A 57,671-nucleotide genomic window follows, 5' to 3' on the forward strand; every position below is an offset into this window, starting at 1 on the left:
ATTATAATTTGAAGCTGCGGTAGCTGCTTAGCGTAGTAAGCTATTTGTTTGGTTATTTCGCTATTTTCAATATCAAATTGAGCTTCAAAATGCAGTTTATTTGTAGCCAATAAATTAAGGTTATTAATACAATGAGGGCTTTTTAGTCTCACTGCATCATCGTCTTCGGTTATATCTCTTATACCACAAAGGCTTGAATGAGCCAGTGCATTTAGCGCGTGATTAAATTGCTCTGCGGGCGCATCAATTTGGTTGTAACTAATAGCCTTAAATGAAAGGTTTTTTAAATGCGAGCTTAGCCAGTTTAACTCGTTTATAGGTGATTGATTATCAAACCCAGCCTCAATGTGCACAATACCCGCAAGTTCAAAATCAGTACTTTTAACAAGTTGCTTTGCACTTATTGGTTGTTTAATTTTTTCTAGGTTAGGCCATGCTGGTGGGTTTTCGCCTTGTAGCCAAGTATATTGCCCCTCGGCAAGATTAAAAAAATGCACATGAGGGTCAATAATTTGCATGCTCATTGGGCTGTATAGCCGCCATCAATACTTTGTAAGCTACCAGTAATAAAGCTGGCATCGTCGCTTGCTAAAAAGCTCACAAGAGCAGCAACTTCGTCGGCTTGACCTAATCGGTTAAGCGGTTGCAGACTTGCTTCCTCGGCAACTATTTCAGCTTTGTTTGTGCCACTTTTTGCGCAGTACGCATCTATCGCGTTATGAAATAGCGGGGTTTCTATTGTGCCAGGGCATACCGCATTTACTCTAATATTAAAGCTCGCGTAATCAAGCGCCGTTGTTTTGGCCATTGAGGCAAGGGCATGTTTTGTTAGGTTATACGCAAAAGAGTTTTGCTTACCTATAATTGCTTGATCGGATGCGACTAATATAATAGCGCCGCTATTTTGCGCTTTCATGCTTGGCAATACGCTTTGTACTGCGGCATAGGCGCCTTTAACATTAAGCGCAAAAAGTGCATCGAGAGTTTGCTCATCGGTGCTTTCTATATTTGCGCTTAAGTGTTTTCCAGCATTAGAAACAAGTACATCAATGCGTTTGCTTTGTTCACAGATAGCGTTGATACAGCTTTGTACCGCCGATACATCACTTACATCACACTGATGAAATATACCAGTTTCGCTTGGCTCTATATCAAGGTTATGTACTTTATAGCCATTACTTAGAAAACGCTTTACAACGGCTAGACCAATTCCTTTTGTACCACCTGTAACTACTGCAACTTTAGACATACTTACTTCCTTTATCGCTAACTAGTGAGAGTGACCACAGCCGCCTTCAGCGTGCACATGTCCGTGAGAAACTTCTTCACTTGTTGCTTCACGTACAGATACAACTTCAACGTCAAACGTGAGTGTTTTGCCCGCAAATGGGTGGTTTAAATCACAATCTGCGTTAAAACGACCAACCTTAACAATAGTAACCTGATGACGACCTTGGTTAGAGCTAACCATTGCTGTCATACCTGGTTTCCATACTTTAACGTCGCCTTGTAGATGCTTAAGCGGAATACGTTGAATTAAATCATCAACACGCTCGCCGTACGATTCACTTGGCTCTAGAGTTACACTAAATTTTTCGCCGGCTTCTTTACCTTCAAGTGCTTTTTCTAAACCAGGAAGCATGCCTTCGCTGCCATGAATGTAAGTAAGTGGCGCTTCGTTTGTGCTACTTTCAATTTGCTCGCCCGCTTCGCTAAGGGTGTAATGAAATTCAACTGCTGAATTTTTGCTAATTTGCATGCTTGTCTCTTCAAATAATAACTATGTTAGGGCGCAATTTTACGCGAAATATACTTGTTTATAAACTTAACGTGGCTGATTTAGTGTTTTTTGTAAATCTAGCAGTAAATCTTTTTTTATTGGTGCTGCTTTTTGCTTTTCAGCCTGTGGTATAAACAGTACTAATTGAGTGCCAGGCTTTAAAATACTTGATGCAGAGAGTTTGTTCCATTTTGCCAAGTCGCTATGAGGTACATCGTAAAGCTGACTTATACTCCAAAGGCTATCGCCTGACTTAACTTCGTAATCTATTTCAATGGTGGGGATCGCAATCTCTTGGTGTTCTAAATAAGGGCTGATTTTGTAATCAACAGTTAATGTGCTTGGCAGAGTTTTAGGTTGTCCAACTAATAACTTTTCTCCGACACCTATTAAATTATTATTTTTATTATTAAGTTGTTTTAAAGCTTTTACAGACATACTAAAACGCCTGGCGATACTGTAAAGCGTATCGTTTTGTTTAACGATGTACTCTCCAGCAAAGTTTGATTTGAAGAACTGACTTTTTAATAATGCTTCTTGCCCTATAGGCAGCAGTAAAGTGTGCGGCCCGTTAGGTGAGCTTTGATTTTTTAAATATCCCTGATTAATAGCATGTAACTGCTTTGAACCTATACCAGAGAGCTTGGCGATGACTGAAAAGTCGAACTGCTGGCCTATGTTCATCTGTGTTGTAAATGGTTTATATGCAAGCTTTGGGCGTTTAATGCCCTTTTGTGGATGTTTAACTAAATAGCTTAAAGCGAGTAATTTGGGTACATAATCAGCGGTTTCTTTTGGCAGGCTGAGCGACCAGTAATCGGTGCTTTTACCGCGTTTTTTATTTTTTTCTATTGCGCGTTTAACGCGGCCTTCACCACTGTTATAAGCGGCCAAAGCGTGTAGCCAATTACCATCAAAGCGTTTATGTAAGTAACTTAAGTAATCAAGTGCAGCATCGGTTGAAGCAAGTACGTCTTGGCGCCCGTCATACCATTGGTCTGACTTAACACCAAAGTGATGCGCCGTTGCGCCAACTAACTGCCAAACACCAACAGCTTGCTGTGATGAGGCTATTGTTGGTCTAAAATCGCTTTCTACAAATGGTAGTAATGCGAGCTCCATAGGTAATTGCTTTTGCTCAATTTTTTTTACGATGTGATACAGGTAAGGCGCTGCGCGTTTGCTCACCGTTTGTAAGTAGTTAGGTTGCTTTGCATACCAGCTGATACGCTTTTTTAACGCGCGATTTTGATAAATCGTAAAGTGTAGATTATTGGCTATATGCACCCACAGATCGGTAGTTTTTGGTGGGCGCTTTTTTACGATTGTTTTTTTGAATTGAAGTGGCGTAACTGGCTCATTAACTTGAGGCGTTTGAGCTACTTCCTCGTCAATATCATAAGTATAGTCAGGCTCAAAATGAGTAAATATTTGTGGAGCTTCTTGTGGTTCTTGCTCCGTTGATTGACAACCAAATAACAAAATACCCAAACAACATAAAACCAAACTGCGCATAGTGATCACTTTTGTAAATTCCTTTTATTATTTTAACACAATCCGTTGTGTTGAGTTATTCTGCGCTTTTTACGCGATTTAGGCCTGCTTGTAAAAAAAAGTTACTCGATTTTATATTAAGCGCTTCTTGTTTATAAGGCTCAATAACTGATTCAGGAAACGACAGCATTAACTGCTCAATACTTTGATCTTTACTGTTTTTAACATGCTCCGTTATGGCTGTTAAAAATGATAGCGGCTGTTTCAGCTGCTCTTTTGTTAATGTGCCGCCGTGGCCAGGTATAATAATAGTGAGCTTTTCGTCGTTAATATATTGCTTAAGCAACGTTTGCCAACTTTTAAGTTCGCCGTGACCAGGGTAAGGAAGCCAGTCAACGATATCGCCACCAATCAGCACACTGCCCTTATTAGTAGTAATAGTTAAATCACCGTTAGTATGGGCTTGCTGCGGCTCAAGCGTTACCTCAAAACCACCAAGGTCGATAATTTTACGACTATTAATTACTATTTCGGGTTTGCTAAGCTGATACTCCTGCCAGCGAAAAAGTCGCTTTTTTGCAAGCTTTAACTTATCACGCCATTTAGCTTGCTCTTCTTTAGGGACATTCGCTAATCGTTGGTAGCTCAGCTCAATGCTCTTTTCATAGGTGTCTAGTTTGTCGGTATATGCTGTTTGGTAAAGGCTAAAATTTTTATTTACTTGTTGATGAACAGTGAGCTTGGCATCAGGATAAAAATTTTGCATAACCGCCATACCTAGCAAGTGATCGTCATGGTAATGCGTGGCAACCAAATAGCATAAAGGTGTTTTAAGGCGTTTTTTTAAATCTTCAGCAAGTTGTTCAACTGCAGCAAAATTGGCACTCGTATCAACCAGTAGGGCACATTTTTCGCCTTCAATTAATACTTGGTTAGAGTCGTAAAAGCGAAGCTTGTCTTGTTGCTTTAAAAACTGAATATGAGGGTTTATTGTATTCCAAATAACGGCAGCGTAGGTGCTAGGTGCTATTGATAGTAAAGTGCATGCCAATAGTAAGTGCTTACATGAAGAGGTTATGTTTGAAAGTTTTAACTTCATTTATTATCTCTACGCTGAGGTTTAATTACTTTAATAATAAACAAAAAGCGCAGTATGCGCTTTTTATTTTTGGTGTTTGGGGTCATTTGCCAAATGCTGACTGAGTTTATCAATCAATTGGTCTTGATGCTGTTGTTCAACTGTAGCCTGTGTTTTTGCTTCTAGCAATTCGTGGCTTAAGTTTAATGCTGCCATTAGTAGGGCTTTTTGATCGTTTCTAACGGTTGAGCGTTGTTTCATTTGCTCAACTAAGTCATTTAGATTTTTAGCTGCTGCTATTAATGCATCTTCCTGCCCTTCAGGGCAAGCAAATTGCTGCTCTTTACCTAGCAACTCAACAGTGACCCGCTGGTTTTGCAGCTCAGACATTAGCTAGCCTGTTGTGCGCTTTGTAATTTATCAAGAAGACCAGATAAAGTAGTGCTGGCATCTTTTTGCTTTTCTTCATTTTCTAAAGCTTCAAGCTGTAGTAATTCGTTTTCATCGCTTAGTTTAGTGTTCTGTTCTTTTAAAGTAGCAACATCTGTTTGTAATTGATTATTACGTTCGATTAAAGAATCGATCAGTTGTTCGAGTTGTTGAAGAGTAGTGTTGTTCATAAAGGCGCTCATATAACTGTAATTAATGTCATGCAAATGTAAAGCAAAGTGTGTTGATTTGCCAGCATTTACGGTGGTTTTAGCTGATTTTTCTTCTGCGTTAAGGGATAATTCAGCATATGAGCTTTTTCATTCAGAAATGGTTCACTTTAACACTCTCTTATCTTGGTGTGAGTTGCCAAAGCCTAGTGCTTATGGTTCACTTACGATATTAAATTGCGTATGGCGAAAATAAATAATGCTTAGTTACAGACACTCATTTCATGCGGGTAATCCTGCCGATGTACTTAAACATTTAGTACTGGCACAAGTACTAAATTACCAAACAATTAAAGATAAACCGCTTGATTATATAGACACGCATTCAGGTGCTGGCTTTTTTGAACTGGCAGCTGCTGATGCGCAAAAAACGCAAGAGTATCAAGATGGTATTGAAAAACTTTGGCAACATAAAAGTGAACATGCTGAGCTTAATGAGTACATTGAATTAATTAAGTCATTTAACGACACTGACGAACTTGCATTTTATCCGGGTTCACCAAAAATTGCAGAGCATTACTTGCGCCGCCAAGATAAGGGTTGGTTTTTTGAACTGCACCCGCGCGATTTATTATTACTTGAAGAAAATATGCAAGGTAAGCGCTCCATTCGTGTGCGCGGAGAAGATGGCTTTACCGGCTTAGTAGGATTATTACCACCAGCATCTCGCAGAGCGTGTGTGTTAATTGACCCTCCGTACGAAATTAAAGATGACTACGAAACGGTTGTAAAAACCTTAGTTAAAGCTCATCAGCGTTTTGCTACAGGTACTTATATGATTTGGTATCCGGTAGTAGACAGAGAGCGCATTGATAATATGGAGCAGGGCTTAATTGATTCAGGAATGCGCAACATTCAGCTATTTGAATTAGGCACTGAAGCGGACACTGACGTACACGGCATGACAGCATCTGGCATGATTGTGATTAACCCTCCATGGAAGCTAAAGCAAACAATGGATGCAATAATGCCTGAACTTGTTGATTTGTTAAGTGAGCCAAGTGGTTTTTACAGAAGTGAACAACTCGTTGATGAGTAGCTTTAAATAGCGCTTACAATGAATGATAAAATGCCCAGCTTTGCTGGGCATTTTATTTAAAATCAATACGAATGTGTTAGGTAACACATATATTAGGGAGCTAAATATTAATTAAAATAAACTGCGTTAAAAGTAGCAAGCGTATTACCGCTGTTGTTTTTAAGTTTCAGTGACTCGCCTGTAATTTCCCACTTTGAAGTATTGTTAAGTACGTTAGACATAGCTGCCTCTTGGTCCATATTCTCCGAACACATCTTTTTTGTACTCGCTAACTGACTAAGTGTAATTGTGTGCTGCTCGGTGCTATAACTTCCGCTAAAATTATTACAGCCTAAAAAGCCATTAACACGGTAGTCTTTATCGAACTGAATAAACGGCTCTTTAGTTCTAACATTTACTGTTTGAGCATTGATTGTTATTGCTTTCCAGTACGTGTTTGTAAGCGTTATGTCTGGCTTTTCAACGGATACTTTTGAAAGCTCAATTTTATAAGGGCCAGTTAGCTGTGATTCTCTAAATGGGTCGTTATTTGTGGTACTTGTGTAAAGTACTTTGTCTTTATTTATGATTCTGGCGCTTAGGCTATAGCGGTGTTTATCGTTAACTTTACTGGCATCATAAGTTAGCTCTACAGTAAATGGTGGGGCTTGGGTAATATCAATCACTTCTTGGGTTATTATATCTGCTTTTACATCCATTTTAGATACATCCGAAAGCGTAACTATTAACTGTGAACCGGGGCGAAGCATACTGCGATCTTTGTAGCTAACTTGGGTAGTTAGAGTCGATATTGATTTTGCTTGCTCTGTATTTTCAGTCGGCTTTGTTTGTTGATCACAACCGGTTATAGCAAAAGCGCTCAGTGCTAATAAACTAAGTCCTGTAAGTGCTTTTTTACGTGAATGTACTGCTTGATGCTTTTCCATGTTTGTTATCCTTACTCAATATTATCCCCCTAGTGTATTACCTAGTGACTTAATCATTCCTTAACTTATTTTAAACATAAAAAAAGGCGCATTAGCGCCTTTAATAATTAAAAAACAAACGATTATTTTTTAACAAACTTAGTTAAAATAACTATGCGCTGGCCGTCAACTCGCCCTTCAATATGTTCAGGGTTGCTGGTTAGGCCAATATTACGAACAGCTGTTCCGCGTTTAGCTGTAAGGCTACTACCTTTAACGTCTAAGTCTTTAATTAGGGTAACAGTATCGCCTGCTTGAAGTACTACACCGTTGCTATCTACATGCTTTAAATCGTCATCTTCAGCAAGTGCTTTTTTAGCCCACGTTAGCGTATCTTCTTCAAGGTAAATCATGTCTAGCGCATCTTGTGCCCAGCCATTATCAGGCGCTAAACGCGAAAGCATTCTGTAAGCTACAACTTGTACTGCAGGAGTTTGGCTCCACATGCTATCGTTTAAACAGTGCCAATGCGTAGGCGTTATTTCGCTGTTATTCTCGATTTGATCTTTACATGTTTGACACGTGTAAATACATTTATCTGAGTGGGTTTCAGTTACCGGTGGTACTTCATAAACAGATAAGTTCTCGGTGGCTGCACACAATTCACATTGATTATTACTACGTTCGATTAAGGCTTTTTCAATACTCATGGGGCTCTTTCTGATTCTGGTCGAGTTAACATTTGCTGCTATTGTACTCCAAAACACGAGCTCTGCGCCATTAGTCCCTTAATTTTGTGTGGGTATATTACTCATATACTTATCTTCAATAGTTTTTATATATCCTTGAGCGTGAAGGTTTTTAATTGCTAGGTTTATCTGGGGCAATAATTCTTTGTGTTTGCTCAATAAGCGAATTCTTAAAAAACCATGGGAATGCTGTGCGCCAAAGGCAATGTTTATCCCTAACTGCTTTGCCCAATAGAGCGCAGTTAACTTACCTACTAGTGCAGCTTCTACACGGTTTCTTGATAGGGCTGTCATAAGTTCTTTTTCGGATGGAAAGTCAACACGCTCAAAGGTGTTGTCATTAAAGTAATAGTAACCTAGTACCGTTCCTATATTTTTACCCTTCAAGCTATCAGCGCTTTGCCAATGCTGGGCATTTTTAGGCAAGGTAACAATCATTTCTGTGGCATAAATAAGCGGCTCTGAAAAAACATAACGAGGGTCATTTCTCTCACTCTTTGAGAGCCATTCTAATGAAATAACATCAAAATCGATTATTTCATCTTGTAAATATTTGGTAATACGCTTTGTAGGTAGGTCGATATGAGAAGCTGCAATATTGGCATCATCGAGTACTTTTTCAATAATTTCGGGTAATATGCCAGGCTTTTCTGGATCATTTGTATAATATGGATAATGACTCCCTGACGCGCTGACATTATATTTGAGGGGAGTAGGATTAATGCTGGCATAGCTAAAAAATACAAATAGCAGAGGGCTCAGTACTAATAACCGAATAAAGTTAGTCAAATCTCTACCTTTTATATTAATATTTTATATTAGTGTTGTGTAATTTTAACGTTTTTGCAATGACGACTATATTTATCTTATGCGTGTTGCATTAAAGTACACATATTATTGGCTGTTTTGCCATCTTTTATTTATAGGTTTAGAGCCAAGTGAAATTACATAACATACCTGATGAAGTACAAAAAATAACTCAGTTTGTTGCGCGGCAACCTATTTTTGATATAGACCAGAATGTTTTCTCGTACGAATTGCTTTATAGAGACTCAGCCAATAATGCGTTTCCTGTAGGCACTTCTGATGTCCATGCGACAAGCCGCCTATTTTTTAATGCTTTAATGTTGGTTGGTTTAGATAGACTTACCGCACATCATTTAGCTTTTATAAACTTGTCATCAGAAACTATTCTCGATAACTTCCCCAAACTTTTATTGCCAGAAAATAGTGTTATTGAAATAGTGGAGCGCACGGGTAATATTCCTGCGGTGGCTGAGCGTGTGCAAGAACTTAAAAAAGAAGGCTATGTTTTTGCACTTGATGATTACGATGGCGATCCAAAATGGGAGCCACTGTTAGCACATGTTGATTACATAAAAATTGAGATAGATGATCCGGTTATTAAAACCAATATGCGCATTAAAAAAATAAAACGCGCAAATCCACATGCAAAAATAATTGTTGAACGAATAGAGACGCATGAACAATTTAATGTATTAAAATTGGCTGGCTGCGATTTATTTCAAGGGTTCTTTTTTTCTCGCCCAGAAATGATTACGTATAAAGGTGTAGAGCCTTCAAAGCTAACCGTTTTTGATCTATTGCGTTTTACAGCAAAAGAAACACTTTGCTTTAAAGAAGTTCATCAACGAGTGGCCAGAGATGTCGCCATAACAGCGAGGGTTTTAAAGCTAGCTAACGCGCGTTCAGGCAAAGCAAATTTAGTCATTACGTCTATTTCACAAGCGGTTATTTATTTAGGTGAGGACACAATAAGACAATTTGTTCGCGTATTAGCAATTAGTGAGTTGGGGGTCGAAAAACCAACCGAATTAACTAAGCTTGCTTTAACGCGGGCTCAATTTATGTCGCTAATATTGGAGCAAAATAATAAAGAGTTGACCGAGCAAGGGTATCTGGTGGGTTTGTTCTCGGTGCTTGATGCTATTTTAGATGCTGAATTAAAAGACATAGTTAAAGAGTTTACTTTAGATGCTGCAATATCTGATGCGTTACTATTAGAGAGCGGCATCTTAGGGAACTGTTTATCGCTTATAAAAGAGTTTGAATTAGATAATATAGATGAAGCTATGGTCCATTTGGCCAACATAAACTCAGAGCTGCACATTGGCGATATATTTAATTTTTTATTGGATGCTGTTTTATACAGTGATGACATTATTGAGGCAATAACAGAATAAATATGCGTAATTGGTTGTCGGTTATAAGTGTAGTGGTTGCTCTTTGTTTATTGTTTCCTGGTATTACAAAACCAGTATTAACAATAGAGGGCAACATAGATAAATCAAAATTAGCGCAAGCGGGCATTGAAATGCTTGCTGAAGAGGGCGATGGTCGGACTCGTAGCATGCTAATGATGTTCTCGAATATGCTAGGGCTTGATAAGTTAGAGGGCGAGATTAGCGCCTATAACAAAACACAAAGTATTTTAGGCACAGTTAAAGAGCTTGCTAGCAATAATAATTTATTTGTAGCTGCTTTAGTGGGGTTGTTTTCTATTGTTATTCCAAGCTTGAAGCTGCTATTACAATTGCTTTATTGTTGCCTACCTTTGAATGGGTTTAAGCAAAAGCTCGGTCTGGTTATTTGTGCATTAAGTAAGTGGAGCATGGTTGATGTATTTGTTATTGCATTAATAGTGACTTACCTAGCAGGTAACGCTCATGGTAAAAGTGGTGAGCTACTTGTTATGAATGCACAATTTGGTGAGGGTTTTTGGTATTTTAGCGCATATTGTATATTTGCAATTATCGCGAGTAACTTAATTAAAACACCTGATAAACCGCAGTCTACATAATTAAAGTATTTGTGGTTGCCGTTAGGTTATCTTACAATCATTTTAAAATTTATTAAAAGGCATAATGTTGCAACGTTTTTACTCTAGTTTACTCATGATAACTTTACTGCTCACTTTTGTGGGTCAGGCAGTTGCGTCTGTAGCTATGGTATGCGAAATGCCACATTTGCCAACGAAAACAGCAATGCATGCCCAAATGCCAATGACACACAGTAGTGATGCAACAGCTGTTGCTAGCATGTCTGAAAATATGATGCAGATGGATTGTTGCGACGACGAAAGTACGCCACAAAATGATTGCAAATGCCCTATCAGTGGCTGCGCTGCTAATTCAATGCTTAATGTTGATACTTTATTTAGCGTTACTTTACTTGAATCTGAAAAAGTAAATATAAGTGTATTTACTACACAAATTAATATACCTCGTTCACTCTACCGCCCTCCTATGTCTGCTTAATAGCAGGATAGGTGTAATATCAATTTTATTGAAAACATGCTCATTCTAGGAACTAAATACCTCTCTAACTGCGTTAAAAATTACTTATATAAAGCAACTATACTGCGTAATTTTTTCCTTGTTATAGAGCAATTTTCCTACCGCAATAATAGATCATTAATTCAATGCAATTGATATAAAAGGTTTTTGTAAAACTCCTAAACACCTTTTTTGCTTCTTAATTTAAGAATTTCTTTTATTTTTAGATGGAGCAGGTGATGAACCACGCTGTAAGTATTAAAGCCGTATTATGTAGTGTTGTGTTATTTAGCACAGCTGTTAATGCGCAAAACAATTCAAATAACCTAAATATCGATACGCTAAAACAAGCCCGCAATGAGCAAACGCTTAGCTTAACGCAAGCGCTTAATTATGCACTAACGCATGAGCCATGGCTAAAAGCGAGTTGCTACCAAGAAGATGCCACAATAGCGCAAAGTATTGCCGCAGGCACCTTACCCGATCCTGTTTTAACGGTTGGCTTACTTAACTTGCCTACTAACGGTTATGCATTTGATCAAGAAGGGATGACGCAGCTTAAAGTCGATTTGAGCCAAAAGTTTAGCCGAGGGAATAGTTTAGCACTTAAACAAAAGGCATTAGCTCAGTCTGCTCAACAATACCCTTGGCAGCGCGCCGATCGCTTAGCACAAGTAAAAGCAATTGTGATTGAGTCGTGGTTAAACGCGTATCGTGCTCAGCGAAGTATCGCTTTAATTGAGCAAGATAAAGGATTATTTACTCAGCTTATTGAAATTACCGAAGCAAGCTACGCAAGTACCTTAGGTAAAACACGCCAGCAAGATATTATTCGTGCGCAATTAGAACTCACTCGCCTTGAAGATAAGCTGGTTATGCTTGAGCAGCAATTTGAAAGTGCTAAAAACCGTTTAGCACAGTGGTTACCTATGAATATGCTTATGCAGCCTTTAAATGACGAATTTACTAAAACCACAGGGCTGGTTGATTTTGCAAACCTTGAATTTGATAAATTAATACAGTTGCTTATGGCGCATCCCGCAATTATTGCGATAGACAAAACCGTCACCGCAAAGCAAACCGAAGTTGCACTCGCCAAGCAAAGTTACAAACCTCAAATGGGCGTTAATGTGGGTTATGGTTACCGAGATGATACGCCGATGGGGGAGTCGCGAGCTGATTTACTTTCAGTAGGATTTAGCATTGATTTGCCATTGTTTACTGATAACAGACAAGATCAACAGGTTAAATCGGCTATTGCTAGTGCAGAAGCTACTAAAACACAAAAGCTGGTGGCGCTTCAAAAACTCAAAGGCATGTACTTTAAGGAGTTTAGCCAACTCGCTCGTTTGCAAAAACGCGATGCGCTTTATCAAAATACGTTATTACCGCAAATGTCAGAGCAATCTCAAGCAACACTTAATGCTTATACGCGCGACGATGGGGATTTTTCTGACGTGATGCGCGCGCGTATTAGTGAACTTAACGCCAAAATAGACGCGCTTAATATTCAAGTAGAGCAGCATATTATTACCGCTCGCCTTAATTATTATGCAAGTAGCTTAGACCCCCAAGTAATGAGCGAGCAAACTGGAGAATTACATAATGAATACTAATTTAAAGTTACTTGTTGCCGCCTTAGTCGGTGCGGGCGCATTTGCATTAATTGGCGCCTTAGTGATGCAGTTTTTACCTAGCAGCTCGGAAATGAATGAACAGCAAAGTGCTGAAAAACAGCCCTTGTATTGGGTAGCACCTATGGATAGTAATTACAGGCGTGACGCGCCAGGGCTGTCGCCAATGGGAATGGATTTAGTCCCTGTATATGAAAACGATAGCAACGCTCAGGATGGACCAGGTGTAGTAACTATTTCGCCTGCAGTCATTAATAACTTGGGTGTAAGAACTGCCAAAGTAGAGCTTAAAACACTTCACAGCGATATAAATACTGTGGGGTATGTGCAATATAACCAAGACCAACTTATTCACATTCATCCACGTGTAGAGGGCTGGATTGAAAGCTTGTACGTTAAAGCGCAAGGAGCACAAGTTAAAGCCGGTGAGCCTTTATATACTTTGTATTCACCACAATTGGTGAATGCACAGGAAGAGTTTTTATTGGCGGTTAATCGTAATAATACCGTGTTAATTCGCGCAGCAAAGGCACGTTTAGAGTCGTTAAATGTGTCTGATGGATTTATTGAACGTTTACAAAAAAATAAAAAGATAATGCAAAATATTACTTTTTACGCAAAGCAAAGTGGTGTGGTAGATGAGCTAACAGTACGAGAGGGCTTTTACGTTAAACCAGGCACATCAATGATGAGTATTGCCCAGCTAGATGAAATATGGGTAGAGGCGGAAGTGTTCGAGCGCCAATCAGAACAAGTGAGTGTTGGGTTGCCCGTTACAATGACGCTTGATTACTTAAAAGGTCAAAAGTGGGAAGGTAAGGTTGATTACATTTACCCCGCGCTTGATGCTAAAAACCGGACTCTGCGTGTAAGGCTTAGGTTTGAAAATGCAGATCATCGGTTAAAACCAAATATGTTTGCACAAGTGAGCATTCACGCTAAAGCGAGTAAGGCGCAATTTACAGTCCCTAAAGAAGCGGTAATTCGCACGCAGCATCAAAACCGTGTGGTTATTGCATTAGGTGAGGGTCGTTTTAAATCGGTAGAAGTTGAAGTTGGGCAAATTAATAGTAATGAAGCTGTCATTTTGTCAGGTGTAATGACAGGTGACACGGTAGTGACTTCAGCGCAATTTTTAATAGACTCTGAATCGAGTAAAAGCTCTGACTTTAAACGAATGGAAATACCTAGCTCTGGTATCAGCTCGGATTCTGGTTCAGACTCAAATATGAACATGGATATGCAGCCACAAAACGCCACGGTTAACGGCACTATTAATGCCATAGATATACAAAATCGCATTATTAATATTAGCCGAGAAGCCATTGAAAAATGGAATCGAGAACCCGCCACAATGGACTTTGTATTAGCGCCAGATATTGATATTACTCAGTTTGAAAATGCCCAGTATATTAATTTTACTTTTAGCATTATTAACGATGAATTTGTAATTACTAAAGCGCAAAACGCAGAGCCGATTGATCATTCTACTATGCAACCTATGCAATATAGTTCTCACTAGGAGCCATTATGATAACTGCCATTATTCGCTGGTCTGTTAGCAATCGCTTTTTTGTGTTGTTGCTTACATTAATTTTACTGGGTGGAGGATTGTTTGCACTAAAAAATACGCCCGTGGATGCCTTGCCTGACTTATCTGATGTTCAGGTCATTATAAAAACCACTTACCCGGGGCAAGCGCCGCAAGTAGTGCAAGACCAAGTTACATTTCCGCTCACCACAGCAATGCTTTCTGTGCCGGGAGCGCAAACCGTAAGAGGTTTTTCGTTTTTTGGTGACTCGTACGTTTACGTTATTTTTGACGAAAAAACCGATTTGTATTGGGCGCGTAGCCGAGTACAAGAATACCTAAGCCAAGCAGCAAACCGATTGCCCGATAGCGCTACGCCAGAGCTTGGTCCTGATGCGACAGGCGTAGGTTGGATTTACTTATACGCACTAATTGATAAAACAAATAAACACGATATTAGTCAGCTACGAAGCTTACAAGATTGGTTTTTAAAGTTTGAGCTACAAACCGTACCAGGAGTCTCTGAAGTGGCTGCTGTTGGTGGCATGGTTAAGCAATATCAAGTTAATGTTGAGCCTGATAAATTACGCGCATATGGTATTCCGCTTAGCCTTATTCAAACCGCTATCCAGCAAGGCAACCAAGAGATGGGCGCCTCAGTAGTTGAAATGGCTGAAGCTGAATACATGGTAACAAGCACAGGCTACATTAAAAGTGTTGCCGACCTAGAAGCTATTCCGCTTGGCGTAAACGCTAATGGTACTGCGCTGCAATTGCGTGATGTAGCTGATATTAGAGTCGGGCCGCAAATGCGCCGTGGTATTGCAGAGCTTAATGGCGAAGGCGAAGTGACCGGCGGCATCGTTATTATGCGCTATGGCGAAAATGCACAAAAAACTATTGAGCTGGTAAAAGCAAAATTAGAATCGCTTAAAAAGGGATTACCAGAGGGCGTTGAAATAGTCCCTGTGTACGATCGCTCCAACTTAATAAATAACGCAGTAGATAATCTAACAAGTAAGCTAATTGAAGAGCTGATTGTAGTTGCTTTAGTGTGTGTGGTGTTTTTGTTTCATGTGCGCTCATCATTGGTGGCGATTATTACGTTACCGCTTGGGATTTTAACGGCATTTATAATTATGTATTGGCAGGGGATTAACGCCAACATTATGTCTTTAGGGGGAATTGCAATAGCGATAGGCGCAATGACCGACGGCGCTATCGTCATGATTGAAAATATGCACAAACATATGGAAAAAACGCCACTTACCAACGAAAACCGCTGGGAAGTTGTGGCTAAATCGGCGAGTGAAGTGGGTCCTGCATTATTTTTTAGTTTATTAATTATTACCGTCAGCTTTATGCCGGTATTTATTTTAGAAGCGCAAGAAGGACGTATGTTTGCGCCACTGGCTTACACTAAAACCTATGCTATGGCGGCGTCTGCTGGGCTTGCGATTACCTTAGTGCCGGTATTAATGGGTTACTTTATTAGAGGTAAAGTTATTTCGGAGCAAAAAAATCCAGTTAACCGATTACTCGTCGCAGCGTATCGCCCACTACTTAACTGGGTGCTTAAATTTCCAAAAATGACATTGGTACTCGCGGTGGTTGTTTCTGTTATTGGCTTTTACCCGGTAAACAAAATAGGCAGTGAATTTATTCCGCCACTTGATGAGGGCGACTTAATGTATATGCCCACAACGTATCCTGGTTTATCGGTAGGTAAAGCGCGCGAAATACTACAGCAAACCGACAAGCTAATTGCCACAGTACCTGAGGTTAAAACAGTATTTGGTAAAGTTGGGCGAGCAGAAACTGCAACAGATCCTGCGCCGCTTACAATGATAGAGACGTTTATTCAGCTAAAACCAAAAAACGAATGGCGCGAGGGTATGACGCTTGAAAAACTTAAAAAAGAACTCGACGGTTTGGTTAAGTTTCCGGGGTTGACGAACGCGTGGGTAATGCCAATTAAAACACGTATTGATATGCTCGCGACCGGTATTAAAACCCCTGTGGGTATTAAAGTTGCGGGACCAAAGTTGAGTGAAATTCAAAAAATTGGTCAACAAATAGAAGTGTTATTGAAAGATGTGCAAGGCACTGCATCGGTTTACTCAGAGCGAGTAGCCGGTGGACGTTATATAAAAGTAGATATAAATCGTGAAAAAGCCGCGCGCTATAGCTTAAATATTAGCGACATACAGCAAGTTGTATCTACTGCAATTGGTGGTACAAACGTAACTCAAACCGTAGAAGGGCAAGAGCGCTACCCAGTTAATTTGCGTTACCCGCAAGCATACAGAGACTCGCCAGAAGAGCTAATGCTGTTACCCATTGTAACGCCTACAGGGCAGCGTATAGCACTTGGTGATGTAGCCAATGTATTTATTGAAGATGGACCGCCTGGTATAAAAAGCGAAAATGCACGTTTAAACGGTTGGAGTTTTATTGATATAGATGGCGTTGATATTGGTACTTACGTTGAGCACGCTCAGCAAGTGCTCGATAAGGACCTAATACTACCTGCTGGCTACTCAATTACGTGGGCTGGGCAGTATGAATACATGCAGCGCGCTAAAGACAAACTGACTTATGTATTACCACTTACATTAGCGATTATTATTGTGTTGCTTTATCTTAATTTTAGAAGCTTTGCTGAGGTCACTATTATTATGGCTACTTTGCCACTGGCAATGATTGGTGGCGTATGGCTAATGTATTTAGAGGGCTTTAACTTTTCAGTTGCAGTGGGTGTAGGTTTTATTGCCTTAGCTGGGGTAGCGGTAGAAATTGGGGTCATTATGTTGGTGTATTTAAACCAAGCCTATCAAGAAAAATGCATCGAAGCAGAGCAGGCAGATAAGCCACTTAGTTTAGTGCAATTACAGCAAGCTATTATTGAAGGTGCAGGGCTTCGAGTACGCCCGGTTATGATGACTGTCGCGACAATTATTATTGGCTTGCTACCTGTGCTGTATGGCACAGGCACCGGAAGCGAAGTAATGAGTCGAATAGCTGCACCTATGGTTGGCGGTATGGGCAGTGCAATTGTACTCACCTTACTTGTTATTCCTGCGGTTTACCTACTGTGGCGCAAACAAGGACTTAAATAATATAAAGCAACAAGACGATAGAGCAGTGCGGTTACTACCCACGCATTGCTCTATAAAAATTACCTATAATTTGTAAGTTATTCTATTAAATTGCTAACTAATATCCATTTTAAAATTAACCTTCTGTTTTTAAATGGTTTTTTAATTGGCACGCTTTACGCAGTGTAGTACCTATACAGTCAACTAAGTAAGGAATGCACATGCAAGTTAAAACAATTAAAGAGGTATACGATTGGACCGTTTTGTTTCATACGCAAATGGCGGCTAATTTTCATAGCGTAAAGGATTTACTCGATGAACATAATGCAATGCTGGTGGACTACTACCTAAATTACGAAAAAAAACTCGCTGAAGATTTAGTCGGGTTTAAAGCGATAACCGAAATAAATACGCTCGATACGTACTGTTATGAATACTTTGCTAAAAATCCTGAGCTAATTACTTTCGAAGACATTAGTAAAGACCAGCAATTTGATGAGAAAGTTATTCAAGCTTATTTATCAGAGCAGCATCAAAAGGTAATTGAATTATACGAATACTTACTTGAGCGCGCTGAAACTCAAAGTGGCCAAGAAAAGCTGCAACAAATACTAGAGCTGGAAAAGCAAGGTATAAAGCAAATGATGCAAAGTACGAATCGTCATATGGATATGTAGCTTTATAGGATAACTATTCAAAATAGCCGATGCTTGCATCGGCTTATTTTATGTCTGCGTTAAATAACCCGCAGAGGGCTTTGATAAACTGGCTAAAATAATATGCGTGTCAACAGTGTGGCACGCACTTAGGGAGATCAAACTTCTTCTGTATCTACAATTAAATCACTTGTTATTGATTCCAATGCTTCAATGACTTCGTCTTTATTCATACCATTGGGTAAAGTAACGGTAGCAACAGCGCTAAAAATAGGCACCCCCCAATTAGGCGCACTTTGCTGCCTTGAATTTAAATGAGTAATGTTAGCGCCTTTGTGGCGTATTACACTCGCCAACTCTTGAACAATACCTGGGCGATCGTTACCTGTTATAACCAGATTGATTTGTTCTAATGTTGATGGTTCAATTTCTGTGTTTCCGGTTTCAATTCGAACGTCTAACTTAGGTAACTTATTTAAAGCGCTTTGTAGTGATTGAAAGTGCTCCTCAGCAACTTCAAGTTGAATAATACCTGCAAAATGACCTAATAAATGGCTTAAGTTACTGCTTAGCCAGTTGCCATGATTTTGTAACACGACGGATGAGATACTCTCTACTAAACCAGGGCGATCTTGCCCTAGAATAGTTATAACCAACTGCTTCATAAATAATTCTCTTTTTAAGCCCAAAGAAAGTAAATGCATAGGCATTAAGTGTATTGTCTAATCTAAATTGTGTATTGTTGCACTTTTATAAATCGTTGATTTTAAAATAATAAAATTGAATGTGGTTGTGTTGACTATACGCGGTATTAATAGTCATTCTTATTTAGTAAGTACTCTTTTAGTATTGACCTCGATAAATGCTTTGTCCAATTATTTTATAATTTAGTTCACTTAAAAATCATCTATATGAGACTTATTTAGCGATTTTCTTCGCTAGTTTTATTTAAAACCGTTTTAACGTGCTTATTATTACTGCTGTAACATTACTGTCATCTTGATGAAATATAATTTATAGAACGTTAAGATTTAAGGGTGTTTTGATGACTTCAAATCCGAATAAACCGACTTTTAATACGGATCGAAGCCGTCTATTTAAAGATCGGTTTGCCAAATTTGGTATAACCGCAGGTGGGATAATGGTATTGGTAGCACTGCTATTAATATTCTTTTACCTTCTTTATGTAGTACAGCCAATTTTTGAATCTGCAAAAGTAGAAAAACGCGATAGCTTTCAGGTCGCTAATTCGCAGCAAATAGCAGGCCTAGGTGTAGAAGAGCAAACTGAAGTTGCTTATTTACTCAGTCAGCAAGGGCAGGTTGATTTTTACAGTGTGCAAGATGGCAGCTTTGGTAAAAAGCTTAAAACATTAAACGCCGAGCTACCAAGTGATGCAACAAGCTTTGCAACTAGCGCGCCTTTTCAAGGGCATTATGCGTTTGGTTTAAAAGATGGCACTGTAATGGTCGTAGCACCTAAATTTTTGGTCACCTTTCCTAATAACGAGCGTAAATTAACGCCTCGTTTAGACTTTCCTCTTGGGGAAATGGCTTTGGAAGTAGATGAACAAGGCTCAGCTATTAAACGCTTTGCATTTAGCCACTATGAAGACAGAACAGCTGTTGTCGCACTTACAGAAGACAAACGGGTGCTGTTTAGCAGTTTTGTTGCTGAAGAGAATATGTTTACTGGCGAAGTTGAGTGGGTTGTTGAGCGCACAGAGCTAGATGTTGAAGGGCGTGTAGATGAGCTATTAATGTCGCCAGATACAACCCGTACTTTTGTACGTTCTGCTAATCAAGTTTACGTATACGATACACGTGACCCAAGTGATGTAGAGCAAATTCAGCTACTTTCAGCTAACGAAGAAAATGCCAATATTGTATCTGCACAATTACTAGCAGGTGCAAACTCATTAATGCTTGCCAATGATAACGGCGAAGTTTCGCAGTGGTTTGAAGTTAACACTGACACTGGCCGCGAATATGAAAAAATACGTTCATTTGAAACGACTAAGCAAAGTAAATTAAATGTATTTACAGAGTTCTACCGTCGTACTTTTTTTACGACCAGCAGTAACGGTGAGCTTGGGGTGTACTACACAACAAGCGAAGCAAAATTATGGCAAGGTAAAGTAAGTGAAGGCGCAATACAAAACTTTGCAATTTCACCGCGTTCAAATGCTGCATTAATTTTGGCGGATAACAAACTAACAGTATTAGAAATACATAACGAGCATCCAGAAGTCACTTGGTCAGCGCTTTGGCAAGAAGTGTGGTACGAAGGTTACCCAGAGCCAGGTTATATATGGCAGTCAACATCAGCCAGTGATGACTTTGAATCTAAGTTTTCATTAGTGCCAATTTCGTTCGGTACATTAAAAGCAGCCCTTTATGCGATGTTATTTGCAGTGCCTATTGCGCTTTCGGCGGCAATTTACACGGCATACTTTATGTCGAGTAAATTACGTAAGGTAGTTAAGCCTACTGTTGAAATAATGGAAGCATTACCAACCGTTATTTTAGGTTTTTTAGCCGGTCTTTGGTTAGCTCCTTTGATAGAAGAGCACTTACCTGCAATTGTTGGGTTACTCATATTATTACCTTTAGGTATGTTAGCGACAGGTTTATCTTGGACTAAATTACCAACCAAAATCCGTCATCGAATTCCTGAAGGATCTCATTCAATTATCCTTATTCCGGTCGTTTTACTTATTGGCTGGTTTTCGTTTGCGATGAGTGAATTTGTTGAGCTTTGGATGTTTGACGGCAATGTACGTCAGTACTTAACAAATGAGCTAGGTATGACATTCGATCAACGTAACTCGCTGGTTGTAGGTATTGCGATGGGGTTTGCAGTTATTCCAACTATATTCTCAATTGCAGAAGACGCCGTATTTAGTGTTCCAAAGCATTTATCAAATGGCTCATTAGCATTAGGTGCAACGCAGTGGCAAACACTAATACGTGTTGTATTACTAACAGCAAGCCCTGGTATTTTCTCTGCGGTAATGATGGGACTTGGCCGCGCCGTTGGCGAAACCATGATTGTACTTATGGCAACGGGTAATACACCTATTATGGATTGGAGCATCTTCCAAGGTATGCGTACGCTTGCAGCAAATATTGCAGTTGAAATGCCTGAGTCAGAAGTAGGTAGTTCGCATTACAGAATATTGTTCTTAGCGGCCTTTGTACTATTCATATTCACATTCATTTTTAACACAGTCGCTGAGTTTGTTCGCCAGCAACTGCGTGAAAAATATAGCTCAATGTAAGCGGAGAGACATGACATGGTAAAGCAGTGGTTTAAGTCTGGTTCTCCTTGGATTTGGATGACCGGTGGTGCAGTGAGCATCAGTTTAATTTCAGTTCTAGGCTTATTAGCAATGATAGCCTGGAAAGGATTAAGTTTTTTCTGGCCTTCAGAAGTTGTGCAGTTTGAACTTGAAGGGTCAATTTCAAAACAAACCGTTATTGGCGAAGTTTATGACCGTGAATTAGTACCAAAAACGCGTTTAGCCGCGACAGGTATTGACGTTAGCGGATTTGAAAAAGAAGAAATAGAGCGCTTACTTATTAAAACAGGTAATCGTGAGTATGTAGATTTAGACTTTCGTTGGATATTAGAAACCGACATTAAAAATAAAACAACGCCTGCAACGCTTGCTGTATTTGAGCGTAGTAAAAACGGTAATTTTTATGGTTATGTTGAAAGTGTAATTAAAGATGGTAAACCAGTCGAAGGCGATAAAATTGAAGCTCTACATGAACTTGTAGAGCGTGCCGTGGATTTAAACGACGAAGCACTTGATTTACAAAATGGTGACATTGGGCATATTAACTATGAGCTTGAGCGTCTTCGTTTAAAAGAAAAGGGCTACTTACTAGATAACGCACTCACTGATGAACGTGTTGCTGAGCTTGCTCAAGAGCGTGCTGAATTACGTGCGCAGTATGGTGTACTTGAAAAAGATTTATTTGCACTACGTAAACAAGCTAAACGTGACCACGTAACTGTAAAAGATATGCGCGGTGAAGTAGTTACGATTCCAATGTATCAAGTACTTGATGTTTGGTTTCCAAATGATATGGGCTTTTTTGCAAAGCTAGGGCACTACTTTGTGCAGCTAGGTAAGTTTGTATCTGATGACCCACGTGAAGCAAATACAGAGGGCGGTGTTTTCCCTGCTATATTTGGTACTGTGTTTATGGTTATGCTGATGGCTGTAATAGTGACGCCGTTTGGTGTTGTTGCTGCAATTTACTTACACGAGTATGCCGCTAAAAATGCAGTCACTAAGATGATTCGTATTGCGGTGATTAACTTGGCCGGTGTGCCTTCAATTGTGTACGGTGTGTTTGGCCTCGGCTTTTTTGTATACATGTTAGGTGGTAGCTTAGACCAATTATTTTACCCTGAAGCGGCACCAACGCCAGTATTTGGTACGCCAGGTGTAATGTGGTCGGCGTTAACGCTTGCTATATTAACTTTGCCAGTTGTTATTGTATCGACTGAGGAAGGCTTATCTCGTATTCCAAGTACCGTACGTGACGGTTCACTAGCGCTTGGCGCAACAAAGGTTGAAACGTTATGGCGCATAATTATTCCAATGGCAAGCCCTGCAATTATGACTGGTTTAATACTGGCAGTTGCGCGTGCTGCAGGTGAAGTTGCACCATTAATGTTAGTAGGCGTTGTAAAAATGGCCCCTACATTACCACTTGATGGTAACTTCCCGTATTTTCACTTAGATAGAAAGTTCATGCACTTAGGCTTTCATATATACGATGTTGGCTTCCAAAGCCCTAATGTTGAAGCGGCACGTCCGCTGGTATACGCCACTGCCTTTTTATTGGTGTCGGTGATTATTACCCTAAACATAACGGCCATTGGTATACGTAACCATTTACGTGAAAAATTCAGATCGCTTGAACACTAATTAGTAAAGATTTTATAGGTAACAAAAATGATTACAGTCGCTCCACAAGTAAACCAAGCTAATATTGGTCAAAAGTTAGACCTAGAAAATTTAACGGATGATCAAAAAGCGCTAGAGATTAAAGACCTCGATCTTTACTACGGTGATAAGCAGGCGCTTAATAAAGTTAATATGAACATTCCTAAAGGCCAAGTAACTGCGTTTATCGGGCCGTCTGGGTGTGGTAAATCAACATTACTGCGTTGTATTAATCGCATGAATGATTTGGTTGATATTTGCCGTATTGAAGGTGAAATATTACTCCATGGTCAAAATATTTACGATAAGAGCGTAGATGTAGCAGCACTTCGTCGTAATGTAGGCATGGTGTTTCAGCGCCCTAATCCATTTCCTAAATCAATTTATGAAAATGTAGTTTATGGCCTGCGCTTACAAGGCATTAAAGAGAAACGTAAATTAGATGAAGTAGTAGAGCAATCACTTCGTGGTGCTGCTTTGTGGGATGAAGTAAAAGATAGATTGCACGATAGCGCGTTTGGCTTATCGGGTGGTCAGCAACAACGTTTAGTTATAGCTCGCTCAATTGCAATTGAGCCTGAGGTACTTTTACTTGATGAACCAACATCAGCACTCGACCCTATTTCTACTTTGGTAATCGAAGAGCTAATAAACGATTTAAAAAACAAATTTACCGTTGTTATTGTTACACACAACATGCAACAAGCAGCGCGTGTATCTGATCAAACAGCCTTTATGTATATGGGCGAATTGATTGAATACTCAGACACAAATACCTTATTTACTACACCAACGAAGAAAAAGACTGAAGATTACATTACCGGTCGTTACGGTTAATTAGCCCGTTATAGCGTGTTGTACAAGATTAAGAGAGAAGGTAACTATGGAACATAATATTAATAAGCATATTTCTGGGCGCTTTAACCAAGAACTAGAAAATGTACGTAACCATGTATTGAGTATGGGTGGCTTAGTTGAGCAGCAATTAAATAGCGCGCTTGATGCGGTGAGTCGTAACGATGCTGAGCTTGCTCAAAAGGTACGTCAGAACGATTACAAAGTAAATGCAATGGAAGTCAGCATTGATGAAGAATGTACGCGTATCATTGCTCGTCGTCAGCCTGCAGCAAGTGACTTACGTTTAGTGATTGCAATTGCAAAAACTATTGCAGATTTAGAACGTATTGGCGATGAAGCTGAGCGAATTGCTAAAGTTGCACTAGACTCATTTACTAAAGATCAACAAGACTTGTTAGTAAATATTGAGAATATGGGCCGCCAAGTTCTAAAGATGTTACATGATGTACTAGACGCATTTGCACGTATGGATGTGCAGCGCGCATTTCAAGTACATAAAGAAGATGCAAAAGTTGACCGTGAATATGAAGCTATCACACGTCAAATAATGACTTATATGATGGAAGATCCACGCTCAATCCCTAAAATTATGGACTTAGTTTGGTCTGTTCGTTCATTAGAGCGCATAGGTGATCGCTGTCAAAATATTGCGGAATACATTATTTATTTTGTAAATGGCAAAGATATTCGTCATACATCTCAAGAAGATATAGAAAAATCGCTATAATTTTTTACCTATTTTTCTTTTTTATTAAAGCGGCTTAGTGCCGCTTTGTGCATTGCAAGCCTTAGTGAAGTAATAAAAAGCGTTCACAATCTTGGTTAATACTGTAAAATTCATGCTGCAAAGCATATCAATTTGATTAAAGGGTCAGTTATGCCTACAAACGCGTTTTTAGGAGTATTTGCAAAATCTCCTATCAAACCAATGGAAGAACACATCAAGAAGGTTCATCAAGCAAGTAAAGCTTTGATACCTTTTTTTAATCACGTATTTAAAGAAGAGTGGGTACAAGCTGAAGAGCTTCGCATCACTATTCGCAATTTAGAACGTGAAGCTGATGATATGAAAAGAGATATACGCTTACAATTGCCACGTGGTTTATTCATGCCGGTAGAGCGTACAGATCTTCTCGAATTAGTAACTCAACAAGATAAAATTGCCAATAAAGCAAAAGATATTGCAGGACGAGTGATTGGTCGTGAAATGACCATTCCTAAAGTTATGCAAGCTGATTTCTTAGCTTACTTAACCCGTTGTGTAGATGCGACTAAACAAGCATCTAAAGCAATTAACGAATTAGAAGAATTGCTAGAAACGGGTTTTAAAGGTCGAGAAGTCACCTTAGTAGAAAAAATGTTAGTTGAATTGGATGCCATAGAACAAGACACGGACGAAATGCAGATAAAAGTACGCCGCCAGCTACGTGATGTAGAGGGTGAGTTAAACCCAATTGATGTGATGTTTTTGTACAAAATCATTGAATGGGTTGGCGAGCTTGCAGATATTGCAGAGCGCGTAGGATCACGTCTTGAGCTGATGTTAGCTCGTTAATTTAAAATCAGTTCAAACACGAAAGATTAAGGTTTTACAATGGATATCATTGCATCTTACGGCACGGTATTAATTTTAATTGCCGCAGCAGTCGGCTTTTTTATGGCTTATGGTATTGGCGCGAACGACGTAGCGAACGCCATGGGTACATCTGTAGGTTCAAAAGCGCTAACAATCAAACAAGCTATTTTTATAGCGATGATTTTTGAATTTGCAGGCGCCTATTTAGCAGGTGGTGAGGTTACATCAACAATTCGTAAAGGAATTATTGATGCAGCACCATTTGCAGATATTCCGGAATTAATGGTTCTGGGTATGATTTCGTCTTTATTTGCAGCCGGTGCTTGGTTATTAATGGCCTCGTTCTTAGGTTGGCCTGTATCTACAACTCACTCAATCATTGGTGCAATCATTGGTTTTGCGTTAGTTGCAGTAGGTACTGAGGCGATTCAATGGGATAAAGTAGGTGGTATTGTAGGTAGTTGGATTATAACACCTGCCATATCAGGCTTTATTGCATACTTAATATTCATGAGTGCACAAAAACTTATTTTTAATACAGATGCACCACTAAAAAATGCTAAACGTTATGTCCCTCTTTATATGGGCTTAGCAGGTTTTATCATGGCATTGGTTACAATTAAAAAGGGCTTAAAGCACGTTGGTATAGACCTAGGCTCAGCTGAAGGCTATGCACTGTCAGTAGGTGTTGCAATAGTTGTTGCTGTGATTGGTAAAATTGCCATATCTCGCTTAAATATTGATCCAAAAGCAGATAAACAAATGCAGTTCAACAATGTTGAAAAAGTATTTGCTGTTCTTATGGTACTAACAGCATGTTGTATGGCATTTGCACATGGTTCTAATGACGTTGCTAATGCAATTGGTCCACTAGCAGCTGTTGTAAACATTGTTGAAAACAATGGTGAAATTGCTAAAAAAGCAGCTATTGCTTGGTGGATTCTACCTCTAGGTGGTTTTGGTATTGTTGCTGGTCTTGCTATTTTAGGCAAAAAAGTAATCAAAACAATTGGTGAAGGTATTACACATTTAACACCTAGCCGTGGTTTTGCTGCTGAACTAGCTGCTGCTTCTACCGTTGTTATTGCCTCAGGTACTGGTATGCCAATCTCTACTACTCAAACCTTAGTGGGTGCGGTATTAGGTGTAGGTATGGCACGTGGAATTGGCGCGCTTAACATGGGTGTTATCAGAAACATTGTAGTTTCTTGGGTAATTACATTGCCAGTTGGCGCTGCCCTTGCTATTGTTATTTTCTACGTACTAAGAACCGCATTTGGGGTTTAATAAAAAAGTACTCAAAGACTTTTAGCTTGAAAAGATCTCAATGCCCTAGGTGTTGGGGTCTTTTTATTTGTGGAAAGAAAAAATGACTAACCTTCCAAGTATTAAACAACTACAGTATTTATTAGCTGTTCATCAACATCAGCACTTTGGCAGAGCCGCTAGTGCCTGCTTTATAGGACAATCTACTTTAAGTAGCGCTATTCAAAATCTTGAAGAAACACTAGGCTGTCAGCTAATTGAGCGTGAAAATCGCAGCCTGATGTTTACCAGTATTGGTGAAGAAGTTGTTGAGCGTTCTCGTAAAATAATTAACGATACAATTAGTTTAAAAGAGCTTACAAAAAGCTTTTTAACACCACTAAGTGGTAAGCTGACTGTGGGTGTTATACCTACAATTGCAAGCTTTATAGCGGCTCCGCTTTATCATTTTTGTAAAGAAACCTTTTGTGATTTAGAGCTGGTATTAATTGAAGATACGAGTGACAAGCTACTGGATAAACTTGAACATGGGCATATTGATTTAGCGCTACTTGCACTGCCGTACGAAACAGATAAATTTCATACACAAGTATTGGCAAAAGATCAGTTTAGTTTAGTGCACCATAAGGATTACAGCGCTGCAAAGGGCGTAGTCGACTTTAACCTATTACCAGAGGCTAGCGTATTCTTATTAGAGCGCGAGCACTGCATGACGGGCCATGCGCTTAGTGCATGTCATTTAAACCGTGCCAGTTGTATTAACCCATTTGAAGCTGCAAGCTTACATACTCTATTAAGCATGGTTGAACATCAGCTCGGGGTGACTTTTTTACCACAGATGGCTATTAATGCGGGTATTTTAGATAATAAAAATATGGTGGCTACACCATCACAAAGTGATGCATATAGAGATATTGGTATCTTGTGGCGTAAAACTACGGGCCGAATTCGAGACTTTAGGCTATTTAGTCAACAGCTTGAGGTGTTTTTAAAGCGTCAATGTAGTTTAGATTTTTCTAAAGCAGAATAATAAGTGAACTAAAGCAGCCTACAAAGGCTGCTTTTGATTTTGAAGATGACTTTCAAAAGGCTCAAGTTCAGGTAAAAATAATAAATAAATCCATACCACCAAGTTAAAGTAAGGCACGCAGCCTAATACAGTAAAAACCTTAACTGGGTAGCCTTTAATATTCGCGTAGCGGTAACACTGATACGCGATTGCAAAATGTATAATCAGTAATAACATAACTAGTTGTGTCATACCTTCTTCCTTAAAAGCTTAAATAGCTTTGAAACCCACTATAAATATCGGTACTACGCCGCCAAAAGGTAATGTCATGTTTTTAAAGTGAAAAGCATAAAAAGGCACGACATTTTTATTTGATGCTGAAAGTATAGGCAAGAAAGGTAATATTGGTAGTAATAAAATGATTAAAATTGTTTAATTTTGTTTATTTTGGGCTAGCTTGTTGTTGGTAAAACGTTTTATTTTTAGAAATTTTTTCGAGTTCATCTTTTACTTTTTCAACAGGTATTGGGCGTGCAATAAAGTAGCCTTGCCCATAATCAACACCAATTTCTTTTAGTGCAAAAAATATCTCTTCGTTTTCAACGTACTCAGCTACAGAGCGCTTATCGAGAGACCGACTAATATCATTTATTGCTTTTACTAACGCTAAATCTATAGGGTCATTGAGCATATCACTTACAAATGAGCCATCAATTTTTACATGCTGTGCTGGTAGCTGTTTTAAATAATTAAATGTACTAAATCCAGTTCCAAAATCATCGATAGAAAAATGACAGCCTAAGCTATTAAGCTTCTCAATCATTTTACGAGTGGCCTTTAGGTTATTAATACTCGCAGATTCAGTTATTTCAAAAATTATCCGCGAAGCAGGCACGTTATACTTTTCAAGGTTTGATTCAATTAATGGCAATAAGCGTTCATCTAAGAACGATTGTGCTGACAAATTAATAGCAACTTGGTTTAACTCTGGGTGCTTAGATACACAAGCAATAGCATTACGTATAACGCATTGATCCATCAAAAATGTGTCGTTAAGCATTTCTAAAGAAGGAATAAACTGGTTTGGGTATACGAGTTCACCTTTGAGTTTTAAGCGTAAAAGCGCTTCAAAATAAGCAACTTTACACTCCTTAAAATCCCAAATGGGTTGGTAATGTAGTTCAATATTATCTTGCTGTAGTGCTTGGCGAATTTCATGGCCCCATTCAAGCCCTGTTTGTAGTGTATTGTTTTGAGCATCTTCTTTTGAATAGCAATGTACTAAGTTACGCCCTAGGTTTTTGGCAATATACAAAGCAATATCGGCTTGTTTTAAACACTCATTAGGGTCGTTATTTTGTGTCGTGATTTGAGTTAAACCAATAGAGCAGCTAATAGTGTATATCTGATCTTCTGATTTAAAAGCATGTTTTTCTATCGCACTACACACACCTTCTGCAATAAGGTGTGCATCCAGTAAATTCATATTGGTAAGTATGACTGCAAATTCATCCCCACCAATTCTGCATACCAGGTGATCGTCGCCAATATTTGCTTTAAATAATTGCGCCACTTCTTTTAAAACTATATCGCCCTGATGATGGCCTTTACTGTCGTTTATTATTTTAAAGTGATCGAGGTCAATATAAATAACAGCATGCTCTATGCCATCATAGGTGTATTTATCTTGGCATATTTTATTAAGCTGTTGATCAAAATAATAACGATTATGTAAACCAGTTAATGGGTCATGGTGTGCTAAATGACGTAGTTGAATCTCAGCTTGCTTTCGTTCGTGTATATTGTCGATAGTTGCGGTTATAGTCGCGTTGTTACGACTATTTTTTATTAGCTGCAATCTGCATTCAACCCAAATTAAATTGCCATTTTTGTGGGTTAACTTTACTTCTATTTGTTGCTGTTGCTCGCCACCATGTAAAATATCGTTAATAGTGTAGTCAAGCCTTCCTTTATCTTCGTTATTACAATAAGCGCTTAATGGGTTTTGTAGTGATGATTTAACACCAAAACCGCTTAATGTTTCCCATGCGGGGTTAATAAAACGAATATTACCTTGCTGATCGAGCTCTAAAACAACTGTATTTAAGTGCAATAAAATACGCTGATGAGCTGAAAATAACTCTTTGTAACGCACTTCGCTCACGCTTAATTGTTCTACTTTGTAAGCAAATTCAGCATAACTCACCATAAAATCTTCACGTCGTGCGGCGTGGTCACACACTTTGTTTAAAAATGAAGGATCGTAAGGGGCTCTAATAAAGTCGGTAACACCCGAAAGTAAAAGCTGCTCAGCGTAATCGGCATCGTCACTTTCTATAATTGTAACAATAGCTTGTTTAGAATTGTGCTGGAGGATTTCTTCAACGAGTACACTCGAGCTCTCTGCACTTGATGTAGTGGCATCGAGTAGCACAATTGAAAACTGCTGTTGGTTATAAGCGTTAAGTGCGGCTTTAGCTGAAGTTACGTGAGTGATAGCAAAGTTTAACTTTAACTGTTCACTTATTTTGTCTGCCGTATTTTGAAGTGGCTCTAATAATAATAAGTTTAGCCGGCTACTTTTTTCTAAGTGAGTAGATAAAACATTCGCAAGTACTTGAGGGAGCATATCTTTGTGCTCAAACGGTAGTACAGCATCTATCCCATAGCTTCGGGCTGTTGTTTCGGCAATCCGCTCACAGTAAATTGGCGGAATAAGTAAGATTGGTGTGTTTTTTGGTGTTTTTAATAATCCTGAGCGGATCATCCTAGAAAAGCGCCAGCCATCAATTTTACCAACATTAATGCCCGTTATTATAATATCAACAGGGTGTTGTTTTAAAAGCTTTAAAGCTTGTTGGCTGTCTTGGGCATCAATAAAGGTAAATACATTTAAGCTCTCTAAAGTGCCCTTAATCGCGCGACGTTCAGCACTACTTGCGTTTAATATTAGCAATTTAAGCTGGTTTGGCACGAGTTGAACACCCCTAATAGAACTTATAATAATTTAGCCGAATAAGAATAGTGACATTTAACCATAAGAACAAGAGAATTTAATGGCAAACACGCAAACAGACATTATAAGTTTGGCTGATTTCTTGAGCTTAATATCCGATACATATACACTTGGCGCGATTTTAAATGATGTGGATTACTAATTATGCGCGTGGCTGACTTTAGCTTTGACTTACCTGATGAATTAATAGCTCGTTTTCCTAAAGCGGACAGAACCAGCAGCCGTCTACTCACTTTAGATGGCCCAAGCGGAACTTTAGAACATAAAGTGTTTAGCGATATACTTGATTTAGTAAACGAAGGCGATTTATTGGTCTTTAACAATACACGCGTTATTCCAGCACGTATGTTTGGTCAAAAAGCTTCAGGCGGAAAAGTTGAAGTACTTGTAGAGCGGGTATTAGATGAGCATCGCGTACTTGCGCATGTACGGGCAAGTAAGTCGCTTAAGGTCGGTAACGAAGTTATTTTAGAAGGCAAAGCCAAGGCAATAATGGTTGCACGCCACGATACTTTATTTGAGCTTGAGTTCGATCATAGCCAAAACGTGCTAGATATACTTAATGATATTGGCCATATGCCACTGCCTCCTTATATTGACCGGCCTGATACCGATGCTGACCGTGAGCGTTATCAAACTGTTTATGGAGAAAAACCAGGTGCAGTTGCAGCACCAACTGCAGGTCTACATTTTGACGATAAATTAATGACAGCACTCAAAGATAAAGGCGTAAACATGGCTTTTGTTACGCTACACGTTGGTGCTGGTACTTTTCAGCCGGTACGAGTTGATAGTGTTGATGAGCATGTAATGCACTCAGAGTACATAGAAGTACCTGATGACGTAGTTGCAGCTGTTGCGCAAACTAAAGCAAATGGTGGGCGTGTAATTGCGGTAGGCACAACTTCAGTTCGCTCATTAGAGTCGGCTGCTAAAGTTCACGGCGGCAAGTTAGATACGTATTTTGGTGATACCGATATATTTATTTTTCCGGGTTATCAATTTAATGTTGTTGATGCCATGGTCACAAATTTTCACTTACCAGAATCAACGCTTATAATGTTAGTCAGCGCATTTAGCGGCCAAGACAATATTATGGGCGCTTACAATACTGCAATAGAGCAGCAGTACCGCTTTTTTAGTTATGGCGACGCCATGTTTTTAACACGAAAGTAACAAAATATTGTTTAATACTCAGTAGAATATATTAAAACCCCCAGCTTAGTTGCTGGGGTTTTTGTTTGCGGCAATTGGCAAAACTGAATTTATCGCAGCTAATAGTATTAGTGAGGCAAAAAGGGTAGAATCAGGCGGTTAAATTATAGCTTGTTGGACTGTTTTTCCGACATTGAGGATGATATGAAATTTGAATTAGATTGTACTGACGGAAAAGCGCGCCGCGGCCGCTTAATTTTTGACCGTGGTGTAATAGAAACACCTGCTTTTATGCCTGTTGGTACTTACGGTACTGTAAAAGGTATGACGCCAGATGAAGTTAAAGCCACTGGTGCGCAAATATGTTTAGGTAATACCTTTCATTTAATGCTTCGCCCAGGTACTGAGATCATTAAACAACATGGTGATTTACACGACTTTATGAATTGGGACTTCCCAATTTTAACTGACTCAGGCGGTTTTCAAGTATTTAGCTTAGGCGCAATGCGTAAAATTACTGAAGAAGGCGTTTTATTTCAATCTCCAGTAAATGGTGATGAAATTATGATGTCGCCTGAAAAGTCGATGGAAGTACAGCGTGACTTAGGTTCAGACATCGTTATGATTTTTGACGAGTGTACGCCATACCCAGCGACTGAAAAAGAAGCTAAAGATTCTATGGAGTTATCTCTTCGTTGGGCTAAGCGTTCAAAAGAAGGGCATGGCGATAATCCATCTGCTTTATTTGGTATTATCCAAGGTGGTATGTACCCAGAATTACGTGCACAATCACAAGCTGGCCTTGAAGAAATTGGTTTTGACGGTTATGCATTAGGTGGCCTATCAGTAGGTGAGCCTAAAAACGAAATGATGAATATCCTTGATCATTGTGCGTTTAAAATGCCAGAAGACAAGCCTCGTTACCTTATGGGTGTAGGCAAGCCAGAAGACTTAGTTGAGTCGGTTCGCCGTGGTATTGATATGTTTGACTGTGTTATGCCAACACGTAATGCGCGTAACGGCCATTTATTTATTACCACGGGTGTAGTAAAAATACGTAACGCAGTGCATAAAACAGATACAGGGCCACTTGACCCTGAGTGTGATTGCCATACGTGTAAAAACTATTCACGAGCTTATTTGCATCACCTTGATAAATGTAACGAAATTTTAGGTGCGCGACTAAACACAATTCATAACTTACGTTACTATCAACGTGTTATGGAAGGTTTACGTAATGCAATTAGCGAAGGTAAATTAGAAGAATTTGTACAAGATTTTTATGCTCGCCGAGGCCAAGATGTGCCAGAGTTAGCAGATATAAAAAATTAAACTTTAAAATTAAAGAGGAAGTATCATGAGTTTATTTATTTCAAATGCACACGCAGCAGCTGGTCAACCTGCGGCAGGCGGTGGTTGGGAAATGCTAATAATGTTAGCTATTTTCGGTTTGGTTTTTTACTTTTTAATCTACCGCCCACAAGCTAAGCGCGTTAAAGAGCACAAAAGCTTAATGAGTATGATGGCTAAAGGTGATGAAGTACTTACCCAAGGCGGTTTAGTGGGTAAAATTGTGAAAATTTCTGAAGAGAAAGATTTCATCGTTATCTCTTTAAACGAGCAAGCAGAAGTTACAGTACAAAAATCTGCAGTATCTGCAGTATTGCCAAAAGGCACAATGAAGTCGCTATAAAAATAATAAGGACGACCCCGTGTTAAACAAGTTTCCAGTTTGGAAGTATTTACTTGTTTTAGCTGTGGTAGCCATTGGCCTTTTATATGCCTCTCCAAACTTGTATGGTCGCGATCCGGCTATACAAGTTTCAGGTGCTAAAGGCGCTGATGTCGATCTCAGTGTTGTAGACAAAGTAAACGCAATCCTTAAAACAAATAATGTAACCGCTAAATCGACAATACTTGAAGATGGACAAATTTTAGTTCGTTTAAAAAATGTTGAAGAGCAACTTAAAGCGCATGACTTACTACGTGATTCGCTGAGCGATGATTACATTTCTGCTATTAATATGGCACCTGCTCAACCAGCTTGGTTAAAAGCGGTCGGTGGTAACCCTATGAAGCTAGGTCTTGATTTAAGTGGTGGCGTACATTTCACCATGGAAATCGACATGGCAACAGCGGTTGATAACCAGCTTGAGCAAATGGAACAAGATTTTCGCAGTGACCTGCGCGAAGAAAAACTACGTTATCGTAGTGTTCGCCGCGTAGCAGGCTCCGATCGTATGCGTGTAGAAATGCGTACCGAAGAAGACAAAAATGCTGCAGAGAGTTTCTTAGAAACTCGCTACCCGCTAAATGTCTACATTGATGACAGCAGTAACGATAAAGCATTTTTTGCGACAATGAGTGAGCAAAAACTCAAAGAAATTCGTGACTACGCTATCAAGCAAAATGAAACGATTATTCGTAACCGTATCAACCAAATTGGTGTTGCAGAGCCTAACGTACAACGCCAAGGCGCTGAGCGTATTATTGTTCAACTACCAGGCATTCAAGATACTGCACGTGCTAAAGAAATTTTAGGCGCGACAGCAACACTTGAATTTCGTGAAGTAGACGAAAACGCAGATATTAGCGCTGCTGCCCAAGGTCGTATCCCAGCGGGTACTGAAATGATCATGAGCCGCGACGGTTACCCTGTTGTACTTAAAAAGCGTATTATTTTAGAGGGCAGCCATATTACGGGCGCGCAATCTGGCGCTGATGAATACCAACGTCCGCAAGTAAGTATTACGTTAGATAGCAAAGGTGGGGCAAAAATGAATGCCTTTACCAAGCGTGCTATTGGTAAGCGTATGGCAACGGTATTTATTGAGTACAAGCCATCAGGTAAAAAAGATGCAGACGGTAAAGCGCTTCCGCCTATTAAGGTTGAAGAAGTTATTAACGTAGCAACGATTCAAGCCCGTCTTGATCGCTCGTTCCGTATTACCGGCATTGATAACCCAGCAGAAGCACATAACTTAAGCTTACTACTTCGTGCTGGTGCACTTGTAGCGCCAATTCAAATTGTTGAAGAGCGCACAGTAGGTCCAAGCTTAGGACAAGAAAATATTGAAGCGGGTATGACTGCGGTTGCACTTGGCTTTGCGTTTGTACTTGTGTTTATGCTTGTGTACTACAAAGGTTTTGGTATGGTTGCAAACCTTGCGCTTGCGGCTAACTTAGTACTAATTGTAGGTGTTATGTCTTTAATTCCGGGCGCTACACTTACGCTACCAGGTATTGCCGGTATTGTATTAACGGTAGGTATGGCGGTTGATGCTAACGTACTTATTTTTGAACGTATTCGTGAAGAGCTGGCCGATGGCCGTAGCCCTCAACAAGCGATTCATTTTGGTTACGATAGCGCATTTAGCACTATATTTGATGCCAACATCACGACACTAATTGCTGCCATTATACTGTTTGCAGTGGGCACTGGTCCGATTGCGGGCTTTGCAGTGACACTTGCGATTGGTATTTTAACTTCAATGTTTACAGCCATCGTTGGTACCCGTGCGGTAATCAACTTATTTGTTGGTGGTAAACGCATTGATAAACTTTCGATTTAAGGAGCAGACATGCAAATTTTAAGTTTGGGTAGTAGAACCCTTCGTTTCATGTCTCTTCGAAAAGTGGCTATGGGTTTCTCGACGCTACTAATTTTAGCGTCGTTTGCATCAATTTTTATCAAAGGCCTAAACTTTGGTTTAGATTTTACCGGCGGTACTGCGGTAGAAGTGGGTTTTTCACAACCGGCTGACCTTAAAAAAGTACGTGATGCACTAGCTGATAATGGTTTTGCTGATGCATCAGTGCAGCTATTTGGTTCAAGCCAAGAAATTTTAGTTCGCTTAGCACCACGCGGTAGCGATGTAAAAGCTGAAGTAATTGGTAACCAAGTAATCGATGCACTTAAAAAAGCAGACGACAGCGTAGTAATGCGCCGTATTGAATTTGTAGGCCCAAGTGTAGGTGAAGACTTAAAAGAGCAGGGTGGCCTTGCCATGTTAACTGCGCTTATTTGTATCTTAATCTACGTTGCGTTTCGTTTTGAATGGCGCTTTGCAGTAGGTGCGGTAGGTGCACTACTACACGATGTTATCATTACTGTGGGTTTATTTTCGGTATTAGGTTTAGAGTTTGATTTAACTATATTAGCGGCAATTCTTGCGGTAATTGGTTATTCACTCAATGATACGATTGTTGTATCAGACCGTATACGTGAAAACTTCCGTAAGGTACGCATTGACGATACGATAGAAATTATTGATATTTCACTTACGCAAACACTTAACCGTACACTTGTAACATCAATCACGACTATTTTAGTATTGATTGCCTTGTTTGCATGGGGCGGACAAACCATTCATGGTTTTGCAACTGCATTACTGTTTGGTGTGTTTATTGGTACTTATTCTTCGATTTATGTTGCAAGCTCTGTTGCTATAGCAATGGGCGTAAGCAAAGAAGATTTAATACCAGAAGTAATAGAAAAAGAAGGCGCAGACCAAGACGCTATGCCGTAACTAGGTTTGTACTTAATAAAAACCGCTCTTATGAGCGGTTTTTTTATGAGCGCATTTTTTTGCGCAATAAAAATGTCATACACACTTGGTACTTTATTGCTCCAATCAAAATAGTTGTAAGGCAAATACGTGACGATTCAGCGCAAAGTATTAGAGTACATTTTAAAAAGCGGTGAAATAACAACGCTGTTTCAGCCTATTTTTGATATTAGTAATCAAGTTATTTTAGGTTACGAAGCACTTAGTCGAGGACCTAAAAATAGCCCGTTAGAAATGCCTAATACGTTATTTAAAGTTGCCCATGAGGAATGTTTAATTTCGGAGCTTGAATTACTATGTCGCTCTAAAGCGATTGAAAACTTTGTAAGGCTTAACCTACAAGGTAAATTATTTTTAAATGTAAGCCCTAAAACACTACTAGACCCTTGCCACCCTAAAGGGGAAACATTGCACCTAATAGAGCAATTTGGCTTAGCTGCTAACCGTGTAGTTATAGAGGTTACTGAGCAAGAAAAAGTAGATGATGGCTTCTTGTTATTAAAAACGATAGCCCATTATCGAGAGCTCGGTTTTACTATAGCAATAGATGATTTAGGCGCTGGGTATTCAGGGTTAAAGCAATGGTCTGAACTATGCCCTGATTTTGTAAAAATTGACCGCTATTTTATTGATCATTGTGATGAAAGCGAAGTTAAAAAAGAGTTTTTGAAATCTATTACTATTTTGGCCAGAGCTACTAATACTCAGGTTATTGCCGAAGGCATCGAACGTCCAGAAGAGCTTACATTTGTAGAAAACTTAGGCATTAGTAATGTACAAGGGTTTTTACTCGAAAAGCCAAGCATAAAGCCAAGTGAAGATTTCAGCTCAGAGCAACTAAAAGCTCTTTCATTTACGCAATCAAACACATTGTTTGATCAATCTATGGCCATAGGTCGCTTATCGGTTACGCAACCTGCAATAAGCAGCGACACTCGCTGTAAAGATGCGCATAAGCTCTTTGAGCAAGATAAATCACTCATAAGCATTGCAGTGTTAAATACTGAAAACCAGCCAGTAGGGTTACTTCACAGAGATCAATTAACAGAAGTTTTTGCAGCGCCCTATGGGCATGCTCTTTACGATAAACGCCCCGTTACTGCACTGATGGATAAGCAGCCCTTAGTCGTTGACGAAAACCAATTACTCGATACCGTAAGTAAACAAATAACTGAGCAAGACTTTGATATACGCCGCCATATAGTGATAACCAGAGAAAACGCTTATTTAGGTTTAGCGCCGCTTCGCGATATTTTAAAACACATAACCGAAGAAAAAATACGCCATGCACAACACGCTAATCCACTGACTATGCTCCCTGGTAATGTGGCAATTAATGAAGCTATAGAGCAGCGATTAAAAGGTAGTAATCCGTTTTCACTCGCGTATATAGACTTAAATCATTTTAAGCAATTTAATGACTTATACGGCTACGCTAGCGGCGACAGTGTAATTAAACTATTAGCTGATGTAACAGTGCAAGCGTGTAAAAATAGTGCTAACTTTGTAGGACATATAGGTGGCGATGACTTTATGGTGGTGTTTGATCAGCACAACGCGGTTGATATATGTAATACCATTATTGAGCAATTTCAACTCCAGTCTCGTATATTTTTTACACCTGAGCACATAAAGAGCGAAGGGTATTGGGCCACAAATCGTGAAGGAGAAAAGCAATTTGTGCCGCTACTAACGTTATCGATTGGCTTAGTTGAGCCTGATTTACAACAATGTAAAAACAGTCACCAAGTTGCAGCACTCGCAACTGATGCTAAAAAAGAAGCCAAACGTTATCGCCATAGTTATTTGTTTATTTGCAAACGTAAAGGGCCTGCGCCCGCAGTGGTGCGCCTAGCAAGCAATAAGCAGGTAATTTAAATAAAAATAGGTAATTATTATGTTGCCAATAAAAATCTCGACCAGTGTACTTGGTCTGCTTGCAAGTTTTGCACTTATGGCGCAAGAGCAAATAATTAATGTAGCCCAAAAGCAAGATACTCAAAACGCACGAGAAGAGTACTTAAGTGAGCTACTGGTACGTGCACTTGAGAGTGTTAACTATCCTGGGGTTATTAGGATGACTCCCATATCAGATCAGCAAAAACGTAAGCTCATAAACCTAAATGATAACGAACTAGATATGTATTGGAGTATGAGTAGTCCAGAGCGAGAGGCACTTGCTTTAGCTATTAAAATACCACTATTTAAAGGTTATATAGGAAAGCGGGCTTTACTCACTAATAAACAAAACGTAGCACGCTTTAAAGACGTAAAAACCCTAGAGCAGCTAGGAGAGTTTTCAGCAGTGCAGGGTCACAACTGGCCAGATACAAGAATAATGTCCTATAACGGCTTACGTGTAAGGCCGCTTACCAATTACCAAGCCATGTTCACTTTAACGAGCCGTGGGCGAATAGATTACTTTCCTCGCTCGTTTATTGAGGTTAATTCTGAGCTTATTGAAAACAAACAAAGTAACTTAGTCGTTGTGCCTGATTTATATATAAGCTACCCAACGGGTATTTATTATTTTGTGACTAAGAGTAAACCCGAATTGGCAAAGGCAGTAGAGGAGGGCTTAATATTAATGCAGACAAACGGCGAGTTTGATGCATTATTTAATGAATACTTCGCAAAGGATTTAAATACACTACCTTATACAAAAGGTAAAACAATAGAGATTAAGCTCGATAACCCTTATTTTTAGGCACAAAAAAAGGAGCCTAGGCTCCTTTTTAGTATGCTATTAATAGCATTTAATTAGCGAAGTAACGACTCAGTTAATACTGGACGAATTTCGCGGATAATTGCTTGAGTCAGTTTTGGTGAACCACAGATAATATTGCCGCTGTGGTTATAGTTATTACCACCGGCGAAATCTACAACCATACCGCCCGCTTCTTTAACCATTAGTTCGCCCGCAGCAGAGTTCCAAGGTTTTAAACCAATTTCAAAAAATCCATCAACACGGCCAGCTGCAACGTATGCCATATCTAAAGCAGAACAACCTGCACGGCGAATATCAGCAGTGTGTACAAACAATGCTTTAAACGCTTCAGTGTATGCATCCATGTGGTTTTTGTTTTTGAAAGGGAAACCAGTAGCAAGTACAGTGCCTGCAAGAACCGTAGTTTTGCTAACGCGTAGACGTTTACTGTTTAACTGAGTGCCTTGACCGCGAGATGCAGTGAAAAGCTCACCACGAATTGGATCATAAATAACAGCTTGGTCTAAACGACCTTTAACTTTAAGTGCGATAGAAACCGCGTAATGAGGGATACCTTTGATGAAGTTAGTTGTTCCATCGATAGGATCTACAATCCATTGGTAATCATCATCCTTGCCTTTATGCTCACCTAGTTCTTCACCAACAATTGAGTGAGTAGGGTAAGACTGTAAAATAGTGTCACGAATTACGGCTTCGGCTTCTTTATCAATGTTAGTTACTAAGTCGTTAGCGCCTTTTTGTTGCACTTCAACTTTTGATAAATCTTCACTTGCGCGAAGTAAAATTTTGCCTGCGTTGCGCGCAGCGCGAACCGCAATGTTTAACATTGGATGCATGGTATTACCTTTGGGTTGTAAAAGAACGTTTATATATTTCAGCCGGCGTATTTTAGCGACTTTTGCCATAAAGTAAACAATAAACCCCAAATACTTGTGTTTGTTTTTTATACAAGATTGAAAAGTTTATATATTTTTAAAAAATAATTATCTGCATTTAAATAAATTAATTTTAAATAACACTTTACCTAAAGTTAACTTGAGGTTTTATCGTGCTCCTAACTTAACTGATAGGATAACATTATGTATTTAGAGCACGTAAACTTAGTCGCGAGTGATATAGATAGTATGCTTACATTTTATCGCGCTGTATTTCCACATTGGTCGATTAGAAGTGAGGGCAGAGGCGATTGGCATGGAAAACCAAGACGCTGGGTACACTTTGGAGATGACACGCATTACATTGCGATAAGCAGTCATGGTGAAGGTGAAAACAGAAACTTATCGGGCCATCAAATTGGTTTTGCACACTTTGCTTATGTAACTAATAATTTAAGCGCAGTAGTAATGCGCTTAAATAAAGCGGGTTTTACTCTAAGCAAGCAAGGTAGCGAGAATCCTTTCAGAAAGAATGTCTACTTTATTGATCCTGCAGGGTTTGAAGTTGAGTTTGTAGAGTATTTAAGTGATATACCAAGCGAGCGAAATAACGATTTATAATAAAATACTAAGCAGCACGCTAAAGTGCTGCTACTCAATTATAGTGAGCGGTTATTATTACCCGTGCCAAACTGGGTTTTTAGCTCATTTGCAAAGCTCATAAATTTTTCTTTAATTGTGCGCTTTATTTTCACTTCAACCGAGCCCATTACTGCCTTTCCTTCAATATGAATTGTAGGGCCTTGGCGTTTGTTAAGCGACACAGATTTATTTTCAAGGCTACTTAAAATACAAAACATTTTAGACACTATATTGACATGCTCTGGTACGTAAATTTCATCGCTACCAAAAATACAGTTAACGTGAATAGTTACATTTTGATGCGCAAAAATAGCATCGGTAAAATCAAGCACCACCGATCCCATAAAGTTACTCAAATATATATTTTTTGGTACAACCCACTGACCACTTCGCTCGTTAGATCCTAAAATACTGCGTAATGTAAAATCATCATCACTGTTTTGCTGTGCACTATAATGTGGTGTAAATTGCGATTGTTTTTCTGCTTTATATTGCTGATCGGTATTAAGTGTTAAGTCTTCTACTAAGGCTAGCAGTGCTTCGTTATTAGGTGCATCCATCGCATTATCTAAACGTCTTTCGAATGCATCAACAGAAATAACACCATGACTGTAATTATAAATTAATTGATCAATCACTTGTTCGCGTACTTGCTCTATTGGGCGGTCTTCAACTTTTACAGACATGAGTTATTCCTTATTATATTTACTATTGATACTGCTCTTGTAGTTAGGCTGCAAACCGCGTACCAAATATAATTTCATTAATTATCAATTGGTTATTTTTTAACGGTGTTTTTTGTTTTGTTATATTAACGATAGATTAACCAAAAGAGCAATTATCTAGCTATTTTCACTATTTGAGAAAGTTTTACCGAGTAGCCTGTAAATAGTTACACAAACATAGATAAGGTTTTATCTTTTAATTAATTCAAGCCTTTGAATTTTAAGTATAAATAAAGTTGGCCTGAAGCTCGCATTAGTTAAAGTGTCTTTAATCAAAAGGAGAAAGATTATGAAAACATTTAACAAATCTATTATCGCAGCTCTAGTTCTTGGTACTACGGCTATGGGTGCCCAAGCAAACAGCTGGGAAAACGAAAGTAAAGATGCTTGGATTGATGGTAAGGCAGAAACCGTTCTACTTATGAACACTAATCTAAACAACTTTGACATTAACACTGATGTAAAAAATGGCAAGGTAGTACTTACAGGTAAAGTTAATAGCGAACTCGATAAAGAGCTAGCAGAAGAACTTGTACTTAGCCTAGATGGTGTAACTGATGTTGATAACAGCCTTACTGTTGTTAAAAGCATGGACACCGAAGATAAAAGCAACGACATGATGGACGATGATGATAACGACCTAACGGACGCTAAAATCACCACTGTAATCACAACTCGCTTCCTGTTTGACTCAGAAGTAGGTGGTACAGACATTGATGTTGATACCGACAACGGTGTGGTAACTCTGAATGGCTCTGTAGAGTCTGAAGCTGAAAAGCAACTAGCAGTTAAAATTGCTAAAAATGCTGAAGATGTTCGCGACGTAGTTGATAAACTAGCTATTGTTGCTGAATAATACAGTATAGTTAAGGCCCAGTAATACTGGGCTTTAAGTCTTTTCAATGTTTAATTTAAATGGAGTTTGATCATGGATATTATTCGTATAATACTTTCGGTTTTATTACCGCCATTAGGTGTGTTTTTGCAAGTTGGCTTAGGTATGCATTTTTGGTTAAATATTCTATTAACACTGCTAGGTTATTTCCCAGGGTTAATACATGCAATCTACATTATTGCGAAAAAATAATGACAGATTATATATTGTGTAAGCCGACTACTGAGGTTTAGCTAAATACTTTAGTACCGATCGGCTCACAATACTAGTTTTTAGAGAGTTTTTAGATTAAATCCAATTTTTAAAACTCTTCAACCCATTAATTCACTTCCTTAACTCACTCCCAATATTATTTTAAAACTATACTTATTGTTTACTAATAAGCTTTCCAGCTAACAGTCGCGCTCAGATTCTGATTTGATGCCATTTAGGAAATCTTCAACATTAGTGTGTTTATACATCCATAATATACAATCAAATACCTTATTATTTAGTGACAATATTACCTTCACTTCTAGTGTTATCATTAAGCTAGGTTTTTAGGCATGTTGAGGTAGTTAATTGAATATTCGACTTATAATGTCAGGCGTTGTGTCATTCATTTTTTATTTTAGTTGGGCCTTCTGGGCAAATAGTGCGGCAGACATTGCTAAATCGGTCACTTTTCAAGCTGCATTAGTGCAAGGGTTGTATAGTGGATTTGTAACGCTTGCGTTCGTAACTCCAATTATTTGTATGTTTCATTCTAAAACACCACAAAACGTCGCAATACGACAAAGTTTTAATTATGCAATTAACTCTAGCGCCTCGTATTTAAGTAACAAAAAAATAGCAGGCGTACTTTTTGCGCCTATTATTCCGATTACTGTTCAATCGAGCTTAGTGATTATGGTGAATGTAGTTAATCAGACACCTAATCTGGCACTGACAGTAGCCCCAAGCATATTTTTTACAGCCTTGTATGCCTACACATATATGTTAGCTTTGCTTAAAAAGTAGAGGGTTAAATATAAAAGACTATATGGGATAGGTTTTGTTTATAATTTAATGCAGTGAATAGCACGGTAAATATCTTACATTTTATGTTTATGCCCACTTAAAAGATTACTATTTAAGCAGTTAGCTTGTTGATTGTTAAAATAAAGGTTTTTGGTAGTGACAAGCACCTAAAAAGTTTTTATACTGCAACCCGCTTTAGTCGCTCTGTGACTGAACGCTTCAAAAATTAACTGCCTAGCAGTTATATAAAGTTGGCCCCTTAGCTCAGTTGGTTAGAGCACACGACTCATAATCGTTAGGTCCCCAGTTCGAGTCTGGGAGGGGCCACCACTTTTACAAATTTCCCAAGTAAATATCTATCCAAATTATTTAAAGCTACATTAATTTAATATTGTGTAATTTTTATTCTTTAGTTACCCCTAAGAATAAACGTAATCTAAATAAAGTTAATCCATAGATTAAGCTAAGCTTTCTTAAATTTGGAATAGTGCGAATGCACTATTAAATTCCAGCGTTAGATCAGATGCTTTGCTTTATAAGTGACAGTGATCAGCATTTAATGTCAGAAGACAAAAAAGCCCCTATTGGGGCTTTTTACTTACTAGTGTTTACTTTTATTGCTCAAAGCTACAAGAGTTAACTAATTTTTACGGTATATCTCATGCTCAATATCGTAAATATTTACGCTTAGACTGTCTGATGCTCTGCAATATGTTTTTAAACATGAAAGTAGCAGTTCGCTTAACATTTGTTTTTGCTCAATTGAGCGTCCTGCCAAAATATGTACCGCGATATGTATAAACCCTGATTTTCCTGCGCCAAGTTGATATTGCTGATAAGCAATAGCACGTGTTTTTATGGTTTCTAATTCAAACAAGTTACTTTCGAAAGCGGTTGTATGAATTTTTTCTACCAGTACTTGAGGTAAAACGGGGAGGTCTTCTGAGTGTTCAATAATAATGTGCGGCATTTAGGCGTTTCCTATTATGAGTTACTGCATGAGCGAGAGGTAATTGTACCAAATACAAGAGGGGTCACTAAACCCTGAGCTATCTAAAATCTTTACTTTAAACTAATTTAGTCGTATTTATTTTTGATGTTAGTATAAAAACAAACAGGTGAACCTTCGCTTAGTAACTTATCTACTAAGTTACCTATATATTGATTAAGGATAAGTATGAAATTACCACAAAAATTTAAACGTTTAGCTTTACTTGCAGGTGCAATTGTTACGTTAAGTGCTTGCTCTGACGATGTTGCTTCGGTAAGCCTTGGGTTATTTACAACTAAAGATGTTGTGGTGAATTCGCAGCAAGATCCTATTGTTGAGGGCGTTACTTGTCATATTAGTCATATAGAGGCTAATTTAGATTTTTCAGATCCCTCTGATATGTCTATAGCGTGTCGTCAAACGGGGCCAATTACAGCGCAGCAGCTACAAAAAATAGACCGTAGCAAGTCGGGCGAGGTGATCTTTAAATCATCTAAAAGTATATTATTTAAATCACTAAAAGTGCGTCGTATTTACGATGCTGAAAATCGTACTTTATTGTACTTATCGTACTCAACTAAAGAGTCCAGTGGAAGCCACCACCATGCGCTATCAACAGTGCCGCTATACAATACTCAAGCGTGGGACTGGGCGCTTACACAAAAAGACTAAGTTAGCACCTACGTAAGCACCTAAACTAAAACCTAAAAGAGCACACTATGTTAGCTTTATTTAAATCAAAGCCATTATTAGAGCAGCAAGAACAGCAATGGCTTATTGATACATTTATTTGGGCTGTAGAAAACTTTGATGCTGAGTTTTTTACAAAGCACACTCAAATAATACTGCCAACGGCCACTTTTTTCCCTGATTCGGTATCGAGCATTGAAGAAATGGCGAGTAATGTTTTTAACCGCGTTACTAATTACGCGGGTATGAACGCATGGCCTATCCAACTAGTTGCACCGCAGCAATTACAACCGCAAGTTTTTCCACACTTTGAATTTAGCAATGAAATACGTGGCGAAGGCAGCCATCTAATTGTGCCGCCAAGCCATACGATTAATATTTCTTTTAATCCTAACCAGATTAATCAGCCACAAGATTTAGTGGCTAGTTATGCAGGTACTCTGGCCACCATACTTATTCATCACGTTGGGGTGCTACCGCCAGGTGGTAGGGAGTATTTACCACAAGCTGCTGATGCACTTGCTTGTTTTTTAGGGTTTGGTGTGATGATGAGTAATACGGTGTATCAGTTTAAAGGCGGGTGTGGCTCTTGCTATAACCCATACGCTAACCGTGAAGCTAAGTTAAGTGAAACGCATACGGTATTTATGCATGCCCTAATTAGTTACTTTAAAAACGATAAAGTGTCTAAAAAGCATTTAAAGCCGCATTTACGTGGCCAGTTTAAAAAAGCACAAAAAGAAATTAAAGCATTGGTAAATAACTCGGCCAACCCGCTGTTATTAGCTTATTCGCCAAACTAGCAAGGATCTGCGTGGAATACTTAGATGAATTTTTACTGATTGTTATTGCTCATTTTTTTGCAGTAGCAAGCCCAGGGCCTGACTTTGCCGTAGTACTTAAGCAAAGTGTGCAACAAGGAAGGCGCAATGCATTGTGGACAAGCGCAGGTGTTGGCGCTGCTATTTTATTACACGTTGCCTATTGTGTTTTAGGTGTTGCGCTTATTTTAACGCAGTCACCTAGCTTATTTATGGCGCTTAAATATGTGGCTGGTGCCTATTTAGCTTATTTAGGTGTGCAGGCGCTTAGAGCGGCAAAACCACCAACAAGTAATCAAGACAATGTAGAAATAAAAACGGTAGTCGAAGAACCTGTTTGGCTTGCTTTTAGGCGAGGCTTTTTCACAAATGCATTAAACCCAAAAGCCACGTTATTTTTTATGTCGTTATTTACACTCGTGATTAGCCCAACAACACCTACTAGTATACAGGTAGGCTACGGCGTATACATGGCATTGGCTACGTGGGCGTGGTTTTCAATGCTTTCAATGATACTTTCTAGAAATAATGTAAGGGGTTTTTTCCAACAACGCGGTTATTGGTTTGACCGTGGAATTGGCATTATTTTAATTGCCCTTGCAGTACGTGTTGTTATTTAACTTATTTAAAAAGTGTAGGAGATAAAATGCCGTTATATAATTTTTCGTTTGGCTCTAATATGTCATCTAATCGTTTGCTAGCGCGCTTACCGAATGTAAAGCGTGTAGGAACAGCGGTACTTAAAGGTTATGAGCTAACTTTTGATATGCTATTTAAAGATGGCTCAGGCAAGTGCAGTATTTGCCCAAGCGATAAAGAAGACGCGCTGGTTTACGGCGTTATTTATGAGCTTAATGAAGATGAAAAAGTTATTTTAGATAGTATTGAGGGCGTAGGTTACGACTGCGTAGATATAGCCCCAACGCTTTTAACGGGTGAGACTGTAACTGCACATTGCTATATAGCTAATACCCACGACAGCGACGTACTACCATACGATTGGTACATAAAACACGTTCATCGCGGATCACTTGAAGCGGGCGTACCAAAAGAATACAGTGATGCGATATTAAATCGCGCACAAAAAAGCGATACCAATCAAGAACGCGCAGCAATTGAATTTGCAGTTCATCAAAAATAATAAAATAGGATTGATATGAAATTAACCAAACTTGCCGCAATTGCACTATTAGCAGGCACTACGTTTAGCAGCTGGGCACAAGTTGATACCAACAAAGTTGACGATGTAATTAAAGCGTCAATGGCACGTTTTGACGTACCCGGGATGGCAGTTGCCATTGTTGAAAACGATAAAGTAATATTTGCTAAAGGCTTTGGTGTAACTAATCTCGATACCAACAAAAAAGTAAACAAAGACACTTTATTTGGTATTGCTTCAAACACAAAAGCATTCACTACTGCGGCACTGGCAAAGTTGGTTGATGAAGGTAAATTAAGCTGGGATGACCGCGTAATTGATCATTTACCCGAGTTTAGATTGTACGATTCGTACGTAACACGCGAAATGCGTATTCGTGACTTATTAAGTCATCGCAGTGGGCTTGGGCTTGGGCAAGGAGATTTAATGATTTGGCCAAGTACCGATAAATCAGTTGATGAAATTTTAGCGGGATTACAGTATTTAAAACCAGCGAGCAGTTTTCGTAGTAAGTACGCTTATAACAACTTGATGTTTGTTACCGCTGGTGAAGTGGTTGCACGTGTGTCGGGTATGAGCTGGAACGATTACATCGAAAAAAATATATTACAGCCGCTGCACATGGATAACTCACGCGCGGGCTTTTCACGTATTCCTAAAAGTAATAAAAACTGGGCGACAGGTCATATCCCTATGGATGGCACGCTTCATCCATTTTTTGTGAACTACCTTGAGGACTTTAGAGGCGCAGGCGCCATTGCTTCAAGTGTAAGCGATATGAGTCAATGGCTACGTACGCAATTAGCAGGCGGTAAAATGCCAAGTGGCGAGCAGCTATTTAGTGAAAAGCAACAAGCGCAAATGTGGCACCCACATATTACATCTATGGCGTCTAAAAGTGCGTTTGAATCGTATCATCAGCAGTTTAGGGGTTATGGGTTAGGCTGGAGTATTGAAGACTACCACGGCTTTAAAAAGCTAGGTCATGGCGGTGGTATTTTAGGAATGGTATCGCAAGTTACTTTATTGCCTGAGAAAAAACTTGGTATTGTTATTTTATCTAATCAACAAGCTTTTGGTGCACTTTCGGCAGTAACCCATGAAGTGCTTGAAGATGCACTTGAACTTGAAGATAAAGACTGGGTAGAAGATTTAGCTAAAAGTCATTTTGAAGGCAAGCAACAAGCGTATGCTAATGCAAAACCAGAAGCCCCCGCTGACTACCAACCACAATTACCAAATATTAATTACACCGGAACATTGCACGATGACTGGTACGGCGATGTAATTATTGAGCAGTTAGATGGTAAATTACGCATTGATTTTACCCACACTAAACGCTTGAAAGGCACTCTTGAGCATTACACTGGCAATACATTTATTGTTAAGTGGGATGAAAAATTACTAGAAGCAGATGCGTTTATTCGTTTTGAAATGAGCTCACAAAACCGTGTAAACAGTGCCAAAATGCGCGCGGTATCAACACAAGTGACCGACTTTAGCTTTGACTTTAGAAACCTACATTTAAAAGCAAAATAGCTAATATTGATATTTAAAGTATTGATATAAACCAAAGTCGCAAAGCCACCCATCGGTGGCTTTGCTATATTAAGTTTTTACACCTTGTAAGGGACTTTTTATGCGTACCGCTGTTATTTCTCATCCTCATTGCCGTAAGCATAAAATGATAGGCGACCACCCCGAGTGCCCAGAGCGTCTAGATGCCATAACCGATAGATTACTTGCCAGCGGCGTAGATGTTGGCTTAACACACCTACAAGCACCCAAGGCCGAGCGTGAACATTATCTACTTGCTCACGATGAAGCTTTACTTAAACACGTAGAAAATACGCTACCAACAGAAGGGCTCGCTAATTTAGATGGCGATACGTGGCTGTGCCCCGATTCGTTTAAAGCGATTGAGCGGGCAGTAGGTGCAGGATTGTTAGCGGTTGATGAAATACTTGCCGATAAACTCGATGCTGCTTTTTGCTCAGTACGCCCGCCAGGGCATCACGCTAATAAAAACTCATCATCTGGGTTTTGTGTGTTTAATAACTTAGCTATTGCTGTTAAGTACGCACAAAGCAAAGGGGTTAAGCGCATTGCTATTGCGGATTTTGATGTACACCACGGTAATGGCACGCAAGATATTTTTATTGATGACGAAAATGTACTGCTTTGTTCGTTATTTCAGTATCCGTTTTATCCAAATACAGCGGTTAAAAATAATAGCCATATAGTTAATTCACCTCTGCCAATTGCCAGTAATGGCGACGATTTAAAAGAGGTGTTTGCTCAGCAATGGCTACCAAAATTAAAAGCGTTTAAACCTGAATTACTTTTTATAAGCGCAGGGTTCGATGCTCACCTAGAAGATGATATGGCAAGCTTAAAATTTGTTGAAGATGACTATACTTGGCTTACCGAGCAACTATGTGGCGTTGCTAAAGAGGGCGGTTGTAAAGGGGTTATTTCGTATTTAGAAGGTGGCTATGCGCTATCAGCTTTAGGTCGCAGTGCTGTAGCGCATATAAAAGTGCTTACTGAGGTTTAAATAAAGAGAGTGTTTATAGCCCTAGTAAATCAAACGCCTGCGCAGTACTTAGGGTTTTGATTTTACCAAGGCAGCATTGTCCTTCATTTAATAAGTAAGCTGTAACAAGCTGTGCTAGTTGCTCGCCATTCAATTTAGGGCAAACAGTGCCTTGTAAATTAAGGTAGTCACCTTGCTTGTTAAGTACTCGCACATCGCTTAGCTCACTTTGCGTAACGCTGTGCAAGCACTCTTGTTGCTCTTGTTGGTTATGGGCTATCTCAAGCTCATTATAAATAACCAATAATTGTGGGTAGCTGTTTAACATGGCCCGTTAGCCTACGGTTACTTCATAAGACGTAAATTTACGTATATTAATAACGCCTTTTTCAAAGATTAAGTACTGACCTTTAATACCTTGTAAAACACCACTTACAACAGGGTCTTTATCAAAGTTAAATGAGCTGATTTTTGTTGGGTATTCGGTTACTGGAAAGTTTAAATCAACCACATCTTCATCAAGTTGCTCTATTGCTGTTGCGCCAAATAATTCACTGAGCTCGTTTAGCTTTTCACTAATTTGTGGGATCAGCTCGGCTGCCGCTGCTTTTAAGTCAATTGCGTCGTTTTGACCTTTTAGCATATTGCGCCAATTAGTTTTGTCGGCAATAAATTCAGCCAATGCAACTTCTACTAAACCAGATTGCAGGCGAGTTTGCACTTTAAAAATAGGTAATGCCTGAGTGGCGCCTTGATCAACCCAGCGAGTCGGTATTTGTGTGTGGCGGGTAATACCTACCTTTAAACCTGAGGTGTTAGCGAGATACACATAGTGTGGGATCATGCAGTTTTCTTCGCCCCACTGCGGCTCTCGGCAAGTGCCTTGATCGTAGTGGCAGGTTTCTGGTTTCATTATGCACATATCGCAACTAGCAAGCTTGCGCATACATACAAAACAGTGACCTTGAGAATAGCTTTTTTTGGTTTTTTTACCGCAGTTAGAACATAAAATAGTGCCACTAAAGGTAAGCGTAAGCTCCTTACCTATAAATGCATTTAAGTCTACTAAGTGTTCACCTACAGGTAAGTGATATTGTACTGGTTCGGTTAAGCTCGATTTTAGTTTACGCAGTGTGCCTTGCATCTTTACTTGGCCCCTAAAGATGTTAAAAAGAGGAGTCTAACATTTTTAAGCTATATTGGCTTTTTAAGAAGTGTAAATAGTCGGTGTAAGGCAGTGCTTTTGCGTATAAATAACCTTGGGCGGAATCAGCGTTCATATCTTTGAGCAAGTGATGGATTTCTTGGGTTTCTACCCCCTCAATTGTTATTGATAAATTGAGGTTATGCGCCATATCAATGGCTGTTTGTACTATAACTTGGTGAGTTGGGTTGTTAGGCAAATCAAAAACAAATGACTTATCTATTTTAAGCTCACTAAAGTGATAATTAACTAAGTAGCTAAGTGACGCGTAGCCTGTCCCAAAGTCATCCAGTACCACTTTTATACCTAATGCGGTTAACTCATCAACTAACTTTATAAGTGCATCTTGACTATCTACGAAGGCCGATTCGGTTAGTTCAAATTTAAGTAAGTGTGCCGGCACTTGGTATTTAATTAAAATATTTTCTACTTTTTCGGCTAAGTTATTTATGGTTAAGTTTTTAGCACTTAAATTTACGCTAATTGTGTGCTCGTTATAGCCATTTTTTGTAAGCTCAACTATGTCTTTACAGGCTTGCTCTATTACCCACAGTGTTAGCTCGTTAATAATACCTGTGTGTTCAGCAAGTATTATTAGCTCTTCAATTGATAAGTTGCTGTAAGTTGGGTCGGGCCAACGTAATAAAGCTTCAGCACCACTTACGTGGTTACTTAATAAGTTTATTTGAGGTTGGTAATAAAGCGCCAGTTGATTTGTTTTGATTGCTTGTTGCAGCTTAGCGGCTAGAGCAACGTCCATCATCAGATTATTACCGTTTGACGATGACCCAACTTGATTAACGCTACCTTTTGCTTTTTTAAGCGCTAAATAACCACGCTTTAACCAATATTCAAAGTCGTTAGTCTTGCCTGCACTACTAATACCTATACTGTAACTAAGCTGCAGGTTTAGCCCTTTAATTTCATATTGTTTTGGTAGGCTACTAATTATTTTAGTCAGTAGTGCTTCTAGCATTTCTTGGTTTTGCGTTTTTGTAGAAATACAGGCAAATACACCACTGCTTAAATCGGCTAAGCGAGGACTGGTGTTTAAATCTGTTTCGAGGTTTGTAAATTCACGTTCATGGCTGAGTTCTAATTCAAGCTCTTTGGCTATATGCTTTATAAGTGTGTAGCCCTGAGAAGAGGTAATAATCGTATTGAGTGAATTAAAGTGACGTATTTTTATTAAACACAACGTTGTTGAGCGGTTTTGGCTTTGTAGTGCCATAAATGCTTGTTTTAGCTTGGAGCTATTAAGTAATCGTGTTTGTTGTGTATGCGTGGCATGATAAAGCGCACGTTCTCGCTGATACCTTACCCTGTCTGCTAATGCCATCGCCATTAAAATAACTTCACACAAAATAGCGACTAAAAAGGCATGGCGGGTTGCAAAGGTATACGGTAAAACACCAGTGAGTTCCATAGGTTGAATTGCCGCACCAAAAATTAGCGGTATCCATGATAAAACATAAAATTTAGCCCACCTAAAACCACTGCGTAACTTGTTATATATTAAAATAATACAGGTAATATAAAGCAGTACCATTACACCAAAAAATATAGGAGCCGCTATATTTTCAGGAATAAACAAGCTACATACAGCAAGAGTAAACATAAGCCAAAGTAGAGCTATGCTCATTTTGTAACGCCAACATTTATCTTTATGATAGCGCAAAAACATGGTGCAAAAAGCAAGGGTGAAAAAGGCGACCCCATAATTACTAAACACAATTTGTTCGTGAATAAAGAGCTGCCATTGCTTAGGCCATAAATAAAAACCAAAGCCCAATACTGCACCCATTAGTGTAATAGCGCTGACGATGTAGCCAATATAAATTAAATAAACACGGTCTTTTATACCAAAATAAAGCACCAAGTTATAAAGTGCAGCCATCAATAGCACGCCTACAAAAATACCCCAGATCCCAGTTTGAGAGCGCACTAAGTCAATAAACTCTTTATCACGATACAAGTTTACAGGTGTTTTACTTATGCCGATTGTGTCTATTTTTATTACTAGGCGTTGTGATGATTTTCTTTCTACTAAAAAGCGAATATGCGGCACGCTGTATTCAAATAAAGAGAGGGCTTCTTCTTTATCGCCGAGTTTGTATGTTTCAACTAGTTTGTTATTTTTATCGAGGCGATAAACCGTAAGGTGATCGACCATAGGGTTGTCAAAATGTGCTACAACATTTTGCTTGTTAAGGCTTTTATTTTCTAAATCAAGAAACAACCAATAATTTTGTTGGCTAAAGCTCCATGGAACATCTGAAAATGGTTGATGAGTAAGTAATTCAGGTTGGTTAATGATGGTATCGAATGTTTTAGTTTTGGTTTCGTCAATATAGTAGGCGTAATCGAGGTACATTGGAGCCGTTTTATCAATTGTATATCGTGTAGGCACGACTAAGTTTGATGCCAATGTACTGATTATAAAAAATATAAAAATCAGTATGGCAACAGCAATTGCATGGTAACGTAAAGTTCTTAGTTCCAACGTTAATTTACTTTTAAAAAACCTTTTAATTAGTGTAGCACTAAAAAAGCGCAGGGAAACTGCGCTTTTTTAGTTAAATTAATTGGTTATACCAATGAATAGGTATTATAGGCTATTGCTCGCGTGCAATAGCACGGTGAGCTATATCTGTACGATATTCCATACCATCCCAGCTAATTTGTTTAACAAGCTCATAGGCGCGTTGCTGCGCTTGCGTAACAGTGTTACCAAGTGCTGTTGCGCATAATACGCGACCGCCTGCGGTTACAACCTCATTGCCACTTTGTTTAGTACCCGCATGGAACACTTTTTCACCTGCAGGGTAATCCACTTTTAGCCCCGAAATAGCGTCACCTTTAGGGTAATCACCAGGGTAGCCTTTAGCGGCAAGTACAACACCAACGGCTGCGCGTGGGTCAAACTCAATTGTTGTTTTATCAAGTTCTACACGGTTAGCAGCTTCAATCAATTCAACCAAATCTGATTGCAAACGTAGCATCATTGGTTGAGTTTCAGGGTCGCCAAAGCGACAGTTATACTCAATTACTTTAGGGGTACCTGTTTCGTCAATCATTAAACCTGCATATAAAAAGCCGGTGTACGGATGGCCTTCGCTTGCCATGCCTTCTACCGTAGGGTAGATCACTTCGTTCATAATACGCTGGTGGATTTCATCAGTAACAACTGGCGCAGGTGAGTATGCACCCATGCCACCCGTGTTAGGACCCGCATCGCCATTGTAAGCGCGTTTATGATCTTGGCTTGTTGCAAATGGTAATACGTTTTTACCATCAACCATTACAATGAAAGACGCTTCTTCACCGTCTAAAAACTCTTCAATAACAACACGACTTCCCGCATCGCCAAAAGCATTACCCGCAAGCATATCGCGAATAGCTTCTTCGGCATCGGCCTCCGTCATGGCTACAATTACGCCTTTACCCGCAGCCAAACCATCTGCTTTTACAACAATTGGCGCGCCTTTCTCTTTTAAATAAGCAAGGGCAGGCTCAATTTGTTCAAACGTTTGGTAGTCGCCCGTTGGGATTTTATGACGTGCTAAAAAGTCTTTAGTAAACGATTTCGAACCTTCAAGCTGAGCTGCGCCCGCCGTTGGTCCAAAAATAGCCATGTTATGTTCACGAAACTTATCAACAACACCCAGTACTAACGGTATTTCTGGACCTACAATAGTAAGCTCTACCTTATTTTGCTGTGCAAAACTAAGTAAACCATCTAAGTCGTCAACGTTTATTGCTACGTTTTCAAGTTTTGGTTCAAGTGCAGTACCTGCATTACCTGGGGCTACAAATACAGTATTTACTTTGGTGTTTTGAGCGGCTTTAAACGCAAGTGCGTGTTCGCGGCCGCCGCTGCCAATGACTAAAACATTCATGGCGAAAATTCCTATTTAAAGCGGTTTCTTAAATTTCAGCGTCATGCGGTCGCTTTCACCAATGGCTTTATATTTGTCAGCATCTTGTTCGCCGAGTCTTAAGCTTGGTGGCAGCGTCCATACACCTTTAGGGTGATCGGCTGTATCTTTTGGATTTGCATTTATTTCACTGCTTGCTACTAATTCAAACCCAGCTTGTTCAGCAAGGTCTACTACGTAGCTCTGCTTCATATAACCTGATGTTTTTTGATCTTCATCAGCACGCTCTTCAGCTAAACGGTGTTCAACTAAACCTAATGTACCACCTGGTTTAAGGGCTTTATAAAAAGCTTGGAATGCACTTAATGCACCGCTTTTATCTTTGCCCATATACCAGTTATGTACATTACGAAATGTTAAAACCATATCGGCACTGCCAGCTGGTGCAATATCTAAATGTGTTACAGGTGTAAATTCAGTAATTTTAACGCTACTAAAGCGCTCATCTTCAGCTACTTTTTGTTTAAAGCCTGCAAGAGAGCGTTGGTAGTAGCCAACTGATGAATCAGCAGGAAAGTGCGCGGCATAATAAGTGCCTTGCTCTTTTAATGCTGGCGCTAAAATTTCACTATACCAACCACCACCGGGTGCAATTTCAACAACTGTCATGGTTGGTTTAAAGCCAAAAAATGCAAGTGTTTGAGCTGGGTGACGATATTCATCACGAGCGCTGTTTTTAGCACTGCGTTCGCTTGATTGAAGTGCATGTTCAAGGCTTGATTCGTGGTTATGGCTAAGCGCCATAGTCGATGTCATTGTTAGTGTGGCTACAAGTAGCGATTTTAGCGCAAATTTCATTGTTTGTTCCTTCACATTATAATTTTAAATAGGTTATTGAATAATCAGAATACGTGAATTTATAGCAAACAAAAAGGGTTAAACCAACGTTTAACCCTTTGTGTGATTAGTGGCGGAAATGGCGCATACCAGTTAGTACCATTGCCATGCCAGCTTCATCAGCAGCTGCAATCACTTCTTCATCACGCATTGAGCCACCAGGCTGAATTACCGCAGTAATGCCAGCGGCTGCGGCTGCGTCAATGCCATCACGGAATGGGAAGAATGCGTCAGACGCCATAACTGAACCTTTAACTTCAAGGTTTTCGTCGGCGGCTTTTATACCTGCAATTTTAGCTGAGTATACGCGGCTCATTTGGCCTGCGCCTACACCAATGGTCATACCGTCACGGGCATAAACAATTGCGTTTGATTTAACAAATTTAGCTACTTTCCAGCAAAACAGTAAATCTTTAAGTTCTTGCTCAGAAGGCTGGCGCTTAGAAACAACTTTTAAGTCGCCTTGCGTTACCATGCCTAAGTCGCGGTCTTGAACTAAAATACCGCCGTTAACGCGTTTAATATCTTGGCCAGCTGCTTTACCTGTCCACTGTCCACATTCTAATAGGCGCACGTTCTTTTTAGCTTCAACAATTTTTGCAGCGTCGCTCGAAATACTAGGTGCAATAATTACTTCAACAAACTGACGGTCAACAATTGCTTGTGCAGTAGCTGCATCTAGCTCTCGGTTAAAGGCAATAATGCCACCAAATGCTGATGTAGGGTCTGTTTTAAAAGCGCGCTCGTATGCTTGTAGAATATTGTCGCCAATTGAAACACCACACGGATTAGCATGTTTTACAATTACGCACGCAGGTACGTCAAATTCTTTAACACATTCAAGTGCTGCATCGGTATCTGCAATGTTGTTAAACGAAAGGGCCTTACCTTGCAATTGAGTTGCTGTTGCAACTGATGCTTCAGCAATGTTATTTTCAACATAAAAAGCAGCATCTTGATGTGAGTTTTCACCGTAACGCATATCTTGCTTTTTAGTGAACTGCATATTGATAGTACGTGGGAATTTAGTCTCTACAGCAGCTTCCTCGGTGTAATCAGGCACCATTTTACCGAAATAGTTAGCAATCATGCCATCGTATTGTGCAGTGTGCTCGTAGGCGGCAATCGCTAAATCAAAACGTGTTTTGTACGTTGTTGAACCATTGTTGTTTTGCATTTCGCTAATAACACGGTCGTAGTCGCTCGCGTTTACCACGATTGTTACATCTTTGTGGTTTTTAGCGGCTGCACGAACCATTGTAGGGCCGCCAATATCAATATTTTCAATGGCATCTTCAAGGCTGCAGTTTTCTTGAGCGACTGTATTCGCAAAGGGGTATAAGTTAACTACAACTATGTCGATAGCAGAAATGTTGTTATCTGCCATTACGCTTTCATCTTGTCCGCGACGGGCTAATATGCCGCCGTGAATTTTTGGGTGAAGAGTTTTTACGCGACCATCCATGATTTCAGGGTGGCCTGTGTGATCTGATACTTCAGTCACTTTTATGGCGTTATCAGCAAGTAGTTTACATGTGCCGCCAGTTGATAAAATATCAACGCCTTGCGCTTCAAGTGCGCGGGCAAATTCAACAATACCGGTTTTATCAGACACACTTAATAGTGCGCGACGAATGGGACGATGAGTATCCATTGTAGTTTGATTTCCTCAGTTAATGAGCTAGCTTAGAAGCGGGCATTTTAACTGATTACTACTCAAAAAACGACTTATAAAGGCTCAATAAGCGTGAGCATTTTGCAATTTAGTTAATAAACTGTAGGCATAAAAAAAGCACCCTAAGGTGCTTTTTTTGCATAATACCAGTTGTATTGGATTAGTAAGTAGTAATAACGATAGAAAAACAAGTCTATAACAAGGCAAAAATTTTGCAGTGTAGTTATTCTACATAAAAAACTTTTAGCGACGTTATGGGCTTGTTTAGCTCGTTAGAATACTTACGCTTTCAATATAATTGGTATTAGTTCATGCCGTATTTTTTAAGCTTTTTACGTAAAGTACCACGGTTGATACCTAGTAAAATTGCTGCACGAGTTTGGTTACCACGTGTATATGTCATTACTTCTTCAAGTAATGGCGCTTCTAGCTCTGAAAGAACAAGGTCGTAAACGTCTTGCACATCTTGACCGTTAAGCTGCTTTAAATAGTGGTGAACAGCTTTTTTTACTGCATCACGCAATGGCTGCGGTTTCTCGTGTGACTGAACATGAGGGTTAGTGATAAATGGAGAAGTCACGTTTTGTTCGAACATTATTAAGTCTCTTTCTTTCTTAGTTAGCTGC

At 39.3% G+C, this 57,671-nt stretch carries 56 protein-coding genes and 1 tRNA gene (2 of these 57 only partly in view); 33 read left to right on the plus strand and 24 right to left on the minus strand.

Annotated features, from left to right (window positions below; genetic code table 11):
• From H5116_RS07520 to zapB, 7 genes are all read right to left on the minus strand, one after another.
• Positions 1 to 524 carry the 5' portion of an amidohydrolase gene (locus H5116_RS07520; RefSeq protein WP_182715864.1) on the minus strand. The gene continues 316 nt to the left of window position 1, outside the view, so the window shows 524 of its 840 coding nt (coding positions 1–524); the start codon lies at positions 522 to 524; its stop codon lies off the left edge, out of view.
• Positions 521 to 1,249: an SDR family NAD(P)-dependent oxidoreductase gene (locus H5116_RS07525; protein ID WP_182715865.1), complete on the minus strand. Its 729-nt coding sequence runs from the start codon at positions 1,247 to 1,249 to the stop codon at positions 521 to 523. Before H5116_RS07525 ends, H5116_RS07520 begins: the two co-directional genes overlap by 4 nt.
• Positions 1,250 to 1,270: 21 nt before the next feature.
• Positions 1,271 to 1,759 (minus strand): peptidylprolyl isomerase, encoded by a 489-nt coding sequence (locus tag H5116_RS07530; RefSeq protein ID WP_002957860.1) that lies wholly within the window; start codon positions 1,757 to 1,759, stop codon positions 1,271 to 1,273.
• A 66-nt stretch (positions 1,760 to 1,825) separates the two neighbouring features.
• Complete coding sequence (locus H5116_RS07535; RefSeq protein ID WP_182695514.1) at positions 1,826 to 3,295, minus strand: LysM peptidoglycan-binding domain-containing protein; 1,470 nt, start codon at positions 3,293 to 3,295, stop codon at positions 1,826 to 1,828.
• Positions 3,296 to 3,350: 55 nt separating this feature from the next.
• A complete protein-coding gene (locus tag H5116_RS07540; RefSeq protein WP_182715866.1) occupies positions 3,351 to 4,373 on the minus strand; it encodes an MBL fold metallo-hydrolase in 1,023 nt (340 codons plus the stop codon).
• A gap of 63 nt (positions 4,374 to 4,436) precedes the next feature.
• On the minus strand, positions 4,437 to 4,742 hold the full coding sequence (locus H5116_RS07545) for a cell division protein ZapA (protein ID WP_002957856.1): 306 nt from the start codon (positions 4,740 to 4,742) through the stop codon (positions 4,437 to 4,439).
• Complete coding sequence (zapB, locus tag H5116_RS07550; RefSeq protein ID WP_002957855.1) at positions 4,742 to 4,972, minus strand: cell division protein ZapB; 231 nt, start codon at positions 4,970 to 4,972, stop codon at positions 4,742 to 4,744. Before zapB ends, H5116_RS07545 begins: the two co-directional genes overlap by 1 nt.
• Before the next feature lie 238 nt (positions 4,973 to 5,210).
• Here zapB and H5116_RS07555 point away from each other — a divergent pair, with 238 nt between their 5' ends.
• Positions 5,211 to 6,050, plus strand: a complete 840-nt coding sequence (locus tag H5116_RS07555; RefSeq protein WP_182671457.1) for a 23S rRNA (adenine(2030)-N(6))-methyltransferase RlmJ — start codon at positions 5,211 to 5,213, stop codon at positions 6,048 to 6,050.
• 107 nt (positions 6,051 to 6,157) lie between these two features.
• Here H5116_RS07555 and H5116_RS07560 read toward each other — a convergent pair whose 3' ends face one another.
• The 3 genes from H5116_RS07560 to H5116_RS07570 form a co-directional block, all read right to left on the minus strand.
• Complete coding sequence (locus H5116_RS07560; protein WP_182695512.1) at positions 6,158 to 6,976, minus strand: META domain-containing protein; 819 nt, start codon at positions 6,974 to 6,976, stop codon at positions 6,158 to 6,160.
• 122 nt (positions 6,977 to 7,098) lie between these two features.
• Positions 7,099 to 7,665 (minus strand): PhnA domain-containing protein, encoded by a 567-nt coding sequence (locus H5116_RS07565; protein WP_007586451.1) that lies wholly within the window; start codon positions 7,663 to 7,665, stop codon positions 7,099 to 7,101.
• A gap of 78 nt (positions 7,666 to 7,743) precedes the next feature.
• Positions 7,744 to 8,493, minus strand: coding sequence for an ABC transporter substrate-binding protein (locus H5116_RS07570; RefSeq protein ID WP_024595823.1), 750 nt, complete (start codon positions 8,491 to 8,493; stop codon positions 7,744 to 7,746).
• Positions 8,494 to 8,642: 149 nt separating this feature from the next.
• Between H5116_RS07570 and H5116_RS07575 the strand changes: the two genes are divergently transcribed.
• The 7 genes from H5116_RS07575 (at position 8,643) to H5116_RS07605 (ending at position 17,940) form a co-directional block, all read left to right on the plus strand.
• Positions 8,643 to 9,908, plus strand: a complete 1,266-nt coding sequence (locus tag H5116_RS07575; protein ID WP_024595824.1) for an EAL and HDOD domain-containing protein — start codon at positions 8,643 to 8,645, stop codon at positions 9,906 to 9,908.
• 2 nt (positions 9,909 to 9,910) lie between these two features.
• Positions 9,911 to 10,525 (plus strand): paraquat-inducible protein A, encoded by a 615-nt coding sequence (locus H5116_RS07580; protein ID WP_010554372.1) that lies wholly within the window; start codon positions 9,911 to 9,913, stop codon positions 10,523 to 10,525.
• Positions 10,526 to 10,619: 94 nt separating this feature from the next.
• On the plus strand, positions 10,620 to 10,982 hold the full coding sequence (locus tag H5116_RS07585) for a hypothetical protein (protein WP_259395075.1): 363 nt from the start codon (positions 10,620 to 10,622) through the stop codon (positions 10,980 to 10,982).
• 257 nt (positions 10,983 to 11,239) lie between these two features.
• A complete protein-coding gene (locus H5116_RS07590) occupies positions 11,240 to 12,616 on the plus strand; it encodes a TolC family protein (protein WP_182715867.1) in 1,377 nt (458 codons plus the stop codon).
• Entirely contained in the window at positions 12,606 to 14,156 is a 1,551-nt protein-coding gene (locus tag H5116_RS07595; RefSeq protein ID WP_182715868.1) for an efflux RND transporter periplasmic adaptor subunit, read from the plus strand. Before H5116_RS07590 ends, H5116_RS07595 begins: the two co-directional genes overlap by 11 nt.
• 8 nt (positions 14,157 to 14,164) lie before the next feature.
• Positions 14,165 to 17,284, plus strand: a complete 3,120-nt coding sequence (locus H5116_RS07600) for an efflux RND transporter permease subunit (protein WP_182715869.1) — start codon at positions 14,165 to 14,167, stop codon at positions 17,282 to 17,284.
• Positions 17,285 to 17,484: 200 nt separating this feature from the next.
• Entirely contained in the window at positions 17,485 to 17,940 is a 456-nt protein-coding gene (locus H5116_RS07605; protein WP_002957844.1) for a hypothetical protein, read from the plus strand.
• Positions 17,941 to 18,077: 137 nt separating this feature from the next.
• Here the strand turns inward: H5116_RS07605 and H5116_RS07610 are convergent, their stop codons facing one another.
• Entirely contained in the window at positions 18,078 to 18,584 is a 507-nt protein-coding gene (locus tag H5116_RS07610; RefSeq protein ID WP_002957843.1) for a glycine cleavage system protein R, read from the minus strand.
• 380 nt (positions 18,585 to 18,964) lie between these two features.
• Here H5116_RS07610 and H5116_RS07615 point away from each other — a divergent pair, with 380 nt between their 5' ends.
• From H5116_RS07615 to H5116_RS07645, 7 genes are all read left to right on the plus strand, one after another.
• Entirely contained in the window at positions 18,965 to 21,199 is a 2,235-nt protein-coding gene (locus H5116_RS07615; RefSeq protein WP_182715870.1) for an ABC transporter permease subunit, read from the plus strand.
• A 15-nt stretch (positions 21,200 to 21,214) separates the two neighbouring features.
• Entirely contained in the window at positions 21,215 to 22,864 is a 1,650-nt protein-coding gene (pstA, locus tag H5116_RS07620) for a phosphate ABC transporter permease PstA (RefSeq protein ID WP_002957841.1), read from the plus strand.
• 27 nt (positions 22,865 to 22,891) lie between these two features.
• A complete protein-coding gene (gene pstB / locus H5116_RS07625) occupies positions 22,892 to 23,719 on the plus strand; it encodes a phosphate ABC transporter ATP-binding protein PstB (RefSeq protein WP_002957840.1) in 828 nt (275 codons plus the stop codon).
• A gap of 46 nt (positions 23,720 to 23,765) precedes the next feature.
• Entirely contained in the window at positions 23,766 to 24,467 is a 702-nt protein-coding gene (phoU, locus tag H5116_RS07630) for a phosphate signaling complex protein PhoU (RefSeq protein WP_007586465.1), read from the plus strand.
• A 150-nt stretch (positions 24,468 to 24,617) separates the two neighbouring features.
• Complete coding sequence (locus tag H5116_RS07635) at positions 24,618 to 25,295, plus strand: TIGR00153 family protein (protein ID WP_002957838.1); 678 nt, start codon at positions 24,618 to 24,620, stop codon at positions 25,293 to 25,295.
• A 39-nt stretch (positions 25,296 to 25,334) separates the two neighbouring features.
• Positions 25,335 to 26,603 (plus strand): inorganic phosphate transporter, encoded by a 1,269-nt coding sequence (locus H5116_RS07640; protein ID WP_024597536.1) that lies wholly within the window; start codon positions 25,335 to 25,337, stop codon positions 26,601 to 26,603.
• An 82-nt stretch (positions 26,604 to 26,685) separates the two neighbouring features.
• The gene (locus tag H5116_RS07645) at positions 26,686 to 27,612 is read left to right on the plus strand and encodes a hydrogen peroxide-inducible genes activator (RefSeq protein ID WP_002957836.1); all 927 of its coding nucleotides are present in this window, start codon (positions 26,686 to 26,688) and stop codon (positions 27,610 to 27,612) included.
• An 18-nt stretch (positions 27,613 to 27,630) separates the two neighbouring features.
• Here the strand turns inward: H5116_RS07645 and H5116_RS07650 are convergent, their stop codons facing one another.
• Both H5116_RS07650 and H5116_RS07655 read right to left on the minus strand, forming a co-directional pair.
• On the minus strand, positions 27,631 to 27,843 hold the full coding sequence (locus tag H5116_RS07650; RefSeq protein WP_002957835.1) for a hypothetical protein: 213 nt from the start codon (positions 27,841 to 27,843) through the stop codon (positions 27,631 to 27,633).
• 190 nt (positions 27,844 to 28,033) lie between these two features.
• Complete coding sequence (locus H5116_RS07655; RefSeq protein ID WP_039489071.1) at positions 28,034 to 30,565, minus strand: GGDEF domain-containing protein; 2,532 nt, start codon at positions 30,563 to 30,565, stop codon at positions 28,034 to 28,036.
• Between the two features lie 186 nt (positions 30,566 to 30,751).
• On the opposite strand from H5116_RS07655, the gene queA reads away from it, so the two are divergent.
• The 7 genes from queA to H5116_RS07690 all read left to right on the plus strand — a co-directional run bounded on the left by queA (position 30,752) and on the right by H5116_RS07690 (position 39,037).
• The gene (gene queA / locus H5116_RS07660; protein ID WP_002957832.1) at positions 30,752 to 31,783 is read left to right on the plus strand and encodes a tRNA preQ1(34) S-adenosylmethionine ribosyltransferase-isomerase QueA; all 1,032 of its coding nucleotides are present in this window, start codon (positions 30,752 to 30,754) and stop codon (positions 31,781 to 31,783) included.
• 183 nt (positions 31,784 to 31,966) lie between these two features.
• Entirely contained in the window at positions 31,967 to 33,094 is a 1,128-nt protein-coding gene (gene tgt, locus H5116_RS07665) for a tRNA guanosine(34) transglycosylase Tgt (protein WP_002957831.1), read from the plus strand.
• Positions 33,095 to 33,119: 25 nt separating this feature from the next.
• Positions 33,120 to 33,455: a preprotein translocase subunit YajC gene (gene yajC / locus H5116_RS07670; RefSeq protein WP_002957830.1), complete on the plus strand. Its 336-nt coding sequence runs from the start codon at positions 33,120 to 33,122 to the stop codon at positions 33,453 to 33,455.
• A 19-nt stretch (positions 33,456 to 33,474) separates the two neighbouring features.
• Positions 33,475 to 35,334, plus strand: a complete 1,860-nt coding sequence (gene secD, locus H5116_RS07675) for a protein translocase subunit SecD (protein WP_002957829.1) — start codon at positions 33,475 to 33,477, stop codon at positions 35,332 to 35,334.
• 9 nt (positions 35,335 to 35,343) lie between these two features.
• Entirely contained in the window at positions 35,344 to 36,291 is a 948-nt protein-coding gene (secF, locus tag H5116_RS07680) for a protein translocase subunit SecF (protein WP_002957828.1), read from the plus strand.
• Between the two features lie 129 nt (positions 36,292 to 36,420).
• The gene (locus H5116_RS07685; RefSeq protein WP_182715871.1) at positions 36,421 to 38,208 is read left to right on the plus strand and encodes a GGDEF domain-containing protein; all 1,788 of its coding nucleotides are present in this window, start codon (positions 36,421 to 36,423) and stop codon (positions 38,206 to 38,208) included.
• A gap of 19 nt (positions 38,209 to 38,227) precedes the next feature.
• Positions 38,228 to 39,037, plus strand: a complete 810-nt coding sequence (locus H5116_RS07690) for an ABC transporter substrate-binding protein (RefSeq protein WP_182695500.1) — start codon at positions 38,228 to 38,230, stop codon at positions 39,035 to 39,037.
• A 53-nt stretch (positions 39,038 to 39,090) separates the two neighbouring features.
• Here the strand turns inward: H5116_RS07690 and suhB are convergent, their stop codons facing one another.
• On the minus strand, positions 39,091 to 39,894 hold the full coding sequence (gene suhB, locus H5116_RS07695; protein WP_002957826.1) for an inositol-1-monophosphatase: 804 nt from the start codon (positions 39,892 to 39,894) through the stop codon (positions 39,091 to 39,093).
• A 243-nt stretch (positions 39,895 to 40,137) separates the two neighbouring features.
• Here suhB and H5116_RS07700 point away from each other — a divergent pair, with 243 nt between their 5' ends.
• Positions 40,138 to 40,554: a VOC family protein gene (locus H5116_RS07700; protein WP_002957825.1), complete on the plus strand. Its 417-nt coding sequence runs from the start codon at positions 40,138 to 40,140 to the stop codon at positions 40,552 to 40,554.
• 38 nt (positions 40,555 to 40,592) lie between these two features.
• Here the strand turns inward: H5116_RS07700 and H5116_RS07705 are convergent, their stop codons facing one another.
• Positions 40,593 to 41,261, minus strand: a complete 669-nt coding sequence (locus tag H5116_RS07705; protein WP_182715872.1) for a LiaF domain-containing protein — start codon at positions 41,259 to 41,261, stop codon at positions 40,593 to 40,595.
• Positions 41,262 to 41,589: 328 nt separating this feature from the next.
• Between H5116_RS07705 and H5116_RS07710 the strand changes: the two genes are divergently transcribed.
• The 4 genes from H5116_RS07710 to H5116_RS07725 all read left to right on the plus strand — a co-directional run bounded on the left by H5116_RS07710 (position 41,590) and on the right by H5116_RS07725 (position 43,524).
• On the plus strand, positions 41,590 to 42,156 hold the full coding sequence (locus H5116_RS07710; RefSeq protein WP_024597541.1) for a BON domain-containing protein: 567 nt from the start codon (positions 41,590 to 41,592) through the stop codon (positions 42,154 to 42,156).
• 72 nt (positions 42,157 to 42,228) lie between these two features.
• Entirely contained in the window at positions 42,229 to 42,387 is a 159-nt protein-coding gene (locus H5116_RS07715; RefSeq protein WP_002957822.1) for a YqaE/Pmp3 family membrane protein, read from the plus strand.
• A 369-nt stretch (positions 42,388 to 42,756) separates the two neighbouring features.
• A complete protein-coding gene (locus H5116_RS07720) occupies positions 42,757 to 43,194 on the plus strand; it encodes a hypothetical protein (RefSeq protein ID WP_259398795.1) in 438 nt (145 codons plus the stop codon).
• A 253-nt stretch (positions 43,195 to 43,447) separates the two neighbouring features.
• Positions 43,448 to 43,524, plus strand: a tRNA-Ile gene (locus H5116_RS07725).
• Positions 43,525 to 43,834: 310 nt separating this feature from the next.
• Here the strand turns inward: H5116_RS07725 and H5116_RS07730 are convergent.
• A complete protein-coding gene (locus tag H5116_RS07730) occupies positions 43,835 to 44,164 on the minus strand; it encodes a 5-carboxymethyl-2-hydroxymuconate Delta-isomerase (RefSeq protein WP_002957818.1) in 330 nt (109 codons plus the stop codon).
• A gap of 207 nt (positions 44,165 to 44,371) precedes the next feature.
• Here H5116_RS07730 and H5116_RS07735 point away from each other — a divergent pair, with 207 nt between their 5' ends.
• The 6 genes from H5116_RS07735 to H5116_RS07760 all read left to right on the plus strand — a co-directional run bounded on the left by H5116_RS07735 (position 44,372) and on the right by H5116_RS07760 (position 49,412).
• On the plus strand, positions 44,372 to 44,857 hold the full coding sequence (locus H5116_RS07735) for a CreA family protein (RefSeq protein WP_002957817.1): 486 nt from the start codon (positions 44,372 to 44,374) through the stop codon (positions 44,855 to 44,857).
• Between the two features lie 47 nt (positions 44,858 to 44,904).
• Positions 44,905 to 45,678, plus strand: coding sequence for a hypothetical protein (locus H5116_RS07740; protein ID WP_002957816.1), 774 nt, complete (start codon positions 44,905 to 44,907; stop codon positions 45,676 to 45,678).
• Between the two features lie 11 nt (positions 45,679 to 45,689).
• A complete protein-coding gene (locus tag H5116_RS07745) occupies positions 45,690 to 46,316 on the plus strand; it encodes a LysE family transporter (RefSeq protein ID WP_182715873.1) in 627 nt (208 codons plus the stop codon).
• 26 nt (positions 46,317 to 46,342) lie between these two features.
• Positions 46,343 to 46,837 (plus strand): gamma-glutamylcyclotransferase family protein, encoded by a 495-nt coding sequence (locus H5116_RS07750; RefSeq protein ID WP_182715874.1) that lies wholly within the window; start codon positions 46,343 to 46,345, stop codon positions 46,835 to 46,837.
• Between the two features lie 15 nt (positions 46,838 to 46,852).
• A complete protein-coding gene (locus H5116_RS07755) occupies positions 46,853 to 48,394 on the plus strand; it encodes a serine hydrolase (RefSeq protein ID WP_182715875.1) in 1,542 nt (513 codons plus the stop codon).
• 100 nt (positions 48,395 to 48,494) lie between these two features.
• Complete coding sequence (locus H5116_RS07760) at positions 48,495 to 49,412, plus strand: histone deacetylase family protein (RefSeq protein ID WP_024597547.1); 918 nt, start codon at positions 48,495 to 48,497, stop codon at positions 49,410 to 49,412.
• Positions 49,413 to 49,425: 13 nt separating this feature from the next.
• On the opposite strand, the gene H5116_RS07765 is transcribed toward H5116_RS07760, so the two are convergent.
• The 8 genes from H5116_RS07765 to dusB form a co-directional block, all read right to left on the minus strand.
• Positions 49,426 to 49,719, minus strand: a complete 294-nt coding sequence (locus H5116_RS07765; protein WP_002957811.1) for a hypothetical protein — start codon at positions 49,717 to 49,719, stop codon at positions 49,426 to 49,428.
• Between the two features lie 6 nt (positions 49,720 to 49,725).
• Positions 49,726 to 50,535, minus strand: a complete 810-nt coding sequence (locus H5116_RS07770; RefSeq protein WP_024597548.1) for a DUF2797 domain-containing protein — start codon at positions 50,533 to 50,535, stop codon at positions 49,726 to 49,728.
• A gap of 22 nt (positions 50,536 to 50,557) precedes the next feature.
• Positions 50,558 to 53,098 (minus strand): EAL domain-containing protein, encoded by a 2,541-nt coding sequence (locus tag H5116_RS07775; RefSeq protein WP_182682567.1) that lies wholly within the window; start codon positions 53,096 to 53,098, stop codon positions 50,558 to 50,560.
• Positions 53,099 to 53,210: 112 nt separating this feature from the next.
• Complete coding sequence (purD, locus tag H5116_RS07780) at positions 53,211 to 54,494, minus strand: phosphoribosylamine--glycine ligase (protein ID WP_182715876.1); 1,284 nt, start codon at positions 54,492 to 54,494, stop codon at positions 53,211 to 53,213.
• 15 nt (positions 54,495 to 54,509) lie between these two features.
• On the minus strand, positions 54,510 to 55,331 hold the full coding sequence (locus H5116_RS07785; protein ID WP_182715877.1) for a class I SAM-dependent methyltransferase: 822 nt from the start codon (positions 55,329 to 55,331) through the stop codon (positions 54,510 to 54,512).
• 106 nt (positions 55,332 to 55,437) lie between these two features.
• Positions 55,438 to 57,024, minus strand: coding sequence for a bifunctional phosphoribosylaminoimidazolecarboxamide formyltransferase/IMP cyclohydrolase (gene purH / locus H5116_RS07790; RefSeq protein WP_182715878.1), 1,587 nt, complete (start codon positions 57,022 to 57,024; stop codon positions 55,438 to 55,440).
• A 325-nt stretch (positions 57,025 to 57,349) separates the two neighbouring features.
• Positions 57,350 to 57,640, minus strand: coding sequence for a DNA-binding transcriptional regulator Fis (gene fis / locus H5116_RS07795; RefSeq protein WP_002957804.1), 291 nt, complete (start codon positions 57,638 to 57,640; stop codon positions 57,350 to 57,352).
• A 19-nt stretch (positions 57,641 to 57,659) separates the two neighbouring features.
• On the minus strand, positions 57,660 to 57,671 hold the end of the coding sequence (gene dusB, locus H5116_RS07800; protein ID WP_024603689.1) for a tRNA dihydrouridine synthase DusB. The gene runs 960 nt beyond the window's last position; the window shows 12 of its 972 coding nt (coding positions 961–972); its start codon lies beyond the right edge, outside the window; the stop codon is at positions 57,660 to 57,662.

The organism is Pseudoalteromonas sp. SG45-2 (genome assembly GCF_014164115.1).
GTDB lineage: Bacteria > Pseudomonadota > Gammaproteobacteria > Enterobacterales > Alteromonadaceae > Pseudoalteromonas > Pseudoalteromonas distincta.

Bases quoted from the DNA above. Each gene is read 5' to 3' on its own strand.
- H5116_RS07735 (WP_002957817.1), top strand. From the start codon at position 44,372: ATGAAATTACCACAAAAATTTAAACGTTTAGCTTTACTTGCAGGTGCA.
- H5116_RS07635 (WP_002957838.1), top strand. From the start codon at position 24,618: ATGCCTACAAACGCGTTTTTAGGAGTATTTGCAAAATCTCCTATCAAA.
- H5116_RS07525 (WP_182715865.1), bottom strand. From the start codon at position 1,249: ATGTCTAAAGTTGCAGTAGTTACAGGTGGTACAAAAGGAATTGGTCTA.
- H5116_RS07640 (WP_024597536.1), top strand. From the start codon at position 25,335: ATGGATATCATTGCATCTTACGGCACGGTATTAATTTTAATTGCCGCA.
- H5116_RS07760 (WP_024597547.1), top strand. From the start codon at position 48,495: ATGCGTACCGCTGTTATTTCTCATCCTCATTGCCGTAAGCATAAAATG.
- H5116_RS07595 (WP_182715868.1), top strand. From the start codon at position 12,606: ATGAATACTAATTTAAAGTTACTTGTTGCCGCCTTAGTCGGTGCGGGC.
- H5116_RS07755 (WP_182715875.1), top strand. From the start codon at position 46,853: ATGAAATTAACCAAACTTGCCGCAATTGCACTATTAGCAGGCACTACG.
- H5116_RS07705 (WP_182715872.1), bottom strand. From the start codon at position 41,261: ATGTCTGTAAAAGTTGAAGACCGCCCAATAGAGCAAGTACGCGAACAA.
- phoU (WP_007586465.1), top strand. From the start codon at position 23,766: ATGGAACATAATATTAATAAGCATATTTCTGGGCGCTTTAACCAAGAA.
- H5116_RS07715 (WP_002957822.1), top strand. From the start codon at position 42,229: ATGGATATTATTCGTATAATACTTTCGGTTTTATTACCGCCATTAGGT.
- H5116_RS07690 (WP_182695500.1), top strand. From the start codon at position 38,228: ATGTTGCCAATAAAAATCTCGACCAGTGTACTTGGTCTGCTTGCAAGT.
- pstA (WP_002957841.1), top strand. From the start codon at position 21,215: ATGGTAAAGCAGTGGTTTAAGTCTGGTTCTCCTTGGATTTGGATGACC.
- H5116_RS07650 (WP_002957835.1), bottom strand. From the start codon at position 27,843: ATGACACAACTAGTTATGTTATTACTGATTATACATTTTGCAATCGCG.
- H5116_RS07565 (WP_007586451.1), bottom strand. From the start codon at position 7,665: ATGAGTATTGAAAAAGCCTTAATCGAACGTAGTAATAATCAATGTGAA.
- H5116_RS07555 (WP_182671457.1), top strand. From the start codon at position 5,211: ATGCTTAGTTACAGACACTCATTTCATGCGGGTAATCCTGCCGATGTA.
- H5116_RS07730 (WP_002957818.1), bottom strand. From the start codon at position 44,164: ATGCCGCACATTATTATTGAACACTCAGAAGACCTCCCCGTTTTACCT.
- H5116_RS07700 (WP_002957825.1), top strand. From the start codon at position 40,138: ATGTATTTAGAGCACGTAAACTTAGTCGCGAGTGATATAGATAGTATG.
- H5116_RS07645 (WP_002957836.1), top strand. From the start codon at position 26,686: ATGACTAACCTTCCAAGTATTAAACAACTACAGTATTTATTAGCTGTT.
- yajC (WP_002957830.1), top strand. From the start codon at position 33,120: ATGAGTTTATTTATTTCAAATGCACACGCAGCAGCTGGTCAACCTGCG.
- H5116_RS07750 (WP_182715874.1), top strand. From the start codon at position 46,343: ATGCCGTTATATAATTTTTCGTTTGGCTCTAATATGTCATCTAATCGT.
- zapB (WP_002957855.1), bottom strand. From the start codon at position 4,972: ATGAACAACACTACTCTTCAACAACTCGAACAACTGATCGATTCTTTA.
- tgt (WP_002957831.1), top strand. From the start codon at position 31,967: ATGAAATTTGAATTAGATTGTACTGACGGAAAAGCGCGCCGCGGCCGC.
- H5116_RS07545 (WP_002957856.1), bottom strand. From the start codon at position 4,742: ATGTCTGAGCTGCAAAACCAGCGGGTCACTGTTGAGTTGCTAGGTAAA.
- H5116_RS07535 (WP_182695514.1), bottom strand. From the start codon at position 3,295: ATGCGCAGTTTGGTTTTATGTTGTTTGGGTATTTTGTTATTTGGTTGT.
- queA (WP_002957832.1), top strand. From the start codon at position 30,752: ATGCGCGTGGCTGACTTTAGCTTTGACTTACCTGATGAATTAATAGCT.
- H5116_RS07765 (WP_002957811.1), bottom strand. From the start codon at position 49,719: ATGTTAAACAGCTACCCACAATTATTGGTTATTTATAATGAGCTTGAG.
- H5116_RS07600 (WP_182715869.1), top strand. From the start codon at position 14,165: ATGATAACTGCCATTATTCGCTGGTCTGTTAGCAATCGCTTTTTTGTG.
- pstB (WP_002957840.1), top strand. From the start codon at position 22,892: ATGATTACAGTCGCTCCACAAGTAAACCAAGCTAATATTGGTCAAAAG.
- H5116_RS07785 (WP_182715877.1), bottom strand. From the start codon at position 55,331: ATGAAATTTGCGCTAAAATCGCTACTTGTAGCCACACTAACAATGACA.
- H5116_RS07740 (WP_002957816.1), top strand. From the start codon at position 44,905: ATGTTAGCTTTATTTAAATCAAAGCCATTATTAGAGCAGCAAGAACAG.
- fis (WP_002957804.1), bottom strand. From the start codon at position 57,640: ATGTTCGAACAAAACGTGACTTCTCCATTTATCACTAACCCTCATGTT.
- H5116_RS07560 (WP_182695512.1), bottom strand. From the start codon at position 6,976: ATGGAAAAGCATCAAGCAGTACATTCACGTAAAAAAGCACTTACAGGA.
- H5116_RS07710 (WP_024597541.1), top strand. From the start codon at position 41,590: ATGAAAACATTTAACAAATCTATTATCGCAGCTCTAGTTCTTGGTACT.
- H5116_RS07615 (WP_182715870.1), top strand. From the start codon at position 18,965: ATGACTTCAAATCCGAATAAACCGACTTTTAATACGGATCGAAGCCGT.
- purH (WP_182715878.1), bottom strand. From the start codon at position 57,024: ATGGATACTCATCGTCCCATTCGTCGCGCACTATTAAGTGTGTCTGAT.
- H5116_RS07605 (WP_002957844.1), top strand. From the start codon at position 17,485: ATGCAAGTTAAAACAATTAAAGAGGTATACGATTGGACCGTTTTGTTT.
- H5116_RS07610 (WP_002957843.1), bottom strand. From the start codon at position 18,584: ATGAAGCAGTTGGTTATAACTATTCTAGGGCAAGATCGCCCTGGTTTA.
- secF (WP_002957828.1), top strand. From the start codon at position 35,344: ATGCAAATTTTAAGTTTGGGTAGTAGAACCCTTCGTTTCATGTCTCTT.
- purD (WP_182715876.1), bottom strand. From the start codon at position 54,494: ATGAATGTTTTAGTCATTGGCAGCGGCGGCCGCGAACACGCACTTGCG.
- H5116_RS07590 (WP_182715867.1), top strand. From the start codon at position 11,240: ATGAACCACGCTGTAAGTATTAAAGCCGTATTATGTAGTGTTGTGTTA.
- H5116_RS07540 (WP_182715866.1), bottom strand. From the start codon at position 4,373: ATGAAGTTAAAACTTTCAAACATAACCTCTTCATGTAAGCACTTACTA.
- H5116_RS07530 (WP_002957860.1), bottom strand. From the start codon at position 1,759: ATGCAAATTAGCAAAAATTCAGCAGTTGAATTTCATTACACCCTTAGC.
- H5116_RS07580 (WP_010554372.1), top strand. From the start codon at position 9,911: ATGCGTAATTGGTTGTCGGTTATAAGTGTAGTGGTTGCTCTTTGTTTA.
- suhB (WP_002957826.1), bottom strand. From the start codon at position 39,894: ATGCATCCAATGTTAAACATTGCGGTTCGCGCTGCGCGCAACGCAGGC.
- H5116_RS07770 (WP_024597548.1), bottom strand. From the start codon at position 50,535: ATGCAAGGCACACTGCGTAAACTAAAATCGAGCTTAACCGAACCAGTA.
- H5116_RS07585 (WP_259395075.1), top strand. From the start codon at position 10,620: ATGATAACTTTACTGCTCACTTTTGTGGGTCAGGCAGTTGCGTCTGTA.